This window comes from Streptomyces sp. NPDC001068 (assembly GCF_042897315.1).
Classification (GTDB): Bacteria; Actinomycetota; Actinomycetes; order Streptomycetales; family Streptomycetaceae; genus Streptomyces.
Window position 1 is genome coordinate 214,406 of sequence record NZ_JBIAYD010000003.1, and the last position, 54,275, is coordinate 268,680.

Consider the following 54,275-nt stretch of genomic DNA (forward strand, 5'->3'; position numbering starts at 1 on the left):
TGGACGTGATGCGGGACCTGGCCGAGGACGGCATGACGATGATCGTCGTCACCCACGAGATGGGCTTCGCCCGCGAGGTCGGCGACAGCCTGGTCTTCATGGACGACGGCGTGGTGGTCGAGTCCGGTCACCCGCGCGACGTCCTGACCAACCCGCAGCACGACCGCACCAAGTCGTTCCTGTCGAAGGTGCTGTAGGTCAGGGGCGGCGGTTCCTTCGCGGACCATGCCGAAGGGGCGGTACGAGGAGACTCGTACCGCCCCTTCGCGCTTGCTACCTGACGGCCAGCAGCAGGGTGTCCGAGGGCGAGCACCACACCGCCCGGGCCTCGCCGAAGCCCTTCTCGCGCAGCACGCGCGCGTGCCAGGCCGCCGGGGGCATGTCGCCGTCGGCGTGCTCGCCGTAGATCTCGAACCGGCGGGCGGTCGGCCCGGCCAGTACCGGGTCCTGCGCGGCCAGCTGCCACCACTGGGCCCAGTCGAGCGCACCCGCCGCCTTGGCCTGATCCATGCGCAGATGCCGCTGCGCCCGTTCCGCCGCGTTGATCCGGGGCGTGCTGTCGTCGATCATGTGGTCCGCGTTCATGAAGACACCGCCGTCGCGGACGAGTTCCGCGATCTGACCGTAGAGGGCCGCGAGGGGTTCGCTGTGCAGCCAGTGCAGGGCCGTGGCGGTCAGGACGGCGTCGTACGAGTCGTACGGCAGCTTCGTGCGCCAGTCGGGGTCCTTGAGGTCGGCGGTGACGAACGTGGCCCGCTCGTCGCCCGCGAAGGTGCCCTCGGCGATGGCGAGGAGGGCCGGGTCGAGGTCGACGCCGACGCTCTCCGCGGCCGGGAGGCGGCTCAGCAGCCGGGCGGTGACGGTGCCGGTGCCGCAGGCGAGGTCGAGGACGCGCGGGGCCGTGCCGACGAGCGCCTCGACCATGTCGAGCATGATCCGGAAGCGTTCCTCGCGGTCCGGCATGTACCACTCCTGCTGCCGGTCCCAGCTCTTCTGCCAGGCGGGCCAGTCCGCCCCGTTGGTGGTCGTCTGCGCATCCGTCATGGCAACCCTCCGCCGCACGAGTCCCGTAATACCCTTGGAGCACGACCGGCTGTTACCCGACCGCACCACTGACCGTAGAGCACCCCCGTAAGGACTACAAGTGGAACTGGCCTATTACTCGGACTACGCCGTCCGCCTCGTCAACAGCGAGGAACCGGCCCGGGGCAAGGACTCCCTGACCTCGGTCGAGGCCGTCCGCGACCTCTTCGGGGTCAACGCGTCGGCGGCCCGCCGCACCACCGACGCCGACGTCACCCGCTTCCGCTCGGTACGGGCCCGGCTGCGCGCGGTCTTCGAGGCCGCCGACCAGGGCGACGAGACGCTCGCGGTCGACCTGCTGAACTCACTGCTCCTGGAGTTCCCGGTCTCCCCGCAGATCTCCGGCCACGACCACCGGGACGAGGACGACCGCCCGCTGTGGCACATGCACCTCGCCGATCACCCCTCCAACGCCACCGCGGGCTACGCGGCCATCGCCGCGATGGGCCTGGCCTTCCACCTCACCGAGTACGGCGTCGACCGGCTCGGCCTGTGCGAGGCGGCGCCCTGCCGCAACGCCTACCTCGACACCTCCACCAACCGCTCCCGGCGCTACTGCTCGGACCGCTGCGCGACCCGCGCCAACGTGGCCGCCTACCGGGCCCGCAAACGCCTGGAGGCGGACCGGCCCGAACGCTCGGCCAGCACCGGACGGGCCGCCGAGAGCGCCCAGCGGGCCAGTGCCAGCGGCGAACGCTGACCGGCCCTGAGCGGCCGCCAGCGGAACAGCGCGCGGCCGAGGATCAGCTCCTCCGGCACGGTCCCGTAGTCGGTGCTGTCCCCGCCCGCGTACGCGTTGTCCCCGAGCACCCACCAGCCGCCCTCACGCGGCTCCACGGCCCGCTTCACGACGAGCAGGTCCTGCTGGAAGGGGTGCCGCAGGACGACGACGTCTCCGGCCCGCACCCGGGCCCCGTAGCGCACCAGGAGCTGGTCCCCCTGGTACAGCGTCGGCACCATCGACGGACCGGTCACCTCGGCCAGTCCGAAGGGCGCGGCGCCCCTCCCCCGCTCGGTCTCCTGCGACAGCTCCGGCATCGCCGGCACCTCCCCGGTCCGTTCCTCCACCAGTCCCAGTCTGACCCTGGACTTTTGTCCTAAGCCCATGGGGGCACTCGCGAAATCACGCTTCCCAGGGAGTAATGTCCCACCTGAGAAGACGATCACGAGGAAGGAATGCTCCATGCTTTCCCGCCTGTTTGCCCCCAAGGTCAAGGTCAGCGCGCACTGCGACCTGCCCTGCGGTGTGTACGACCCGGCCCAGGCCCGCATCGAGGCGGAGTCGGTGAAGGCCGTGCAGGAGAAGATGGCCGCCAACGACGACCCGCACTTCCAGGCGCGCGCCACCGTCATCAAGGAGCAGCGTGCCGAGCTCGCCAAGCACCACGTCTCGGTGCTCTGGAGCGACTACTTCAAGCCCCCGCACTTCGAGAAGTACCCCCAGCTGCACGTGCTGGTGAACGACACCCTGAAGGCCCTGTCCGCCGCCAAGGCGTCCACGGACCCGAAGACCGGCGAGAAGGCCCTGGAGCTCATCGCCGAGATCGACAAGATCTTCTGGGAGACCAAGAAGGCCTGACCTTCTCCGTCCCCGCACCGCACCCGGCCCGCAGACCGCCACCACGGCGGCCACGCGGCCGGGTGCGGTCGTCTTTCCCGATCATGCGGAAGGCGTACGCGTGCCACGCGGATCCGCGTTCCACCGGTCCCGCGCGCAAAGGGGCCGACCGGGGATCCGGCCGGCCCCTTGGGTGCCACGGCTAGTGGTGGTCGTCCTCGCCGGCCTCCAGGAGGCCCGCCGCCGCACCCACGATCCGCGGGTCCGGGCTGCCGACGACCTCCTCGTCCTTGTTGGCGTAGTCGAAACGGGCCAGGACGCTGCGCATGGCCTCGACCCGCGCCCGCTTCTTGTCGTTGCTCTTGACCACCGTCCACGGGGCGTACTCGGTGTCCGTCTCCCGGAACATCGCGACCTTCGCGGCCGTGTAGTCGTCCCAGCGGTCCAGCGAGGCCAGGTCCATCGGGCTGAGCTTCCACTGCCGTACCGGGTCGACCTGGCGGATGGTGAAGCGGGTCCGCTGCTCGCTCTGCGAGACCGAGAACCAGAACTTCACCAGGTCCACCCCGTCGTCCACCAGCATCCGCTCGAACAGCGGGGCCTGGCGCATGAAGCGCCGGTATTCGTCGTCGGAGCAGAAGCCCATGACCCGCTCGACGCCGGCCCGGTTGTACCAGGACCGGTCGAAGAGCACGATCTCACCGGCCGTCGGCAGGTGCTGGACGTAGCGCTGGAAGTACCACTGGCCGCTCTCGCGTTCGGTGGGCTTCTCCAGCGCCACCACCCGCGCGCCACGGGGGTTCAGGTGCTCCGTGAAGCGCTTGATGGTGCCGCCCTTGCCGGCCGCGTCCCGCCCCTCGAAGACGATGACGATCCGGCGTCCGGTCTCCTTGATCCAGGTCTGCAGCTTCAGCAGTTCGATCTGCTGCAGCCGCTTGTGCCACTCGTACTCCTTGCGCTCCATGCGCTGCGGGTACGGGTAGTTCTCCCGCCAGGTGTCGATCGGGGATCCGTCCGGGCGGATGAGTACGGGGTCGTCCGGGTCGCTGTAGTCGACCTTCAGGTCGGCCAGGTCGGACAGCAGGTCCGGCGTGGTCATCGGTCCTCCTCAGCGGCTTGGTGGGTCGTGGGTCAGTGGAACTGCGGGACGATCAGGTAGATGCCGTACGCCACCACAGCCGCGCAGGCGAGAAAGCAGAGACCCGCCTGGGCCGCTCCCACTGTGCTGGTGCCGCCCTGCTCCTTGGCCCCCTCGTGGCGGGCGAGCCCGAGGACGCCGAAGGCGAAGACAACCACCACTGCGAATGTAACTCCGATGCTCACCGCGGTGACCTCGCCGAGTGCGGTCCAGTCGATGTTCATGGGGACTCCCTCAGTCAGGCGGCGGTGCCGACGTTGGACGGGGGCGCCGTGCGGACGGCGACCTCGTGGCTGTCGTTGACGTTCTTCGCGTCGATCGGGTTGCGGCGCGACAGCAGGACGATGCCCGCCGCGAGCGCCGCGCCGACCAGCGCGACCACGATCGTGCCGAAGTTGCCGCCGTGCTTGACCGCGGACGCGGAGATGCCGCCGACCAGCGCGGCACACGGCAGGGTGACCAGCCAGGCGGCCACCATGCGGCCGGCGATGCCCCAGCGGACCTCCGCGAGCCGCCGGCCGAGGCCCGCGCCGAGGATGGAGCCGGAGGCGACCTGCGTGGTGGACAGGGCGAAGCCCATGTGGGCCGAGGTGAGGATGACGGCCGTGGAGGCGGTCTCCGCCGCGAAGCCCTGCGGGGACTGGATCTCGGTCAGGCCCTTGCCCATGGTGCGGATGATCCGCCAGCCGCCGATGTACGTGCCGAGGGCGATGGCGAGACCGGCGCAGAAGATCACCCAGACCGGCGGACCGGCGTCGCCGGGGAGCGCGCCGACGGAGATCAGGGTCAGGGTGATGATGCCCATGGTCTTCTGGGCGTCGTTGGTGCCGTGCGCGAGCGAGACCAGCGAGGCCGACCCGATCTGCCCGAGCCGGAAGCCCTTGGTCACCGAGGCCTCGCGGCCGCGGGCGGTGAGCTTGTAGGCGCAGTACGTCGCGATCAGCGCGGCGATGCCCGCGACCACCGGCGAGGCGAACGCCGGGATGATGATCTTCTCGAGAACCTTGTCGAAATGGACGGCACCCGAGCCGGCGCCGACCCACACGGCACCGATCAGGCCGCCGAACAGGGCGTGGGAGGAACTGGACGGCAGTCCGACCAGCCAGGTCAGCAGATTCCACAGAATGGCCCCGACCAACCCCGCGAAGATCATCGCCGGGGTGACCTTGGCGTCGTTGACAATGCCGCCGGAGATCGTCTTGGCGACCTCCGTCGAGAGAAAGGCCCCGACCAGGTTCAGCACACCGCTGATCAGAACGGCCGTCTTCGGTTTGAGCGCACCGGTCGCGATGGACGTGGCCATCGCGTTCGCCGTGTCATGGAACCCGTTGGTGAAGTCGAAAGCCAGCGCAGTGACGATCACGACCGCCACGAGGAACGTGATGTGGTCCATTCCTTAATGCAAACAAGGGCGAGCCAATTGCGCGATAACCGGAGGCAAACGAGGGTTCAAGAACAGGCCCGGTCCGGGTGCGCGATGTGCATGTCATGCTGATTCCGTGACGCTGGAGGATCTGAGACGGCTGCGCCGGGCGCGCGACCGCATGGACCGCGAGTACGCCGAGCCGCTCGACATGACCGAGCTGGCGCGGACCGCCCTCATGTCACCGGGCCACTTCCAGCGCAGCTTCCGCAAGGCGTTCGGGGAGACGCCCTACAGCTACCTGATGACCCGGCGGGTGGAGCGCGCCAAGGCGCTGCTGCGGCGCGGCGACCTCACCGTGACGGAGGTGTGCATGGCCGTCGGCTGTACGTCGCTCGGGTCCTTCAGCTCGCGGTTCACCGAACTGGTCGGCGAGACGCCCAGCGCGTACCGGGCGCGGGACCACGAGGAGGCCACCGTGATCCCGTCGTGCGTCGCCCGGACCTTCACCCGGCCCCGCCGACGCCCGTACTGACCGGACCACCGGCCACCCGCCACCCCCGGCGCGGGCGGCGGATTCCTCCTAGCCTGACCCCATGGACGTAAAACTCGCGCAGTGCTTCATCGCCGTCGACGACCACGACAAAGCCCTGGCCTTCTACCGGGACGTCCTCGGCCTGGAGGTCCACAACGACGTGTCCTTCGAGGGGATGCGCTGGGTCACCGTCGGCTCGCCCCGGCAGCCGGGCGTGGAGATCGTGCTGGAGCCGCCCGGCGCCAACCCGGACGCCTCACCCGCCGACCGGCAGGCCATGGCCGAACTGCTCGCCAAGGGCATGCTGCGCGGGGTCATCTTCTCCACCACCGACTGCGACGCGCTGTACGAGCGGGTACGGGAACACGGCGGTGACGTGATCCAGGAACCGACCGACCAGCACTGGGGCGTACGGGACTGCGCCTTCCGGGATCCGGCGGGCAATCTGCTGCGCTTCACCGAGCGCCGGGACGGGTAGCCGGCTCCGCGGTTCCGCGCACGGCTCCCGCCGGCGGCTCCCTCTACGATCCCGACCATGACCATCCGCTGGACGTACGCCTTCGCCGACCGCCCCACCGCGCACCTCGCCGTCGCGCAGGCCTTCTGGACCGCCGTCACGGGCACCTTCCTCTCGGCGCCCCGCGGGGAGGACGACGAGTTCGTGACGTTGCTGCCCGCCAGCGGCGTCGACGCCTGCGTCAAGGTCCAGGGCGTCGACGCGGGACCCGGCGGAGCCCACCTGGACCTCTGCGCCGAGGACGTGCCGGGCCTGGTGAAGCGGGCCCGTGAGCTCGGCGCCGAACCGGTCGCCGAGCACGACGGCTGGGCCGTGCTGCGGTCGCCCGGCGGGCAGTTGTGGTGTGCGGTGCCCTGGCAGGGCGAGTCGGTGCGGCCGCCGGTCGTCGCGGGCAGCCGGCTCGACCAGGTCAGCCTCGACGTCCCGCCGTCCGTGTACGCGGCGGAGACCGCGTTCTGGGCGGAGCTGACCGGCTGGGAACTGCTGACGGGTTCGCTGCCGGAGTTCCGGGTGCTCAGGCCGCCGGCGGGGCTGCCGCTACGGATCCTGCTCCAGCGCCTGGCCGAGGAGCGTCCCGCCACCGCCCATCTCGACCTGGCCTGCGCGGACATCGCGGCGACCCGGGCCTGGCACGAGGAACTCGGCGCGGTGCGGGTGGCCGACGGCAGGCACTGGACGGTGCTGCGCGACCCCGCGGGCGGCGTCTACTGCCTCACCGGCCGGGACCCGGAGACGGGCGGCCTCCCGAGCCGCGGCTAGGGCCGCGTCGCGAGCCGGTGGATCTTTCCGGTCGCGGCACCAGGTCGGACACGGCCTATCCCCAGGGCTCCACGTCCACCACAGCCTCGACCGGGATCGGGCCGTAGACGTGCGGGAACTCCTCGCCGCCCGGCTTCATCGCCTCCCACTTCACCGGTACACCCACTCGTGCCGGGTCCACGACCAGTACCACCAGCTCGTCCGGGCCGTCGTAGGAGCCGTAGAGGAAGGCGGCCACCCGCGGGAGTTGGTCGCGGGTGGAGCAGTGGATGAACCCCTCCTCCTGAAGGGTGCGGCCGCGGGTGGACAGCTCGTAGGTGCCCCGCGCGCGGGCGTCCTCCCACAGGGTGCGCTCGGTGATGTGCAGGATGTTCGGAAGTCCGGTCATACGACGAGGCTAAGGGCTGTCCCGTAATCCCCGGTGGGTCGGCGCACGGCGTCGGATGCGGTGCATCGCAAGGCGGAGGGTCGTCCTCATACTGGGCGTATTCGGGCGACCCCGACAAGCCGCGAGGTGCCGTAGCCGTCGTCGTGCGCCCGCCGGGGATTACGGGACAGCCCTTAGGGCCTCGGCGCGTCACTCGCCCCGGGTTTCCTCCCCGCCGGGTTCGTGCCGGGACTCCTCCCCGCCGAACCCTCCGAACTCGCGCCGGGTTTCCCGTCCGCCGGGTTCGCCGCGGGTCTCGCGCCCGCCGGCTTCGCGCCGGGATTCCCGCCGGCCGGGTGCGCGTGGCGCCGACCGCTGTCCCGCGCCGCCGGTGGCGCAGTCCGGATTGCGGCAGGGACCGGGGCCCCAGACCGGAACCCAGGCGCCCAGCGTCTTGTGCCGGCGCACCACGCTCTCGACGGCCTGCCCGCACACCGGACACACCCGGTCCCGGCTGTCCATGTCCCAAGCCTAGGCCGAACACGGCGCCCCGGCGTCCGCAGCGGACCGGCGGCGCCCGGCCGACGACGCCTGTCCAGGCCTCGGCCGCACCCGGCCGCGCCCGGCCGCGCCCGGCAGAACGGCGGGCCCCGCACGTCGTGGGGATGTGCGGGACCCGTTGGGCCGGACCCCCCGGAAGCCGTGCGGGGTCAGGAGCCGCACGGTTCCGGAGGCTCCGGGGTCTTCACCTGCTGCGCCGGGTCACGAACTCGGCGAGCGCGAGCAGGCCGCCGGCCGCGTCGGGGTCGGGTACGGCGCGGGCCAGCTCCTGCACCGCCCTGGCCATCCGGTCGGCCGCCTCGGCCTGCGCCCAGTCACGGCCGCCGGCCCGCTCCACGGCGAGCGCCGTGCGCGCGATCTCGTCGGCGTCGGCCCGCGCCCCCGGCTTGGCGTACAGCTCGGCGAGCTCACCCGCGGCAGGGGTGCCGGAGGTGAGGGCCGCGACGACCGGGAGGGACTTCTTGCGGGCCGCCAGGTCCGCGCCCGCCGGCTTGCCGGTACGCCGAGGATCACCCCATATCCCGATGACGTCGTCGATCAGCTGGAAGGCGAGCCCGGCCTGCCGGCCGAAACCGTCGAGCGCCGCCACCTCCTCCGCCGCCGACCCCGCGTACAGGGCTCCCAGCGCGCAGGCAGAACCGAGCAGCGCCCCGGTCTTGGCCTCCGCCATGACGAGCACCTCGTCGAGGGTGACCTCGCCGGGGGCCTGGTCCTCCATGGCCGTGTCGGCGTGCTGCCCGGCGCACAGTTCGAGGACGCACTGCGCGAGCCGGGCGGCGGCCGGGCCGGACGCCGGGTGCGGATCCTCGGCGAGCAACCGTAGGGCCAGCGCCTGGAGGGCGTCCCCGGCGAGGATCGCGTCGGCGTCGCCGAACACGGTCCACGCCGTGGGCCGGTGCCTGCGTGAGGTGTCCCGGTCCATGACGTCGTCGTGCAGCAGCGTGAAGTTGTGCACCAGTTCCACCGCCGCGGCGGCCCGTACGGCCGCCGCGCGTGCCGCCGCTCCGCCGAGCGCTTCGGCGGCGGTGAGGACGAGAGCGGGCCGGATGGCCTTGCCCGCGTCACCGGCCGCCGGAGTGCCGTCCGCGCGCTCCCAGCCGAAGTGGTAGCGCGCGATCCGCCGCATCGCGCCGGGTAACGAGTCGACGGCGGCGCGGAGTTCGGGGTCGACGGACGCCCGGGCACCCTCCAGTATGGCCGCCGCCTCGGCCCCTTCGGGGGGTTCGTCCCCCTCCGGCGGCAACCCCGCCGCACGCTGCCGACGCTCCGTCACGAACTCGGCCATGGCCTCCCCCTCGCGGAGTGCGCGCACGGTGGCGTCCGCGCCCCGGCTCGCACGTACCCCGAGGATGTACCCGCCCCGGAGGGCGGGAACACGGCCGCGAAGTGCGGAAACGTCACCTCCAGCGCCCGATCTCGACGTTCTCCAGCACGCCGAGGGCGTCGGGGACCAGGACGGCCGCCGAATAGTAGGCCGTGACCAGGTAGTTGATGATGGCCTGCTCGTTGATGCCCATGAAGCGCACCGAGAGGCTCGGCTCGATCTCGTCGGGCAGCCCGGACTGGCGCAGCCCGATGACACCCTGGTCCGCCTCGCCCGTACGCATGGCGATGATCGAGGTGGTCCGGGCGTCGGAGACCGGGATCTTGTTGCACGGGTAGATCGGCACCCCGCGCCAGGTCGGGATGCGGTTGCCGCCGACCTCGACGGACTCGGGCACCAGTCCGCGCTTGTTGAGTTCACGGCCGAAGGCGGCGATCGCCCGCGGGTGGGCGAGGAAGAGCTTGGTGCCGCGGCGGCGGCTGAGCAGCTCGTCCATGTCGTCAGGGCTGGGCACGCCGTCGTGCGGCTGCAGTCGCTGGTCGTACTGGCAGTTGCTGAGCAGACCGAACTCCGGGTTGTTGATCAGCTCGTGCTCCTGGCGCTCCTTCAACGCCTCCACGGTCAGCCGGAGCTGGTGCTCGGTCTGGTTCATCGGCTGGTTGTAGAGATCGGCGACCCGGGTGTGGATGCGCAGGACGGTCTGGGCGATGCTCAGTTCGTACTCGCGCGGCCGGGCCTCGTAGTCGACGAAGGTGTGCGGGATCTCGGGCTCGCCGCTGTGGCCTGCCGCGAGGGCGACCTCCTTCTCACCGAACTTGTTGGTGCGCTGCTCGGGGATCGCGCGCAGCTGCTGCAGGTGCTCGCGCAGCGAGTCGGCGCGCTCCGCGACCTGCTCGAAGTCCTGCCGGGACAGGGTCAGCACGGTGCAGGCCGTGTCCGCGCGGGCGGTGTACTCCCAGATGGCGTCCGGGTCGATCAGCCCCTGTTCGCCGAAGTGCGCGCCGTCGGCGAGGACACCGAGCACCGCGTCGTCGCCGTAGGGGCCGGTGCCGATCTTCTCGACACGGCCGTGCGCCAGCAGATAGACCTCCTCCGCCTGGCTGCCGAACGAGGCGATGACCTCGCCCGCGGCGAAGTCGCGCTGCCGGCAGCGCTGGGCCAGCTCTCCCAGCACCTCCTGGTCCTCGAAGGACCGCAGGACGGGCAGTTCGCCCAGCTCCGCGGGGATGACCTCGACCCGGTCTCCCGTCTTCAGGAACGTGATACGGCCGTCGCCGACGGTGTAGGTGAGCCGCCGGTTCACTCGGTACGTGCCGCCCTGGACATCCACCCAGGGCAGCGTCCGCAGCAGCCAGCGGGAGCTGATCTCCTGCATCTGGGGCGCGGACTTGGTGGTGGTGGCCAGGTTCCGCGCGGCCGCGGTGTCCAGGGACTGCTGCGGCTTGCCCTGATCCGTGCGGATCTCTTCGCCTACCGACATAAGGAAATGCCCTCCCATACCCGCGCGGACGCCGATCTGCCCGCGCCTCGGTCTCACCGGCCACCCTGTCATCACGGAGCGTGCCCGGGCCATTACCCGAAAGAGCGGGAATAGATCATCGAACAAGTGGGCATGCCGGGCGAATAGTCGCTCGGCCGACCCCAGTTGTGGCGACTTGTCCGGATCGGCTCGCACGTGATCCGAACACGCCCATGGCGGACTGGCCCGGCGCATCCCGCTTCGGTAGAAGGTTCGTCGGCGGCGGGTTCGACACGGCACCGCAGAAGCCCGTATCGGCACAGACGCCGCTCATACCGGCACAGAAGCCACACAAGTCACAGAAGCTAAGGAGGCGGTCATGGCCCCACCCATGTCCGCGGACGCCTTCCTCGACGCGTTGCGCAGCGAGGGCGTCACGGTCGTCGAGGTCGGCGACTGGCGGGAGCACAACCGTAACCACAAGGGGCCCTGGGGCCCGGTCCACGGCGTGATGATCCACCACACGGCGACCCGGGGCTCCGCGCACACGGTCCGGGTCTGCCACGACGGCCGCTCCGGCCTGCCCGGCCCGCTCTGCCACGGCGTCATCACCAAGGACGGCACGGTCCACCTCGTCGGCCACGGCCGCGCCAACCACGCGGGGTCCGGCGACGACGACGTCCTGCGCGCCGTGATCGCCGAGAAGGCGCTGCCCCACGACAACGAGGCGAACACCGACGGCAACCGGCACTTCTACGGCTTCGAGTGCGAGAACCTCGGCGACGGCGAGGACCCGTGGCCCGAGGTACAGCTGGAGGCGATCGAGAAGGTCGCCGCGGCGGTGTGCCGGCGGCACGGCTGGACCGAGCGGTCGGTGATCGGCCACGCGGAGTGGCAGCCGGGGAAGGTGGACCCCCGCGGTTTCACGATGGCCTGGCTGCGCGGGCGCGTCCGGGACCGCCTGAAGTGACCTCCCCGCCTGAAGTGACCTCCGGTGCGCGCTCCGGGTGACAATGGCCGGGTGACCAGCGCCGACATACTCGCCCCACGGCTCCCTTCCCCGCTGGAGGAGGTGGCCGACGACCGGTTCGGCCGGCACGGCGTCCGGCTCCTCCTCAAGCGGGACGATCTGATCCACCCGGAGCTGATCGGCAACAAGTGGCGCAAACTGGTCCCGAACATCGAGGCGGCGGCCGGCCGGCCGGTACTCACCTTCGGCGGCGCCTACTCCAACCACCTGCGGGCGACGGCCGCGGCGGGACGGCTGCTCGGTTTCCCGACCGTGGGCGTGGTCCGCGGTGAGGAACTGGCCGCCCGGCCGCTGAACCCCTCGCTGGCGCGGTGCGCGGCCGACGGCATGCGCCTGCGTTTCGTCGACAGGTCGACGTACCGACGCAAGGCCGAGCCGTCGGTGCTGGCCGGTCTGGCCCGGGCCGCGGGAGCCGAGGACGCGTACGTCGTCCCGGAGGGCGGCAGCAACACGGCCGCGGTCCGCGGGTGCCGCGCCCTGGGCGCCGAGCTGCGCGGCCTGGCCGACGTGGTGGCGATCGCCTGCGGCACCGGCGGCACGCTGGCCGGGCTCGCGGCCGGCCTGGACGCGGGGCAGCGGGCGCTCGGGGTGCCGGTGCTGCGGGGCGGCTTCCTGGCCCGGGAGACGGAGCGGCTCCAGCGGGCGGCGTTCGGGGGGCGGCGCGGCGACTGGACGCTGGACGAACGGTTCCACTTCGGCGGGTACGCGCGCACGGGGCCCTGCCTCGACGCCTTCGCCAGGGACTTCGAGGACCGGCACGGGCTGCCCGTGGAGCGGCTGTATGTCGCCAAATTGCTGTATGGGCTTGTCGAGCTGGTGGCAGAGGGCGCGTGGCCGCGCGGGACCCGGGTGGCGGCGGTCATCACCGCCTGACCCGGGTCCGCGCGGTCGTCTCAGGCGGCCTCCCGGTAGGCCGCGGCCTCCTCCAGGTCCAGTCGGCGCAGCAGGGTCCGGAGCATCTCGTCGTCGATGTAGCGGTGGTCGCGGAGGCGGACGAACACCTCGCGTTCGGCGCTGATCATGTCGCGGGACAGCCGGCGGTAGGTGTCGTCGACCGACTCGCCGGTGACGGGGTTGGTCTGGCCGAGGCGTTCCCACACGGCGTTGCGGCGGCGCTCCAGGACCAGGCGCAGCCGGTCGGCGAGCGGCGGCGGAAGTTCGTTGCGTTCGTCGGAGAGCAGTTCGTCGAGGCGGCTCTCGGCCGCGCGGGACGCCTGCGCCTGGGCGTTGGCCTCGGCGAGGGTCTCGGCCTGGACGTCCCGGGGCGGGAACTTCATCAGCCGGATCAGCGGGGCCAGGCTGAGGCCCTGCACCACCAGGGTGCCGATGACGGTCGTGAAGGTCAGGAAGAGGATCAGGTTGCGCTGCGGGAAGGCGCTGCCGTCGTGCACGGTGAGCGGGATCGAGAAGGCGATGGCCAGCGAGACGACCCCGCGCATGGCCGCCCAGGACTCGACGATGGGCGATCTCCAGTCCAGGTCCCCCTCGCGCTCGCGGATCCGTGGGAACACCAGGCGCGGCAGGATCGCCGCCGGATACATCCACACGAACCGGGCCGCGACGACGACGAGGAAGAGGGCGGTCGCGTACCAGGCGGCGTCGATGCCCCGGTACGCGCCGAGGCCCTTGAGGACGACCGGCAGCTGCAGTCCGATCAGCGCGAAGACCGCCGACTCCAGCAGGAACGCGACCATCCGCCACACCGCGTCCTCCTGCAGGCGGGTGGCGAAGTCGACCTCCCACGCGCGGTGGCCGAGGTAGAGGGCGACCACCACGACGGCCAGCACACCGGAGGCGTGCAGCTGCTCGGCGACGCCGTAGGCGACGAACGGGATCAGCAGCGACAGCGTGTTCTGCAGCAGGGCCTCCTGGAGGTGGGTGCGCAGCCAGTGGATCGGCACCATCAGCACCAGGCCGACCAGGACGCCGCCGATCGCGGCCACCAGGAACTCACCGACCCCGTGCACCCAGGAGGCGCCCTCGCCGATGGCGGCCGCGACGGCCACCCGGTAGGCGGTGATCGCGGTGGCGTCGTTCAGCAGGGACTCGCCCTGGAGGATCGTGGTGAGGCGGGACGGCAGCCCCACCCGGCGGGCGATCGCGGCGGCGGCCACGGCGTCCGTGGGGGCCAGCACCGCGCCGAGCGCGAGCGCCGCGGGCAGCGGCAGGCCGGGCACGATCACGTAGGCGGCCCAGCCGACCACGAAGGTCGCGAAGAGCACGTACCCGACCGACAGGAGCGCCACGGGCCGCATGTTGGCCCGCAGGTCGAGGTACGAGCTCTCGGTGCCCTCCTTGTAGAGCAGCGGCGGCAGCACCAGCGGCAGCACGATGTCCGGGTCGAGCGTGTAGTCGGGGACGCCCGGAATGTAGGAGACGGCCAGCCCGACGGCGACCAGCAGCAGGGGCGCCGGCACCGGGGTGCGCCGCGCCGCGCCGGCGACCGCCGCGCTTCCCGCCACGAGCAACAGCAGCGGCAACACGTCCATGATCCTCGCCCACCCTCATTTTCCGCGCGGCCACGCGCACACCCGTCGTAATCTGGCAATCATGAAACAGTGCACGCACGCCGGCGCGCTGCCGCACCCGGAACCCCGACCGCTCGACGAGACCTGCCCGGAGTGCCTCTCCCAGGGCTGGCACCCCGTTCAGCTGCGGCTCTGTCTGACCTGTGGTCATGTCGGCTGCTGCGACTCGTCGCCCGGAAGACATGCGACGGGGCACCACGAGACCTCCGGCCATCCCGTGATGCGGACCTTCGAGCCGGGCGAGGACTGGCGCTGGTGCTTCGTCGACCACGTCCTCGTGTGAGACTGCACCAGGGCCGCTGAAGGCGGCCGTGGCGACGGTTCGACGGCTTGACGCCGGGGTACGTCAACCCGGCGCGCGCTCTTCCCAATTGGGCAAGCCGGACCCCTAGACACGGAGCGTATCCACAGGTTTACTGTGAGTGACGTCAGGGGGTTGGGGTCCCGGGACAGAAAAGTTCGGAGCGCGGTAGCGTCACCGCAGAACCACGTAGTGCGTTACCCCGGGGGGCGACCCTCGGCCCCCCGAAATGCTTGTACCACCATGGAGGTGAGGGTGTCCCAGATCGCAGGCGAGCCCGCGACCCAGGACTTCGTGGAAGTCCGGCTGCCGGCTGCGGGTGCCTACCTGTCGGTGCTGCGGACGGCCACGGCCGGTCTCGCCGCCCGCTTGGACTTCACCCTGGACGAGATCGAGGACCTGCGCATCGCGGTCGACGAGGCCTGCGCGATCCTGCTCCAGCAGGCCGTTCCCGGCTCGGTGCTCAGCTGTGTCTTCCGCCTCGTCGACGACTCGCTGGAGGTCACGGTCTCCGCCCCGACCACCGACGGGCACGCCCCGTCGCGCGACACCTTCGCCTGGACCGTGCTGTCGGCCCTGGCGGGCAAGGTCTCGTCGGCCGTCGACGAGGACAAGACCGTGTCGATCAGCCTCTACAAACAGCGCGGCGCGGGACCCGGGCCGGCGTGAGGAACGGGGACGGGCCGGTGCGGGACGAAGAGCGCGGCACACGGGAGTTGTCGGCCGGGGGCGAGGAGCCCGAGGCCGGCTCCCGCCGCATGGCTGACGGCATCGACGGCATCCCGGAACAGGCCAGGCCGCATCCGGAGGACCCCTCCGTGCGCGTCGGGCTGGACGGTGCCGTGCAGAGCGCGCCCCCGGAAGGGCGGAACGGGGTCGCGGCCCCGAGCCGAGCCGGGGCGAAGGCTCGCGGAAGGGCGACGGGCGGGACGATGAGCGAGCACGAGCGATACGCCGAGGACAAGGCGCTGGCCGCCGAGGTGGTGCAGGCGACCCAGCACGGCCCTCAGGACCGCAGCGGGGCGCGCGCCATGTTCATCGAGCTGCGCATGCTCAAGGACGGCAGCCCGGAGTACGCGGAGCTGCGCAACAAGCTGGTCCGGATGCACCTGCCGCTCGTGGAGCACCTCGCGCGCAGGTTCCGCAACCGCGGCGAGCCGCTGGACGACCTGACCCAGGTCGCCACCATCGGCCTGATCAAGTCGGTCGACCGGTTCGATCCGGAGCGGGGGGTGGAGTTCTCCACCTACGCCACTCCCACCGTGGTCGGCGAGATCAAGCGCCACTTCCGCGACAAGGGCTGGGCGGTCCGCGTCCCGCGCCGTCTGCAGGAGCTGCGGCTGGCGCTGACCACCGCGACGGCGGAGCTGTCCCAGCAGCACGGCCGCTCCCCCACGGTCCACGAACTGGCCGAGAAGCTCGCGATCTCCGAGGAGGAGGTCCTGGAGGGCCTGGAGTCGGCCAACGCCTACTCCACCCTGTCCCTGGACGTCCCCGACACCGACGACGAGTCCCCGGCGGTCGCCGACACGCTCGGCGCGGAGGACGAGGCCCTGGAGGGCGTCGAGTACCGCGAGTCCCTCAAGCCGCTGCTGGAGGACCTTCCGCCCCGGGAGAAGCGGATCCTTCTCCTCCGCTTCTTCGGCAACATGACACAGTCCCAGATCGCCCAGGAGGTCGGCATCAGCCAGATGCACGTCTCACGGCTGCTCGCGAGGACCCTGGCCCAGCTTCGCGAGAAGCTGCTGGTCGAGGAGTAGGTCTCCGCGTCGAGGGCCGGAGGTCAGCCGCTGCGCCCCGGCCCCCTGATCCCGAGGGCCCGGGTGGTGGCCGAGTTCACCAGCAGCACCAGCGAGGCGATCGCCACCACGGCCAGCGCGATACCCGCCGGAATGGCCACGCTGTCGGCCTGCAGCAGGTTGTAGGCCACCGGCAGCGCCATGATCTGGGTGATCACCGCGGGTCCCCGGCTCCAGCTCCTGCGCAGCAGCAGCCCCCGGGCCGCGAGCAGCGGCAGCAGCGCCAGCACGAGCACGGTGATGCCCCCGGTGACGGCCTGCCCCCGGTCGTCCGGAGACCCGGTGAACCCGCGGACGAGCATCCACACCCCGCCGACCGCGAGCGCGAGCCCCTCCAGTCCGCTCAGCGCGGCCGCGTACGTCAGCCGCCGCGGACGGGGTCCGTCGGTCACGTCGGCCTTCTCGGCCGTAGGCGCATTGCTCACGGCAGAAGGGTAGCCCTCGCCCCGGACGCCGGGCCCGGGCCACGGTCCCACGTGGCCAGACTCACGCCCCTTTCTCTTACCGGATCCCTAACGCGGCCTGGGCCCGGTACTTCCCAGTAGGTACGCTGCAATCCATGCGTGCACTTCTCGTGGTCAATCCGGCGGCAACCACCACAAGCGCACGTAGGCGCGATGTCCTGATCCACGCGCTCGCGAGCGAGGTCGAACTGGAGGCCGTCACCACCGAGTACCGCGGCCACGCCCGGGACCTGGGACGGCAGGCGGCGGAGAGCGAGGACATCGACCTGGTCGTGGCCCTGGGCGGCGACGGCACGGTCAACGAGGTGGTCAACGGCCTCCTGCACGCCGGACCCGATCCGGACCGGCTGCCCGGGCTCGCGGTGGTCCCCGGCGGTTCCACCAATGTCTTCGCACGCGCGCTCGGCCTGCCCAACGACCCGGTGGAGGCCACCGGCGCCCTGCTCGGCGCGCTGCGCGAGAAGCAGGAGCGGATCGTGGGCCTCGGGCTGACGGCCGGTACCCCCGGCACCGCGGACGAGGAGGTCCCGGCCCGCTGGTTCACCTTCAACGCGGGGCTCGGCTTCGACGCCGGCGTGGTCGGCCGGGTCGAGCAGCAGCGCGAACTCGGCAGGAAGTCGACGCACGCGCTGTATGTGAGGCAGGTCGTACGGCAGTTCTTCGGCGAACAGCACCGCCGGCACGGCGCGATCACCCTCGAGCGGCCCGGCGCCGACCCGGTCAGCGATCTCGTGGTGGCGATAGTCTCGAACACCTCGCCCTGGACGTATCTCGGCAATCGCCCTATGTACACGTCACCTAAGGCCTCGTTCGATAAAGGCATCGACGTACTCGGTCTCAGCCGTCTGTCGACGGCCGCGGTTGCCCGGTATGGCACGCAGTTGCTCACTTCGTCCCCCGAGCGCGGACCGCATGGAAAGCACGCCCTCTCCCTGCACGACCTGGACCAGTTCACCTTGCATTCGAAGGTCCCACTCCCCCTTCAGATGGACGGCGACCACCTGGGACTGCGTACGAGCGTGACGTTCACAGGCGTACGCCGCGCACTGCGTGTGATTGTGTGAGCGGAAGGGGCCAAAGTCCTTTCACTCGAACGTTTAGGCCAGGATCCACCCCATGGAAGTACGGCTGTGACCCAGTCGACACCGAGGAATCAAAAAAAACTTTCCGGAAGGGGTTGTATCCGTCGCTGAGGTTTGCGAGGCTCTACGTGGCGGTCGGGACAGCCCGCAACACCGGCGTCCGCTGATCACCGGAATCCCCTTCAACTCACAGGACCCCTGCCAGGGAACCTGGCGGTCGGCCCTTCACTTGTTGAGGGATTCGTGAAAGCGTTCACATTCACAAGCACCGTGCATGTAATACCAAGGAGAGGTAGCAGCCATGGACTGGCGTCACAACGCCGTTTGCCGCGAGGAAGACCCCGAGCTCTTCTTCCCCATCGGCAACACCGGTCCTGCGCTGCTGCAGATCGAGGAAGCCAAGGCCGTCTGCCGTCGCTGTCCCGTCATGGACCAGTGTCTGCAGTGGGCGCTCGAGTCCGGCCAGGACTCCGGCGTCTGGGGTGGTCTCAGCGAGGACGAGCGTCGCGCGATGAAGCGCCGTGCCGCCCGCAACCGGGCCCGTCAGGCCACCGCCTGACAGTCCCACCCCTGGTGACAGCCTGAGCTTGGCGGCGCGTACAGCGAGTACGCATCTCCCGCCCCCGAGCCGCAGCGCGCAGTACCCCCGATGCGCTTAGAAACAAGCAGCAGCGAGCGAGCAGCCCCGGACCCACCAGGTCCGGGGCTCTTTGCTGCGCCCGGACACCGGCCGCCGCCCGGGGGCCGACGGCCGCCGGGCTACTTCTGCGGCTGCACCGGCACGTCGAGGATCACGCGGGTCCCCCGTCCGGGCGCCGGCACCATGTCGAACGTGCCGCCCAACTCACCCTCCACCAGCGTCCGTACGATCTGCAGGCCGAGGTTCCCCGAGCGGTGCGGGTCGAAGTCCTCGGGCAGACCGACGCCGTCGTCCTGGACGGTCACCAGGAGTCGCGCCTCCTTGGTGGTCCCGCCGCGGACCGCGGTCACCTCGACGGTCCCGGTCTCCCCCTCACGGAAGCCGTGTTCGAGGGCGTTCTGCAGGATCTCGGTGAGGACCATCGACAGCGGGGTCGCCACCTCGGCGTCGAGTATGCCGAAGCGTCCGGTGCGCCGGCCGGCGACCTTGCCCGGCGAGATCTCCGCGACCATGGCCAGCACCCGGTCGGCGATCTCGTCGAACTCCACGCGCTCGTCCAGGTTCTGGGACAGCGTCTCATGCACGATGGCGATCGAGCCGACCCGCCGGACCGCCTCCTCCAGGGCCTCCCGGCCGCGCTCGGACTCGATCCGGCGGGCCTGCAGGCGCAACAGCGCGGCAACCGTCTGGAGGTTGTTCTTCACCCGGTGGTGGATCTCCCGGATGGTCGCGTCCTTGGTGATCAACTCACGTTCACGCCGCCGGAGTTCGGTGACGTCCCGGAGCAGCACCAGGGAACCGATGCGGGTGCCCTTGGGCTTCAGCGGGATCGCCCGGAACTGGATCGCGCCGTCGCTGGACTCGATCTCGAACTCGCGCGGCGCCCAGCCGCTGGCGACCTTGGCGAGCGCCTCGTCCACCGGTCCCCGGGTCGGGGCGAGTTCGGCGGTGGTCCGGCCAAGGTGGTGGCCGAGCAGGTCGGAGGCGAGGCCGAGACGGTGGTAGGCGGAGAGGGCGTTCGGGGAGGCGTACTGGACGATGCCGTCCGCGTCCAGCCGGATCAGACCGTCGCCGACCCGCGGCGAGGCATCCATGTCGACCTGCTGGTTCGGGAAGGGAAACGATCCGGCAGCGATCATCTGCGCGAGGTCGGAGGCGCTCTGGAGGTAGGTCAGCTCCAGCCGGCTCGGAGTACGCACCGTGAGCAGATTGGTGTTGCGGGCGATGACCCCGAGGACCCGGCCCTCACGCCGTACCGGGATGGACTCGACCCGTACGGGGACCTCTTCGCGCCACTCCGGGTCGCCCTCCCGGACGATCCGGCCCTCGTCCAGGGCGATGTCCAGCATGGGGCGGCGGCCCCGCGGGACCAGATGGCCGACCATGTCGTCCTGGTAGGAGGTGGGGCCGGTGTTGGGGCGCATCTGCGCCACCGAGACGTAGCGGGTGCCGTCCTCGGTGGGTACCCACAGGACCAGGTCGGCGAAGGAGAGGTCGGAGAGCAGCTGCCACTCCGAGACCAGCAGATGGAGCCACTCGAGGTCGGAGTCGTCGAGGGCGGTGTGCTGGCGGACCAGTTCGTTCATGGAGGGCACTCTGCGAGCGTACCCGCGGGTCTGTTGCCGGTCTAAAAGGGCCGGATACACCCGCGGGCCGCGGCGCCTGGGAGGGACCCTCAACCCTCCCGGCACCGCAGCCCGGAGCAGCATCGGCCACGGGGTGTGCGGTCCCGACCGGCCGAAGGTGAGGACCCGGGGCAGTCAGGGCAGAGAGCTCCGGTTCCTCGGTCCGACCTCCTGTGCGGGGAGGACGGAAGAATGCGACTGCGATGTACGGACCCGCCGTACTCCTTCAGTGCTCGTACGCAATTGTGGACTAGACCACGGTGTGTGTCCATGCGTTGGAGGCTGTTCACAGTCGACGCGATCGCAGCGTAGCCCGCCGGAGGGGGTCGTGGGGCCCGATGCGGCCGGGCATTTCCCGACACCCCGGCCCACAGGCGGGATTTTTCCTTGATTCACCCGTTCTGGCGTATTCACGTAACCTCACACCTGTCCTCTTTTCACCGCGCCCGCTTCCCGGGTGACAGGGGCCGGTTCTGTTAGATTGGTCCCATCGGATTGGTCTAAACCACATAGACAGAACGGCAGGCCCAGCGTGGAAGTTGTCATCGTTCCGGACGCCGCCGCGGGTGGCGAACTGATCGCCGAGGCCATGGCCCAGCTGCTCCGCCGCAAGCCGGACGCGCTGCTCGGGGTGGCCACGGGCTCGACCCCGCTCCCCATCTACCAGGCGCTCACCGCCAAGGTGCGGTCCGGTGCCGTGGACGCCTCGCGGGCGCGGATAGCCCAGCTCGACGAGTACGTGGGGCTGCCGGCCGAGCATCCGGAGTCGTACCGGTCGGTGCTGCGGCGCGAGGTGCTGGAGCCGCTCGGGATCGGCATGGAGGCGTTCCTCGGACCCGACGGCGCCGCCGAGGACGTGCAGGCCGCCTGCGAGGCGTACGACAGGGAGCTGGCGCGGGTGGGCGGCGTGGACCTGCAGCTGCTCGGGATCGGGACGGACGGGCACATCGGGTTCAACGAGCCGTGTTCGTCGCTCGCCTCGCGGACCCGGATCAAGACGCTCACCGAGCAGACCCGGGTCGACAACGCGCGGTTCTTCGACGGGGACATCGAGCAGGTGCCGCACCACGTGATCACTCAGGGTATCGGGACGATCCTGGAGGCACGGCATCTGGTGCTGCTGGCGACGGGCGAGGGCAAGGCCGACGCGGTCGCGGCGACCGTGGAAGGACCGGTCGCCGCGGTGTGTCCCGCGTCGGCGCTGCAGTTGCATCCGCACGCCACGGTGGTGGTGGACGAGGCCGCCGCGTCCAAGCTGAAGCTCGCGGAGTACTTCCGGCACACGTTCGCGAACAAGCCGGCTTGGCAGGGGATCTGAGGACGCACGCGTCCGCCGGGTGCGGTGCGGTGCGCTGCGGACCAGCCGTCGTGGGCGGCTGGTCGCGCGGTTCCTTCCCCGGCCTCCGGCCGGGGGTACCCCCAGCGCCCCCGAGGGGGCGCTCCGGTCACCGGGGTGCGATGACCTCGGCCGCCGCCGTGCCGCACACCCGCGCCGCGCCGTGGGTCGCGATGTGCAGGGCGCCTCGGGCGGGGGCCTGCGGGACGCCCATCTCCACCACGATCGTGTCGGGGCGGGCGGCGAGGAGCGCGTCCAGCGCACCGGTCATCCAGGCGTGGCGGTGTTCGTCCCGGAGCACCGCCACGATCCTGCGGTCGCCGGCCGCCGCCAGGGCGTCCCGGCCCGCTTGGGCGCCCGTGAAGTCCGCCGTCCCGGTGCCGGGCAGCCTGCGGGAGAGCTCCGCCGCCACCCCCCAGGGGGTCTCCGTGCCGACCGCGATGTTGGACACCGGGCTGAACACGGCCACGAAGGGCGCGGCGGTCAGCGGCGGACAGGGATCGACGCGCGTCACATCGAGCGCGCGGCGGGCCGCGACGAGACCGATGTCCGCGGCCGCGGAATCCGGCCGCGCCCGCTCCGTCGTCGCCGTCCAGCGGGCCAGCGACCGTACCCGGTCCGCGGCCTGGGCCAGGCGTTCCTCGGGGAGTTCACCGGAGCGGACCGCCGCGACCAGCGCGTCGCGCAGCCGTCGTACCGTCTCCTCGTCGGCGAGCCCGCCGCCCACGCAGATCGCGTCGGCGCCGGCGGCGATCGCCAGGACGCTGCCGTGTTCGATGCCGTACGTCGCGGCGATGGCCTGCATCTCCATGCCGTCGGTGACGATCAGCCCCTCGTAGCCGAGTTCGCCGCGCAGCAGATCGGTGAGGATCGTGCGGGACAGCGTGGCCGGCCGGGCCGGGTCCAGGGCCGGGACCAGGATGTGCGCGCTCATCACGGCACGGGTGCCCGCGGCGATGGCGGCCCGGAAGGGGGCCAGTTCCCGGGCGTGCAGGACGTCCGCCGACGCGTCGATGCGGGGCAGCGCGAGGTGCGAGTCGACGGCGGTGTCGCCGTGGCCGGGGAAGTGCTTGGTGCACGCCGCCACCCCGGCCGACTGGAGGCCGGTGACGTAGGCCGCCGTGTGCCGGGCGACCAGGTCCGGGTCGGCGCCGAAGGAGCGGACGCCGATGACCGGGTTGGCCGGGTCGGAGTTGACGTCGCCGGACGGGGCCCAGTTGAAGTTCACCCCGCAGGCCGCGAGGCGGCGGCCCAGTTCGAGGGCGACCTCGCGGGTCAGCTCCGTGTCGTCGACGGCGCCGAGCGCGTGGTTGCCGGGGAAGGAGGAGCCGGTGTGCACCTCCAGGCGGGTGACGTCGCCGCCCTCCTCGTCGATGGCCACCAGGACGTCGTCCCGTTCGGCGCGCAACTGTGCGGTGAGGGCGGCCAGTTGTTCGGGCGAGGCGATGTTGCGGCCGAACAGGCCGACGGCGGCGAGACCTTCGCCGAGCCGGCGCAGCAGCCAGTCGGGGGCGGTGGTCCCGGTGAAGCCGGGCTGCAGGACGGTCAGCGCGTCGCGCGTGAGTGTGTCCGTACCGCTGGCGAGTGTCGTCATCGGGTGGCGTTATCCCTTCACGGCGCCCGCGGTCAGGCCCGCGGCCATCTTGCGCTGGACGAGGAGGAAGAGGACGACGATCGGCACGGCCATCATCGTGGCGCCGGCCATCATCGGGGCGTATTCGGTGCCGTGCTTGGTGGTGAAGTTGGCGAGCCAGACGGTCGCGGTCTGGTTCTCCTGGCTGAGCAGCATCAGGGCGTAGATGTACTCGTTCCAGGCCTGGATGAAGGCGTAGACCGAGGTGGCGACCAGGCCGGGGGCCAGCAGCGGGAAGACCACGCGGACGAAGGCGCCGGTGCGCGAGCAGCCGTCGACCATCGCGGCCTCCTCCAGCTCCTTCGGGATGTTGACGATGAAGCCGCGCATGGTCCACACCGTGAACGGCAGGATGAAGGTCAGATAGGTGATGATCAGCCCGGTGAGCTTGTCGTACTGCCCCAGGTCGTTGAGGAGCAGGAAGACCGGGATGATCATGGCGACCAGCGGGACCATCTGCACCGCGAGGATCCCGACGATCACGACCTTGCGGCCGCGGAAGGCGAACCGGGAGATGGCCAGGGCGGCCAGCAGGCCGACGACCATGCCGATCAACACGACGGACAGCGAGACGATCAGGCTGCGGCCCACCGGGCCCCAGAAGTCGGCGATGTCCAGGGCGCGGCGGAAGTTGTCCAGGGTCAGGCCCGTGGGCAGCAGGCTCGGGTCCGGGTCGATGGCGTCCTTGGCCGGCTTGAAGGCCGTGTTCAGCATCCAGTACACGGGGAAGCCGACGACGACGAAGACCAGGAGACCGAGGATGTTCCAGCCGAGACGGGGTCCCCTGCGGGCGGTTGCGGTGCTCATTCGACCTCTCCGATCTTCAGCATCTGGCGCATGTACACGGCGACGACACCGAGCAGGAGGAGCACGGTGAGCAGGGCGATCGCGGACCCCTGTCCGTAGTCGTTGACCACGAAGGCGCGGTCGTAGGAGTAGGTGGTCAGCAGCTGGAACTCGGGCTCGGGGTGGCCGCCGCGCATCACGAAGACCTGCGGGAAGACACCCATGTCCCAGATCACCGAGAGGGTCGTGAGCATCACGATGATCGGCTTGAGGATGGGGAGCGTGACATAGCGGAAGACGCCCCAGGCGCCCGCACCGTCGAGCCGGGCGGCCTCCTCCAGCTCCGCCGGGACCTGGGTGAGACCGGCACTGAGCGTGATGACCACGAACGGCACCGCGCCCCAGACCACCAGGAGCATGATCACCGCGAGTCCCTGGGGGCCGCTGGCGAACCAGTTGTGGCCGATCAGCTCGACCCCCGGGATCTTGCTGAGCAGGGCGTTGAGGATGCCGTAGTCGGAGTCGAAGAGCCACTTGAAGAGCGTGGTGGCGACGATGACCGGCATGCCCCAGCTGGCCACCAGCACGATGTTGACCAGGGTCTTCACCCAGCCGGAGACCCGCTGCAGCAGCAGGGCGACGAGCATGCCGACGACCATGGTGAAGACCACGCTGCCGACCGCGAAGACGATCGTGCGCAGCACGACCTGCCAGAACTCGGTGTCGCCGAGCACGTCGGAGAAGTTCCCGAACCCGACCCACTCGGCGGGCTTGAACCCCCACAGCTGGGACTGCCCGAACTCCTGGAAGGAGAGGGTGACCAGCCGGTAGAAGGGGTAGCCGAGTACCAGCCCGAGGATCGCGAGGCAGGGCGCGAGCAGCAGCCAGGGAACGGCGGGACCGCCGGAGCGCCGGTTCGCCCGTGGTCGGTGCGGGGAGTCCGGTGGAGGTGCCGGCACCTTGGCGGGTGTGGTCGTGTCTACGGCACTCATCGCACTCCTAAGCAGTTCAAGAAACGTCAGGTGACGCGCCCTGAAGGGGCGCGGGGAACTGCGCGAACAGCCCCCACGCACCCGCAGAAGCCCTGCGACCCCGACGCGGCACTCTCTTGTGGAACTCACCCGCCGGGCCTGACCCCCCGTCGACCAGGCCCGGCCGGATGGCGACTACTTGGTGTTGATGACCTTGTCGATCGCGGCGTCCGCGGTCTTGGCGGCGGCCTCCACCGACTGCTTGCCGGTGCCGATGTTCTGCAGCATGGTCTGCAGGACCTGCGCCTTCTCGACCTGGCCCCAGCCCGGCGCCATCGGGACGAACCAGTTGGACTCGGCCGCGGTGGCGGGCACCTCGGTCGCCGGGTCGCTCTTGAGCGTCGCGAGGTCGGTCTTGTTGTTCGGCAGGTTGCCCTTGGCCATCAGGCCCTTCTGGCCGGACGGACCGGTGAACGCGTTGATCCACTCGGCGGCGACGCCCTGCGCCTTGGACTTCACCGGGATGGCGAGGTCGGAACCGCCCAGGAAGACCGGCATGTTCTTGCCGGACGGGCCGGGCATCACGAAGTTGACCAGGTTGTCCTTCAGCTTGCCGCCGGTCTTGTCGTTCTTCGGGTCGGCCGCGGTGGCGCCCTCCCACGCGGCGCCGAAGATCATGGACGACTTGCCCTGGCCGTAGACGATGTAGCGGTCGGACTCGTCCTTGGTCTTGTCACCGTGCATGTACTTGTCGATGACGCTCTTGAACTCGTTGAGGCCCTTGATGGACTCGGGCGAGGAGAGGTTGCCCTTCCACTGGCCGCCGGACTCCGCGGCGATCGAGCCGCCGGCGTCGTAGACGAAGGACATGGCCGCGTACCAGTCGCGGGTGGGCTGGTACCAGGCGCTGAACTTGCCGCCTTCCTTCTTCTGGATCTTGTCCAGGTCGGCGGTCAGCTCGGTGTAGGTCTTCGGCGTGGTCTTGATGCCGGCCGAGGCGGCGACGTCCTTGCGCCAGTTGGCCACGCGGCCACCGGCGTAGTACGGCACGCCGTAGGTCTTGCCGTCGTAGGTCACCGAGGCCTTGAGGCCGTCGAGCCACTGGTCGGAGTTGGTGAACTGGGAGGCCTCGACGGGAGCGAAGGCGCCCTTGACCATGTAGCCGAGCATCTCGGTGTTGCCCATCTCGACCACGTCGGGGGCCTTGTCCGTGGCGAGGACGGCGTCCAGCTTGGTGTTCTTGTCCGGCCAGCCGTAGTACTCGTGCTTGATCTTGATGCCGGGGTGCTTCTTCTGCACGGCCGCGTCGGCCGCCTTCACCAGGTCGGGCCAGTTGTTCTGGGCGTCCACGGTGAGCCAGACGGTCAGCGCCTTGGCGTCCGCCCCCTGCGCCTTGTTGTCGTCCTTGTTGTCACTGCCACACGCCGCGATGGAGACGACCATGCCCGCGATACCAATCGCGGCTATCAGCTTGCGCTTCACGCCACCCTCCTCAGGGATGCCACAAACCCCCCCGCCTCCCCGCGCGAGCGTTGGGCCGGGACCTGGACCAATGGTGTAGACCAGTGCGCAGAGCTTGGCCCAGACCAGCAGGCCTGTCAAGGGTGGTCGAACGGGCTCCGACCAGCCGTTATGCGACCTACATATGCAGGAACCTTTAAGTAAGAAGCCCTCGAAAACCCGGGGCGCGGACGAGACAATTCCGGTAGACCACTCAGGTGGTGGACTAGACCAAAAGAGCCCACGGCGGTATACAGAGGGGATCACGCAGCGTGCAGGGGATATCCCGGTACGCTGCCGTGCCACGAAGCGGCCGGATCAGAGCCGGGAAGGCGGAGCATGAGCACCGACGTCAGCAGTGCGGAGAACGAGAGCGGGACAGCCGTCCGTACCGCGCGCGTGCCCAAGTACTACCGCCTGAAGAAGCACCTCCTCGAAATGACGGAGACACAGGCACCCGGCACCCCGGTCCCGCCCGAGCGCACGCTGGCCGCCGAGTTCGACACCTCCCGCACCACCGTCCGCCAGGCCCTCCAGGAGCTGGTCGTCGAGGGCCGCCTGGAACGGATCCAGGGCAAGGGCACCTTCGTGGCCAAGCCGAAGGTCTCCCAGGCGCTCCAGCTCACCTCCTACACCGAGGACATGCGCGCCCAGGGCCTGGAGCCGACCTCGCAGCTGCTGGACATCGGCTACATCACCGCCGACGACCGGCTCGCCGGCCTGCTCGACATAACGGCGGGCGGACGCGTGCTGCGCATCGAGCGGCTGCGCATGGCCAACGGCGAGCCCATGGCCATAGAGACCACCCACCTGAGCGCCAAGCGCTTCCCGGCGCTGCGCCGCTCCCTCGTCAAGTACACGTCCCTCTACACCGCCCTCGCCGAGGTGTACGACGTCCATCTCGCCGAGGCCGAGGAGACCATCGAGACCTCGCTGGCCACCCCGCGCGAGGCCGGCCTGCTCGGCACCGACGTCGGCCTGCCGATGCTGATGCTGTCCCGGCACTCCCTGGACCGCGAGGGCCAGCCGGTGGAGTGGGTGCGCTCGGTGTACCGCGGCGACCGCTACAAGTTCGTGGCCCGCCTCAAGCGTCCGCAGGACTGACACCCCCGCACGCGCGAGAGCCCTTCACAGGATCGACATACCGATAGCCGAACAGCTACTTCCGCTGCGGCGACGCCGTGACCTAGATTGCCTGCGCGTTACACAGGCGAACGGTGAGGGGACGGAGCCGCGGTATGTCGGATGTACCTGAAGTGAGGCAGCCGGTGGTGACACCGATACGCGTGGTCATCACCGTCTGCCTCGTCGCGCCCTTCGTGGCGCTGCTGTGGGTGGGTTCCTACTCGAAGACGGACCCGACGTTCATCGGGATCCCGTTCTTCTACTGGTACCAGATGCTGTGGGTGCTGCTGTCGACCGCGCTCACCGTGACCGCGTACCAGTTGTGGGAGCGCGACCAGCGCGCCCGCAAGGCCGGCCACACGAGCGGGGGTGCGCAGCGGTGAAGGACGGGGTCAACGGCGTCGCGCTCGGCGTCTTCATCTTCTTCTTCCTGGCCGTCACGGTCATGGGCTTCCTCGCCGCCCGCTGGCGCAAGGCGGAGAACGAGCACTCCCTGGACGAATGGGGCCTGGGCGGCCGGTCGTTCGGCACCTGGGTCACCTGGTTCCTGCTCGGCGGCGACCTCTACACGGCGTACACCTTCGTCGCCGTACCGGCGGCGATCTACGCGGCGGGCGCGGCCGGCTTCTTCGCGGTGCCCTACACGATCCTCGTCTACCCGCTGATCTTCACGTTCCTGCCCCGCCTGTGGTCGGTCTCCCACAAGCACGGGTACGTGACGACCTCGGACTTCGTGCGCGGGCGCTTCGGCTCCAAGGGCCTCTCGCTCGCCGTGGCCCTGACCGGCATCCTGGCGACGATGCCCTACATCGCGCTCCAGCTCGTCGGCATCCAGGCGGTGCTCGACGTGATGGGCGTCGGCGGGAGCGACGGCACCAACTGGTTCGTGAAGGACCTGCCGCTGCTCATCGCCTTCGGCGTGCTGGCGGCGTACACCTACTCATCGGGCCTGCGGGCGCCCGCGCTGATCGCGTTCGTGAAGGACGGGCTGATCTATCTCGTCATCGCGGTGGCGATCATCTACATCCCGATCAAGCTGGGCGGCTTCGACGACATCTTCGCCAAGGCGGGACACGCCTTCGCGCAGGTCAATCCGGCCACCGGCAAGCCACGCGGCGCGCTCGCGCCACCCGAGGCCGGTCAGTGGACCTACGCCACCCTGGCCCTGGGCTCCGCGCTCGCGCTGTTCATGTACCCGCACTCGATCACCGCGACGCTCTCCTCCCGGAGCCGGGACGTGATCCGCCGCAACACCACGATCCTGCCGCTGTACTCCCTGATGCTGGGCCTGCTCGCGCTGCTCGGCTTCATGGCCGTCGCGGCCGGCGTCAAGGTCACCAACGGCCAGCTGGCCATCCCCCAGCTGTTCGAGAACATGTTCCCGGACTGGTTCGCGGGCGTGGCCTTCGCGGCGATCGGCATCGGTGCCCTGGTCCCGGCGGCCATCATGTCCATCGCGGCCGCGAACCTCTTCACCCGCAACATCTACCGGGACTTCATCAAGCCGGACGCCACCCCGAAGCAGGAGGCCCAGGTCTCCAAGCTCGTGTCGCTGCTGGTGAAGGTCGGCGCGCTGGTCTTCGTCCTCACCATGGACAAGACGGTCGCCATCAACTTCCAGCTCCTCGGCGGCATCTGGATCCTGCAGACCTTCCCGGCCCTGGTCGGCGGCCTGTTCACCCGCTGGTTCCACCGCTGGGCCCTGCTGGCGGGCTGGGCGGTCGGCATGGTCTACGGCACGGCCGCGGCCTACGGCGTGGCCTCCCCGACCCAGGCGCACTTCGGCGGCTCGGCCAAGGAGATCCCCGGCATCGGGGAGATCGGCTACATCGGCCTGACGGCGTTCGTGATGAACGCGGTGGTGACGGTGGTCCTGACGTTCGTCCTGAAGGCCCTGAAGGCCCCCGAGGGCATCGACGAGACGAGGACGGAGGACTACACGGCCGACGCCGGCGACCCGGGCGTGGAAACCGAACTCCCCCCGGCCGTCGCGGAGGGCGCCCACTGAAACGCCCCTCCGGGGGCGCGAGGAACTGCGCGAGCAACCCCTGACGACCCGCAGCGGGCCACCGAGAAATCCCACCCTCGGCGGCCCGCTGTCGTACACACTCCTGCGCATGACGATCCAGATCCGCGAAGCGCGCCCCACCGAATACGACACCCTCGGCGAGATCACCGCCCGGGCCTATCTCCAGGACGGCCTCCTCGACTTCGGCGAGAGCGACTCCTACCTCGCCGAACTCAGGGACGTGGCGAAACGGGCGGCCGCGGCCACCGTTCTCGTCGCCGAGGCCGACGGCGTCCTCCTCGGCGGCGTGACCTTCGTCCCCGGCCCCGGCCCGATGTCCGACATCGCCGCCGAGGACGAGGCCGAGATCCGCATGCTCGCCGTCGACGGCGCCGCCCGCGGCCGGGGTGCCGGCGCGGCGCTCGTCCGCGCGTGCGTCGACCGCGCCCGCGCCCTCGACGGCTGCGCGGGGGTCGTCCTGTCGACGCAGCGCGCCATGGAATCCGCCCACCGGATCTACGAACGCCTCGGCTTCGTCCGCACGCCCGAGCGGGACTGGAATCCCCTGCCGGAGCTGTACGACATCACTCTTCTCACCTACGAGCTGACACTCCGACACCGCCACGACACAACATGTGGGGGTGACGCGACAGCACGGCACTAGATGTATGCTCATGCTCGCTGTCGCCGCAGGGGAATCCGGTGCGAATCCGGAACTGTCCCGCAACGGTGTACTTGTGCACATCCGTGCCCAAGCGTCAGTCCGAGGACCTGCCGACAGCACGCCCCGGCCGTCCGGCCCGGGTGATCTGACGTCCGGGTCTCGTGGAGTGGACCGGGGACGCGACACGCGTGCGTGCGCCCGTGTGCTGCCCCCTGCCCTCCGCCAGGCCCCGTGCCGAGCGAGGGAGAGCCCCACCGTGACCATCGCGCCAGCCGAACCGGCTTCAGCGACCAGCTCTGTGGACGAGGACGGTCCCGGCACCGCGTTGCTGCGGACCCTGACCGGACTGACCGCCGACCTCCCCGACGCCGACCCCGGCCGGGTCGCCGCGGCCGCGCTGCGCGGCCGGTCCGCGCGGGCCGACGAGTCGGAGTTGCGCGAGCTGGCCACCGAGGCGGCCGCCGGTCTCATCTCCGAGGACCCCGCCTACTCCCGGCTCGCCGCCCGGCTGCTGACGATCTCCATCCGCGCCGAGGCCGCCTCGCAGGGCGTGACGTCCTTCACCGAGTCCGTCGCCGTCGGCCACCGCGAGGGCCTCATCGCGGACCGCACCGCCGAGTTCGCGCGCCTGCACGCGGCCCGCCTGGACGCCCTGGTCGACCCGGCGGCCGACGACCGCTTCGGCTACTTCGGCCTGCGCACCCTGCACAGCCGCTACCTGCTCCGGCACCCGATCACCCGCAAGGTCGTCGAGACCCCCCAGCACTTCATGCTCCGGGTGGCCGCCGGTCTCGCCGAAGACGACACCGCCCGCGCCCTGGACGAAGTCGCCGCGCTCTACGGGCTCATGAGCCGCCTCGACTACCTGCCGTCCTCCCCCACCCTCTTCAACTCCGGCACCCGGCACCCCCAGATGTCGTCCTGCTACCTCCTCGACTCCCCGAAGGACGAGCTGGACTCCATCTACGACCGCTACCACCAGGTCGCCCGGCTCTCCAAGCACGCCGGCGGCATCGGTCTGTCGTACTCCCGCATCCGCAGCCGCGGTTCGCTGATCCGGGGCACCAACGGGCACTCCAACGGCATCGTGCCGTTCCTGAAGACGCTCGACGCCTCGGTCGCCGCGGTGAACCAGGGCGGCCGGCGCAAGGGCGCGGCCGCGGTCTACCTGGAGACCTGGCACTCCGACATCGAGGAGTTCCTGGAGCTGCGCGACAACACCGGTGAGGACGCCCGGCGTACGCACAACCTGAACCTCGCGCACTGGATCCCGGACGAGTTCATGCGCCGGGTCAACGCCGACGGGCAGTGGTCCCTGTTCTCCCCCGCCGACGTGCCGGAGCTGGTGGACCTGTGGGGCGACGAGTTCGACGCGGCCTACCGCGGGGCCGAAGCCGCGGGGCTCGCGCGCAAGACCATCCCGGCCCGCGACCTGTACGGCCGGATGATGCGCACCCTCGCGCAGACCGGCAACGGGTGGATGACCTTCAAGGACGCGGCCAACCGGACCGCGAACCAGACGGCCGTCCCCGGCCATGTCGTGCACTCCTCGAACCTCTGCACGGAGATCCTGGAGGTCACGGACGACGGCGAGACGGCGGTCTGCAACCTGGGTTCGGTGAACCTCGGCGCGTTCGTCGACACCGCGAGCGGTGACATCGACTGGGAGCGGCTGGACGAGACCGTGCGCACCGCGGTCACCTTCCTCGACCGGGTCGTGGACATCAACTTCTACCCGACCGAGCAGGCCGGCCGGTCCAACGCCAAGTGGCGTCCCGTGGGCCTGGGCGCCATGGGTCTGCAGGACGTCTTCTTCAAGCTGCGGCTGCCGTTCGACTCCGCCGAGGCCAAGGCGCTCTCCACCCGGATCGCCGAGCGGATCATGCTCGCCGCGTACGAGGCCTCCGCCGACCTCGCCGAGCGCGGCGGCCCGCTGCCGGCCTGGGAGAAGACCCGTACCGCCCAGGGCGTGCTGCACCCCGACCACTACGGCGTCGAGTTCACCTGGCCCGAGCGCTGGGCGGCGCTGCGCGCGCGGATCGCGACCACCGGCCTGCGCAACAGCCTGCTGCTCGCGATCGCGCCGACCGCCACCATCGCCTCGATCGCCGGTGTCTACGAGTGCATCGAGCCGCAGGTCTCCAACCTCTTCAAGCGCGAGACGCTGTCCGGTGAGTTCCTCCAGGTCAACTCCTACCTGGTGCGCGAGCTCAAGGACCTCGGCGTGTGGGACGCCCGTACCCGTGAGGCGCTGCGCGAGGCCAACGGCTCGGTGCAGGACTTCGCGTGGATCCCGGCGGACGTCCGGGCGCTGTACCGCACGGCCTGGGAGATCCCGCAGCGCGGGCTGATCGACATGGCCGCGGCCCGGACCCCGTACCTGGACCAGGCCCAGTCCCTGAACCTGTTCCTGGAGACGCCGACCATCGGCAAGCTCTCCTCGATGTACGCGTACGCCTGGAAGTCGGGCCTGAAGACGACGTACTACCTGCGTTCGCGCCCGGCGACCCGGATCGCCCGCGCCGCGCAGGCCCAGCCCACCGTTCCCGCCCAGCAGACGGCCGTCGAAGACGCGGTCGCCTGCTCCCTGGAAAACCCCGAGTCCTGCGAGGCCTGCCAGTAATGACCACCCAGACGAAGAACCTGCTCGACCCGGGCTTCGAACTGACCCTCCGCCCGATGCGCTACCCCGACTTCTACGAGCGCTACCGGGACGCCATCAAGAACACCTGGACCGTCGAGGAGGTCGACCTCCACTCGGACGTCGCCGACCTCGCCAGGCTCAGCCCCTCCGAGCAGCACCTGATCGGCCGGCTGGTCGCCTTCTTCGCGACCGGTGACTCGATCGTGGCGAACAACCTGGTGCTGACGCTGTACAAGCACATCAACTCCCCCGAGGCCCGGCTCTACCTGAGCCGCCAGCTGTTCGAGGAGGCCGTGCACGTCCAGTTCTACCTGACGCTCCTGGACACCTACCTCCCCGACCCGGAGGACCGCAACGCCGCGTTCGCCGCGGTGGAGAACATCCCCTCCATCCGCGAGAAGGCCGAGTTCTGCTTCAAGTGGATGGACTCGGTGGAGAACCTGGACCGCCTGGAGTCCAAGGCCGACCGCCGCCGCTTCCTGCTCAACCTGATCTGCTTCGCCGCGTGCATCGAGGGCCTGTTCTTCTACGGCGCCTTCGCGTACGTCTACTGGTTCCGCAGCCGGGGTCTGCTGCACGGTCTCGCCACGGGCACCAACTGGGTGTTCCGTGACGAGACGATGCACATGAGCTTCGCGTTCGACGTGGTCGACACGGTCCGCAAGGAGGAGCCGGAGCTCTTCGACGACGCGCTTCAGCAGCAGGTCACCGACATGCTGCGGGAGGCCGTCGAGGCGGAGCTGCAGTTCGCCCGTGACCTGTGCGGCGACGGCCTGCCCGGCATGAACACCGACTCGATGCGCCAGTACCTGGAGTGCGTCGCCGACCAGCGGCTCGGCCGCCTCGGCTTCGCCCCGGTGTACGGCTCGGAGAACCCGTTCTCCTTCATGGAGCTGCAGGGCGTTCAGGAGCTGACGAACTTCTTCGAGCGGCGTCCGTCCGCGTACCAGGTCGCGGTGGAGGGCACCGTCGACCTCGACGAGGACTTCTGAGCCTTCTGAGCCATCGGGGTCTCCCGCTCTCCGCGGTCCTCGTGGGCCTCCCTGATCTGCCGGTCGATGCGCCTGTCGCGCAGGACGCCGAGCACGGAGGGGAGGGCCATGAGGACCAGGATCCCGAGGACCAGGGCCATTCCGACGAGACCTTCGATCTGGTTTCCGTTCATGGACACCACTGTCCCGCCGGATGGTCCTTACCGTCAGTGGCAGCACTGCCATGCACCCTCGAATTGCTGCCACCGACGAGGCACACTGGCGGCATGCTGACGAACGTGGCCACGGTGCTCCTGGACGGTGTGCACCCCTTCGAGCTCGGGGTGGTCTGCGAGGTCTTCGGCCTCGACCGCTCCGACGAGGGGCTGCCGGTGTACGACTTCGCGGTGGTCTCGGCGGAGGGCCCGTCACTGGGCACCCACGTGCCGGGCCTGACCGTGTCCACGCCGTACGGCCTGGACCGGCTGGACGAGGCCGACCTGATCGCGGTGCCGGCCTCCGACTCCAACGTGGAACGGGACTACCCGCCCGAACTGCTCGACGCCCTGCGCCGGGCGGTGGACCGGGGCGCCCGGGTGCTCAGCGTCTGCTCCGGCGTCTTCGTGCTCGGCGCCGCCGGGCTGCTGGACGGGCGCCGGTGCGCAGTGCACTGGCGGCACGCCCGGCTGCTGGCCCGCCGCTTCCCGCGCACCCGGGTGGAACCGGACGTGCTGTACGTCGACGAGGACCCGGTGATCACCTCGGCGGGCACCGCGGCCGGCATCGACGCCTGTCTGCACATCGTCCGCAAGGAACAGGGCCCCGAGGTCGCCAAGAAGATCGCCCGGCGGATGGTGGTGCCCCCGCACCGGGACGGCGGCCAGGCGCAGTACATCGAGCGGCCGCTGCCCGAGGGACCCTGCGACACGGTCGGCGAGGTGCTGGCCTGGATGGCGGAGCACCTCGACGAGGAGGTCACCGTCGAGCAGCTGGCCGCCCGGGCCCTGATGGCGCCGCGCACCTTCGCCCGCCGCTTCCAGCAGGAGACCGGCACCACGCCGTACCGCTGGATCCTGCGGCAACGGGTGCTGCTGGCGCAGGAGTTGCTGGAGGGGACCGACGAGACGATGGACGCCGTCGCGGATCGCACCGGCTTCGCCACGGCGGCCGCGCTGCGGCACCAGTTCGTGAAGGAGCTGGGCACCACGCCGAACGCCTACCGGCGCGCGTTCCGGGGGCCGAAGGCCGCCTGAGCGCGCGCCGGTATCAGGAGCCGGCCGGGAGCCGGCGGGTCACCAGGGCACCGGCGTGAGCAGCAGGCGCTGCGGGCGCAGGGTGATGCCCACCCTGGTGGCGTCGTCCGACCCGGGGACCTGCTCGAAGCGGTACGCGGCGCACAGCGCCGCGGTGATCAGGCTGAGCTGGGTCATGGAGAAGTGGTCGCTGGGGCACTTGCGGTTGCCGACGCTGAAGGGGCTCATGGCGTACTTCGGCACCTCCTGGGCCCGCTCCGGAAGCCAGCGGTCCGGGTCGAAGTCGAGGTGCGCGTCGTAGGAGCGGGCGTCGCGCTGGATGGCGTAGGGGCTGTAGACGATGTCGGCCCCCGCCGGAATGCGATAGCCGCCGAGCTCGGTGTCGGCCTTGGCGCGCCGCGTCAATATCCATACGGCGGGCCGCAAACGCATCGCCTCGACGACGACATTGTTGGTGTGGGTGAGCCGGCGAACGTGCTCGAATCCAACCGGTCGACCGCCTGTCACGGATTCGACCTCGGTCCGTACCTTCTCGGCGTGTTCCGGGTGTTCGGCGAGGACCTGGAGCAGCCACATGATCGTGGAAGCGACAGTTTCACTGCCGGGTGTGAGTATCGCGACGACCTGGTCGTGGATCTCCTGTTCCCCGATGGGCTCGCCATTCTCGTCCTTCGCCGCCAGCAATGCTGTCAGCAAATCGTCCGGCTTTTGACCAGATGCCCGGCGCTCGGCGACGATCTCGTCGACGAGGAGATGCAAATCGGCCAGCGCCCTGTTGAATTCGCGGTTGGCGGGCAACGGCAGCCGGTACAGCGGGCCGAGTGGTACGACCATCCGCCGGTACATACCGCGGAAGACGCTCGCCAGGTCGACGCTCAGCCGCTCCGCCCGCTCGTCCATGTACTGCCCGCGCAGCAGGCAGCGGGCGGCTATGCGGACCGCGACCCGGAAGGACTCCGAGGTGCAGTCGACGGTGGAGCCGGGCCGCCAGCGCTCGGTGAGCGCGTGCGCCTCCTCCTCCATGACCGGCCCGTAGTCGGGGATGGAGGACAGGTTGAACGCGGGCTGGATGGTGCGGCGCTGGCGGCGGTGGCGGGGGCCGTTGGCGGTGGCCACGCCCTCCTTGCCGAGCAGTCCCTCCAGGGACTCCCAGAGCGGGCCGGCGATGATGAAGTCGGGGTTGAGGGCGAGGGCCCCGGTGAGCGCCGGGGTGGTCACGGCGTACACCTCCTTGGGGCCGAGGCGCAGCCGCACCATGTCGCCGTCGGCGCGCAGCCGGGACATGAAGGCCAGCGGGTCGCGCGCGAGTTGCCAGCCGTGGCCGAGCAGCGGCACACCGCCGCGGGCGAGGGGCGGTTCGCGCAGTTCACGGTGTTCGGAAGCCTCCGCGGCCGCGGGCTTCACGGACTCGACGGTCATTTCTCACCTGCCGCTTCGTTGTTGACGTACGGGGGCGTGGACCGGTCGTCCCAGCTGTCGACCATGTACCGGCCGGATTCGTGGTGGAACCAGTACACGGAACTGAACCAGTTCCGCATGTTGGCGACACACGCCAGGACCGCGGCACCGAGTTCCTTTCCGCGCACGGTGCCGTCGTCGAGCTGTTCGGCGAATCGATGAGCGGCCCGCTCGGCGTCGAGGAATTCGCTGATGCATTCCTCGACGCGTCGCCTGACTTCTTCGACAGCCTTTTCCAGGCTCATCCCCTCGTGGGTGACGAGACTGATTCCGAGATTGTGCACCTCGTCGCCCGCTATTTCCTTGGGCAGGGAGCAGAGGTCGTTGTACCAGGCGGCGAATTCCTGGCTGAGCAACGCCGGCCGACGGTATGCCGGATTCTTGCGCACGGCGTCCGGGAGTTCGGCCCCCGCGCTCGGCTCGAGGAGGTCCGTCCATATCCAGTGGGCGAAGGTCAGGCGCCGCAGTGCGAGGTATTCCTCGACCCCGGGGACGTATCCCGTGGTGCGGTTGCGGTACTCGCGGTCGTAGGCCTCGATCACCTCGTGGAAGTGCCGGGCGAACCGCTGGTTCCAGCTCCCCGGCAGAAACGAGCACAGCCGCGCCACACTGTCGGCGAACCCCGCGACCAGGGTGTCCGGGTGGTGCAGATGGTGCAGCGGGGCATCGAGAGCCCCGTGCAGACGGGACCTCAGCCGCCGCCAGTCGGAGGCCCGGCCGTGCACGACGTCGCGGTCGTGCCGGTCGTCCCAGACGAAGAACCAGGCGCTGTAGTCGCATATCGCCTGGATCACCTCGTCGGAGGCGCCCAGGTAGTAGCCGGCCATGAGGTCGGTGTAGCAAAGACCGTCGGCATATTCCCGCACCTTGTCGGCGGGCATCAGCCGTTTTTCCAGCAGCCAGAGGCGGGTCTTCTCCTGGAGCTGTGGCCAATACGGGTGCAGTCGCCGAGGAAACTCTGCCTCGATCACGGGCAGGGCGAGTTGTGGTGGAACCGCGATCGCCGTCGGCGTCGATGTGGTGCTGTGTGAGAAAGCGTGCACGAACATACCCCTCTCAGCCGCCAGGTGCGCACACCCCTCCCGCTGTGCCGGGCGTGCGCCGTTGCGTATCCCCGCACTTCCCATTCAGCACCACAACTGACCGATCTGGGAACGGATTTGCTTCATTCACTACCCCCCAGTGCCGAGAATCTCCCCTTGTGTGACTGATTAGGGTTCGCTAGGGGCGCACAAAGGATCGAATGTACGACGGACAGGCGATCGGGTATGACCGGACATGACGAACGCCTGGTCGAGACAGAATCGACCAGGCGTCACAACGGACCTTGTCCGTCTCAGTCGTTGGCGACCACCGGGTAACGCGGCTCGTTCTCGGCCATCTGCCGCAGCGCGTCCTTGCGCTCCCGCTTGGAGAGCCGGTCGATGTACAGGTACCCGTACAGGTGATCGGTCTCGTGCTGCAAACACCGAGCGAAGTAGCCGGTCCCCCGCACCTTGATCGGGTTGCCCCGCTCGTCCTGACCGGTGACCTCGGCGTAGTCGGGACGGGCGAGGGGAGCATAGGCGGTGGGCACCGACAGGCAGCCCTCGTTGCTGTCGTCGAGCCGCCGCTTGTCCGCGGGCAGGTCGACCAGCTTCGGGTTGCACACCACACCCACGTGCCGGGCACCCTCGTCGTCCTGGCAGTCGTAGACGAAGACCTTCAGGTCGACGCCGATCTGGTTGGCGGCGAGGCCGACGCCCTCGGCGGTCCGCTGGCTCGCGAACATGTCGGCGACCAGCTGCGCCAGCTCGTCGCCGAACTCGGTTACGTCCTTGCACTCCTTGTGCAGCACCGGGTTCCCGACGACGGTGATGGGCCGCGAGGTCCCCCGCGCACGCCAGGCGTTCTCGCGCTCGTCGGTCTCCTCGGTGTCGACGACGAACCCGTCGTCATCCACGGGGAGCACGCCCGCGTGCTGCTGATCGGTGTCCTGCTGCGCCATGACCGACGTGAACCTTCCTGGGTTGAACGGAGGGATGTAGCTGATACAGGGTACGTGGGCGCGCCCCTTCAGGGGCGCGGGACCGTATCCGATGTGCGGCTACCGCCGTGTGCGCGCGACGAGCCCCCACCGGCGCGCACCCGACGAAACGATGTTCAGCAGACCTCTTCCAGATCCCGCCAGTCCCTGGAATCCGGGCTGTCGGCGACCCATCCGTCGAGCAGCCCCCTGACCAGCGTGGCCGGCGCGGCCACCCCGCACTCCCGCTCCGGCACCCACAGCTGCCCGTCCGTCCGGTGCCCGAGCGGCCCCGGATGCCCCGGCTCACTGTGATCGTGCGGATCGAGATGCACCCCGTCGCCCTCGTCCGACGGCATCCGCGACTCGGAGCACATCCGGCACAGCAGCCGCACCGAGGAGGACCAGTCCTCCGCGGCGAACCCGGCGTCCCCGGCCAGCTGCTCCAGCGCGTCCCGGTCCGCCTCCGTCGCCGCCTCCAGCAGCACCACCCAGGTCGGCACCGGGGACGGCGCCCACAGCTCGATCTCGTCGAAGACCGGGTACGCGTGCCCGGTCACCGTGGTCCGCTCGCCGTGCGGTACCCCGTCGTGCAGTACGACCTCGCCCCAGCGCCGTCCGGACGACGGCAGCGGAATGGACTGCACCTCGATGCGGGCGGGATCCAGCCGCCGCCCCCACACCACCTCCGCCTCCCCCTCGGGGGACAGCCGTACGGCGGCGCTGCCCAGGTCCATCCCGTCCGGCTCGCCGGAGACGGCGGCACCGCCGGGAACGCGCAGTCCGTACGCCTGCCAGGCCCGGCGGGCCAGCGGCCAGTCCTGCAGCGCGGTCGCGGCGATCCCGACGTTCCACCAGTCGGGCGCCCCGGCCTCACGGTCGAGAAGGGCCACCGCCCGGAGCCCGGCGGCACGCGCCTGCTCCCAGTCGTGCCGGAACTTGTGCAGCAGCGCGAGGTTGAACCAGGACTCGGACAGCCAGGGTTCCAGGTCGGCGGCACGTGTCAGCAGTTCGCCCGCGTCCTCGTACCGGCCGTCGCCGATCAGCGTGAACGCGCGGTCGGTGGCCTGCCGCCAGGAGGCGGAGGGCCGGTGCCGTCCCTTGCCGAAGATCCTCACGATTCCCGCCTGCCAGTTCCATTTCCGCACAGTGGGCTGGCTTGTGCCCCCGGACATCACCCTCTCCCTCGCATCCAACCACGTACGACGGGAGCGCCGCTCATTACCCATGGGTTACCCAGCCGCGCGCAAGGTCAGACAGTCTCTGGAGAGCACGCGCGCCAGGGACTCCACGACCTCCGGAGCGTAGTCCCCGGCGGTGGCGAGCCGTAACTCCTCCAGAGCGGTCAGCGCCCCGCCGGGACCGGAGTCCCGGGTCTTCTCCTCGTACGCGTTGACGACCCGCACGATCCTCGCGGCCGCCGGCTGCTGCCGGTACGGGTCGGCCTGCCGTTCCACGACCACGGCCACCGCCGGGTCCACGCCGGTCTGCCGTACGACCGCTCCGCCGAGCAGGGCGATCCGGCGCTGTTCGGCCGGCGGCAGGGCGGCGGTGGCCCCGGCCGGCACCGGGTCGACCAGGCTCAGCTGGCCGATGTCGTGCATCAGCGCCGCGTACTCCAGCACGGTGAGCTCCGCTCCGGACAGCCCCAGGTCGCGCCCGACGGCCTGGCTCAGGGTGGCGACCCGGCGGGCGTGCCCGGCCGGGGTGTAGCCCGCGATCTCGGTGGCGCGGGCCAGGGAGGCGATGGTCTGCCGGTAGGTGGCCCGGACGGCCGCGTACCGGCGCAGGGAGAGCTGGGTGAGCAGGAGCGGCAGGCAGAAGACGGGCAGCGCCCACAGGCCGACGACGGCGACGGCCAGGGCCATCACCGCGCCGGTGGCGCAGACGGCGGACCCGATGCCGAGCAGTCCGCGCAGCTCGTCGCGGAGCAGCGGCCCGAACGGCCACCCGGTGCGGGCGTGCGCCTGGGCTGCGGCGAGCACCGCGTCGCAGAGCGTGGTGAGCACCAGCAGCGCGATCAGCAGCAGCGCGTAGGCCGGTCCGCTCAACTGATCCAACACACCTCTGCTGTAGAGCGGTTGGAAGCAGACCGCGGCGAAGCCGACGGTGAGCACGCGGCGGGCGAGACGGTCGAGCGTGGGCCGGCGCCCCTCGGCTATGTGCGGCACGCTGCCGAGCAGCGAGGCCGCGCAGACGACGGCCACGACCTGGAAGGCCCCGTCATGGGTGGCGGCCCCGCCGTCGGCCCCGAGCAGGGCGTAGGCGAGCCCCCCGGCAGCCGCGAGCGGTGCCGCCTCCCGGACCTCGACGCCGGTCCGCCGGCTGAGCTCCCCGACGGCCACGAGCCCTCCGAAGGCGAGCGCGATCCCCCGGTCGGCGAGCCCTTCCCAGAGGGTGCCGCCGAAGCAGCCGACGGCGAGCAGCAGCGCGGCGCCCCTGATGTCCCGCAGGACGGCGGGCGGACGGGACCGGAACCCCGCGGACCCGCGGCCGCCGCCCCGGGCGCCGGTCGCGCCCGGCAGGCCGCGCACCGCGCCGCCGGCCGGCGAGCCCGGACCGGGAGCCGGCCGCCCGGGGCCGAGCACCGGGTCGCCGGACGTCACGGGGCACCTCGGCCCACGCTCTGGGCCGCGCTTCTCGGGCGGTCCGGGGCAGGCGGGCCGGACGTGGTGTCGTCGGCGGTCACCGCGGGGTGCCAGCCCTGTTTGGCCAGTGCCCGGACCAGCGCGTCGACGGCCTCCCGGTCGAACTGCCGCCCGGCGCAACGGCGTAGCTCCTGCACCGCCGCGCCGACCGGCCGGGCCCGGCTGTAGGAGCGCGTCGAGGTCATCGCGTCGAAGGCGTCGGCGACGGCCACCACGCGCGCGGACTCGGGGATCTGACCGCCGGCCAGACCGTACGGGTAGCCGCTGCCGTCGACGCGCTCGTGGTGGTGGAGGATCGCCGCGCGGGCCTCGCCGAGGAAGGAGATCCCGCGCACCATCTCGTGGCCGTACTCGGGGTGGAGTTCGATGATCCGCCGCTCCTCGGGGGTGAGCGGCCCGTCCTTGCGCAGCAGCCGGGTCGGGACGCCCAGCTTTCCCACGTCGTGCAGGATCCCGGCGAAGCGGAGCACCTCCACCCGCTCGTCGTCCATGCCCATTTCGCGCGCGATCATCACGGAGGCCTGTCCGACCCGCTCGCTGTGCCCACGGGTGTAGCCGTCCTTGATGTCGACGGCCTGCACGAGCGCGCGGATGGTGGCCTGGTGGGCGGCCCGTTCCCGGTGGTACTGGGCGAACGCCCACCAGGAGACGCACATCGGGAGCAGGACGAGCAGGGCGGCCACCGGGCCGAAGGGGCTGCGCCACAGCACGGCCATCATCAGCCCGACGAGCCCGTGCACCCCGATCGGCGCCAGCGAACGGGACAGCAGCCCCCGCCAGGCCCGCCGTACCGGGACGCGCTCGGCCAGCGCGAGGATCCCGCCGTCCAGGAGCGCCAGCACCCCGCAGAACGCCAGCACCGCCGCCGCGCACGGCAGCAGCGCGTAGGGGAAGTCGCAGCCCAGCACGGAGTCCCGGCCGCCCAGGGCGCCGTGCACACGGCCCGCGCACCACACGGCGACGGCCAGTTCGGCGGCCCGCCAGACGCGGCGCAGGGTCCGGGGCCGCTGCTCGACCCTCGAGAGCAGCGCACCCGGCAGCGGCACCAGAGCCGCGGCCGGTGGCGGCAGCAGGAAGGCGGCGGCGAGCAGCACCGGATGGAACGTGCCGCCGAACCGCCGTCGCAGGCCGTACTCGCAGACCGCGTACAGGGCGGCCGGCAGGGCCACCGCCCACCAGGGCGTACGCGCGGCCGGCAGGGGGAGCAGACACCACAGGGCGCAGAGGGCGACGCAGGCCACGTAGGCGCGTGCCCGTGCCGGAACCGCCTCCATCTCGCCCCTCCCCCGACCATGCCTGTCCAGGCTCCGGAGCCTAGGCGGATGCCGGAGGGTCCGGGGGGTATGACCGGAGGATTAGCACATTCGGGTGACGGACCACCCCGGGCGCGGTGGCGTCCGGGGGACTCGGCCGTGGTGTCCGCGGGCCCCGGACGCGTCCGGGGAGGAGGGGCGGAAGCCCGGGCTCAGCTCTCCTGCGGAGCGGGCGTGGTCTCGGGGGTGGCCGTCACGTCGTGCTCCGGGACGGTCTGCCCGGACCGGATCAGGTCCAGCCGCCCGAGCACCTTCGCCCGCAGGTCGCTGGGCACGTCGTCATGACCGCAGCACCGCTTGACCAGCTTCTTGACGGCCTGCTCCAGCCCGTACTTCTCCAGGCACGGCGAGCACTCGTCGAAGTGCTGCCTGAACTTGACGCGATCGACGTCCGGCATCTCACTGTCGAGGAACTCGTACAGGTGACCGAGTACCTCACTGCAGTCCGTCTCGTGCGGCTCTCCGCAGCTCATGAGCCCGAGCCTTTCGCTTCGTTCGACTCCCCGGCGCCGGCCGGTACGAGCCCGCGCTCACGCGCGTAGTCCTCCAGCATGCCGCGCAGCTGACGGCGGCCCCGGTGCAGCCGGGACATCACCGTACCGATGGGTGTCCCCATGATGTCCGCGATCTCCTTGTACGCAAAGCCCTCTACGTCGGCAAGGTAGACGGCGATGCGGAATTCCTCGGGGATCGCCTGCAGCGCTTCCTTCACGTCCGAGTCGGGCAGGTGGTCCAGCGCCTGCGACTCCGCCGAGCGCAGACCGGTCGACATGTGCGACTCGGCGCGCGCGAGCTGCCAGTCCTCGATCTCCTCGGCCGCGGAGCGCTGGGGTTCGCGCTGCTTCTTGCGGTACGAGTTGATGAAGGTGTTGGTCAGAATGCGGTACAGCCAGGCCTTGAGGTTGGTGCCCTCGCGGAACTGGTGGAAGGACGCGTACGCCTTGGCGTACGTCTCCTGCACCAGGTCCTCGGCGTCGGCCGGGTTGCGGGTCATGCGCAGCGCGGCCGAGTACATCTGGTCGAGGTATTCCAGCGCGTCCCGCTCGAAGCGCGCGGTGCGCTCCGAGGTCGACTCCGCGCCCTTGCCCCGGCCCTCGGGCAGCTCCGCCTGGCCGTTGTCGGTCCCTGCGTCGGTCCCAGTGACCGGACCCACCTCCTCAAGATCCAGGGCGGGACCGAAACCGATCCCACTCGACTCGGAGGATAGAACACGACCCGTGCCTGCCGCCGCTCGAATAGGAGCGGTCTTGGCCGCGTGCAGCACTGTCCAGTCCAGCTCAGCGCTGCTGCGGCTCGAATCGGACCCTGCCGGGCGAAGCCCGTCCACCGGGTGGTGGTGGGCGACGGGAGGGCAGATGGTCGAACCCATGCGGCGGACTTCCTCTCCTTCGGCGACGGCGCTGGTGCCCCAGCACTTCTGTCCGCCTCAACAGTGGTCCACCGCGCAACATTCCCGGGCGTCACCCCAGCGTCGTGATCCATGCGGCGACCGCGTCCGTGACGATGGTCACCGCCCGTTCCGGTGTGATGTCGGCCTTTTTGGCCACCGCGAACCCGTGATCGGCGGCCGGCACCTCGACGAGCGTGTAGTCGCCCTCCGGGAACTCGGCGGGCTTCCCGAACGGGTCGTTGCCGCCCTGCACGACGAGCGTGGGCACCCCGGTCCCCAGCAGCTCCGCGGCCCGCGACTTCTCGGGCCTGCCCGGTGGATGCAACGGGAAGCCGAGGGCGAGGACACCGGCGGCCGCCAGGTCACCGGCGGTACGGCAGGCCACCCGGGCGCCGGCGCTGCGCCCGCCCGACACCACCGGCAGCCCCGGTGCGGCGAGCGCCGGCCACACGCCCCGCCAGCCCGTGTCGAGCGTCCGGGGCGCGGGGGCGATCTTCTTGCCGTCGACCCGCCAGGGCTGCTCGACGAGCGCGACGGTCACGCCGTGCCGGGGCAGCTCGGCGGCGAGGGCCTGGAGGTCACGGGCCTCGATGCCGCCGCCCGCCCCATGGCCCACCGCGAGCACCAGCCGTGCCCCGGACGCCTCGTGCCAGGTGATGCGGGCGTCTCCCGCCCCGGTACCGACGATCTTCGAAGTGGTCACGCCAGGAGGCTAAGGGCTGTCCCGTCCTAGAACAGGGTGGACTCCTCCGGTGCCTCCAGCTCCGTCAGCAGTTCCGGGCTGTTGTTGCGGACGTTGCTGACCGCCGTGGAGACCGGGTAGGCCCGCATCAGGCCCTCCGGCGGCGGGGCGAGCAGCGAGCGCAGCTCCCCGGGGTCCGTGCGGGCCGGATCCAGCCAGGCGTCCCAGCGGTCCGGGGTGAGCATCAGCGGCATCCGGGGGTGGATGTCGAAGAGCGACCGCGGGCCCTCGGCGGGCGCCACCGCGAGCGGCGAGGTCTCCGCCTCCGTGGTGATCACCGAGCAGGTCGCCCACCAGGCCAGCGGATGCTCGTCGGGCAGCGTGCGGTCCCGCCAGAACTCGTACAGCCCGGCCATGGCGAACACCGAGCCGTCGGCGGGGAGCACGAAGTACGGCTGCTTGCGCGGCCGCTTCCGGCGCCCCTCGACCTCGAGCTCCCGCTCGTCCTCGGCGGTGACCCACTCGTAGTAGCCGTCGGCGGGCAGGATGCAGCGCCGGGTGGCGAAGGCACGGCGGTACGACGGCTTCTCGTGCACGGTCTCGGCGCGCGCGTTGATCATCCTGGCGCCGCCCTCGGGCGACTTGGCCCAGGACGGTACGAGTCCCCACTTCAGCCTGCGCAGCTGCCGAACCGGACGCCGGTCGTCGGCGTCTTTCAACGGACGGTCCAGGACGGCGTACACCTCCTTGGTGGGCGCCACGTTGTAGTCGGGCTCCAGGGTCTCCTCGGGCTCCCACTTCTCCACTTCGAAGGTTCCTGCGAGATCCTCTGGTCCACGACTGGATGCATACCGTCCGCACATACGTGCAACACTGCCAGACTCCACACCACCAGAGGGAGCAACCGCCAGACCATGGACAGCTCAGCCGCCCTCGCGCTGCCCGACCTGTGGGACCGTCTGACGGGGACGCAGTCCGACCCCGACCTGTGGGTGGTGCTGGCCACGCTGGCCGCCGCCCTCGCGGTCGTCGTCCCGCACACCCTGTGGCGGATATCCCGCAACGCCATCACCATCGCCCACGAGGGCGGCCACGGCCTGGTCGCGCTGCTCACCGGCCGTCAGCTCACCGGCATCCGGCTGCACTCCGACACCAGCGGCCTCACCGTCAGCCGGGGCAAGCCGCACGGTCTGGGCATGATCCTGACGGCGACGGCCGGCTACACGGCGCCCCCGCTGCTCGGCCTCGGCGGCGCGGCCCTGCTCGGCGCCGGCCGCATCACCCTCCTGCTGTGGGTCGCGACGGCCCTGCTCGTCGCCATGCTGGTGATGATCCGCAACGCGTACGGCGTGCTGACGGTGTTCGTGACGGGCGGCGCGTTCGTGCTGGTGTCCTGGCTGGCGGGGCCGCAGGTGCAGGCGGCGTTCGCGTACGCGGTGGTCTGGTTCCTGCTGCTGGGCGGGGTGCGCCCGGCGTTCGAACTCCAGGCGAAGCGTTCACGGGGCGGCGCCGGCGACTCGGACGCGGACCAGCTGTCCCGCCTGACCCATGTACCGGCGGGCATGTGGCTGTTCCTGTTCCACGCGGTGTCGCTGTGCTCGCTGATCGGCGGGGGCCGCTGGCTGCTCGGGATGTGATCCCGGCGGGCGCCGCGGAACCGCACCTGAAAACGGGCTCACCCGCGGAGCGACCCGCACCCGGACTCCGGTCACCGCACTAAAGTGACCCCATGGCCGCAAACCCCACCGCACCAACCGCCCTCTGGCCCGCCCCGCACGCGAGCGGAGCCGTCGACGCGACGGTTCACGTGCCGGGGTCCAAGTCGGTCACCAACCGCGCCCTCGTCCTCGCCGCCCTCGCCTCCGAACCCGGTTGGGTGCGCCGCCCGCTCCGGTCCCGCGACACCCTGCTGATGGCCGGTGCCCTGCGGGCGATGGGCGTCGGCATCGACGAGACCGTGTCCTCCAGCTCCTCCGTCGCGGGCGGCCCCGACGGATCCGGCGAGGCGTGGCGGGTGCTCCCGGCCGGCCTCCGCGGCCCCGCCACCGTGGACGTCGGCAACGCCGGCACGGTGATGCGCTTCCTCCCGCCCGTGGCCACCCTCGCGGCCGGTGACATCCGCTTCGACGGCGACCCCCGCTCCTACGAGCGCCCGCTGCACGGCGTGATCGACGCGCTGCGCGTCCTCGGCGCCCGCATCGACGACGACGGCCGGGGCTCCCTTCCGCTGACCGTGCACGGCAGCGGCGCCCTCGAGGGCGGCCCGGTCTCGGTCGACGCCTCGTCCTCCTCGCAGTTCGTGTCGGCCCTGCTGCTCTCCGGCCCGCGGTTCAACCAGGGCGTGGAGGTCCGCCACGTCGGCGCGACGCTGCCCTCCCTGCCGCACATCCGGATGACCGTCGACATGCTGCGCGCGGTCGGCGCCCAGGTGGACACCCCCGAGTCGGGGGGCGAGCCGAACGTCTGGCGGGTCACCCCGGGCGCCCTGCTCGGCCGGGACCTGACCGTCGAGCCGGACCTCTCCAACGCCCAGCCGTTCCTGGCCGCCGCGCTGGTGACGGGCGGCAGGGTGGTGATCCCGGACTGGCCCGCGCGCACCACCCAGCCGGGCGACCGGCTGCGCGAGGTCTTCACCGAGATGGGCGGCTCCTGCGAACTGACCGACCACGGCCTGGAGTTCAGCGGCTCCGGCCGGATCCACGGCATCGATGTCGACCTGGGTGACGTGGGTGAACTGACTCCCGGCATCGCGGCGGTCGCCGCGCTCGCCGACTCCCCCTCCACCCTGCGGGGCGTGTCCCACCTCCGGCTCCACGAGACGGACCGGCTGGCCGCGCTCACCAAGGAGATCAACGAGCTGGGCGGTGACGTCACCGAGACCGCCGACGGTCTGCACATCCGTCCGCGCGGCCTGCACGGCGGGGTCTTCCACACCTACGAGGACCACCGCATGGCCACCGCCGGTGCGATCATCGGCCTGGCGGTGGACGGTGTCCGGATCGAGAACGTGGCGACCACGGCCAAGACCCTGCCGGACTTCCCCGACCTGTGGACCGGGATGCTCGGGAGCGACGGGGCCTAGGGGCGGACGACCATGCGCCGCTACGGCAAGCACACCGACGAGGACGACATCCGCCAGCGCCCCAACCGCAAGGGCACCCGGCCCCGTACCCACATCCGCCCGGCGCACGAGGACGCGGCCGAGGGCATGGTCCTGACCGTCGACCGGGGACGGCTGACCTGCCTGGTCGAGGACCGTACGGTGCTGGCGATGAAGGCGCGCGAGCTGGGCCGCAAGGCGGCGGTCGTGGGTGACCGGGTGGCCCTGGTGGGCGACCTGTCCGGCAAGAAGGACACCCTGGCCCGGATCGTCCGCATCGAGAGCCGCAATTCGGTGCTGCGCCGCACCGCCGACGACGACGACCCGTTCGAGCGGGTGGTCGTCGCCAACGCCGACCAGCTGGCGATCGTCACGGCCCTGGCCGACCCCGAGCCCCGCCCGCGGCTCATCGACCGCTGCCTGGTCGCGGCCTACGACGGCGGGCTCACCCCCCTCCTCGTCATGACCAAGTCGGACCTGGCCCCGCCGGACAAGCTCCTGGAGCTCTACGGCGACCTGCAGATCCCGTACGTGGTCACCAGCCGCGAGGAGCTGGAGTCGGGGGACGCGGCCCGCGTGGTCCAGGAGCATCTGGACGGCAGGATCACGGCGTTCGTCGGCCACTCCGGAGTCGGCAAGACGACACTGGTGAACGCCCTGGTCCCGGAGGACCTCCGTCGTACGACGGGCCACGTGAACGCGGTGACCGGCCGCGGCCGCCACACCACCACCTCGGCCCTGGCCCTGCCCCTCACCGGGGACGACGGCTGGGTCATCGACACTCCGGGCGTCCGCTCCTTCGGACTGGCGCACATCGAACCGTCCCGCGTGATCCACGCCTTCCCCGACCTGGAGCCCGGCACCGCGAACTGTCCGCGCGCGTGCAGCCACGACGAGCCGGACTGCGCCCTGGACGAGTGGGTCGCCGAGGGCCACGCGGACCCGGCTCGCCTGTACTCGCTGCGCCGTCTCCTCGCGACACGCGAGCGCACGGAAGGTGACTGACCACCGCGTTGTTTGTCCTGACCCGAGTTCGGTAAGTGCATAATCGCACCGAGCTGGACTTACGGGAGGACGGCACATGGCGTGGCTGCTGGTGATCGTGGCCGGAATTCTGGAGACCGGCTTCGCCGTGTGCCTCAAACTCTCCCACGGCTTCACCCGTCTCTGGCCGACGATCGCGTTCGCGTCCTTCGCGCTCGGCAGCTTCGGTCTGCTGACCCTGTCCCTGAAGAAGCTGGACGTGGGCCCGGCGTACGCGGTCTGGACCGGCATCGGGGCGGCGGGCACGGCGATCTACGGCATGATCTTCCTCGGCGACCTGGTCTCCACCCTGAAGATCATCTCCATCAGCCTGGTGATCGCCGGCGTGATCGGCCTCCAGCTGTCGGGCTCCGCCCACTGACATCCACGCCGCACCGGCAGGAACGCGGTGCCACGCCGGCTCGCGACCGCCGCGTTCGGCCGAGGGCCGCGGGAACCGCACGACGGGCCCCCGCTCATCCGTGGCCGGAACACAACCGTCCCGCCCTCTCTCGCACCGGCTGCCGCCGGCTCACACCGGCTGCCGCGAGAGTGCCCCCCGCACCAGTTCCGCCAGCCCGCCCTCGCCGGGCGGCGCGGCCACGCAGGACAACGCGAGCCGCACCACCAGCTCGCACGACCGGGCCAGTTCGCCGTTCCCCCGCGCCGTCCCGCCACCCGCCAGTACCGCCACCGCCCGGTCCCGCACGATCTGCACGAAATCCCCGGGCGACGGCAGCGGCCCGTCGGCCCGGCGCTGCGCCGGCACCGCCGACGAGGACGGCACGGCGGTCAGCGTCGGCGACGGCAGCCGCTCGCTCCAGCACCCCGTGAGCATCGCTCGTACCAGCGCGTTGTCCCGGGCCGCCAGGGCCATCCACTCGGCCGTCGCCGTCAGACGTTCACGGACCTCGGTATGGCTGCCCAGGGCCCGCTCCACGCCCGCGAGGTATCCGTCGGCCTCCCGGCGCACCAGCGCCCTCGCCAGGCCTTCCTTGCTGCCGAACTCGTTGTACAGCGTCTGCCGGGACACTCCGGCCGCCACGGCCACGTCGACCATGCGCACGGCGGCCCACGGGCGGCGGGCGAGCGCCGCGTACGCGGCGTCCAGCAGGGAATCCCGGGCTGCAGGCATCGTCGCCTCCTGGAGAGAGCGGCTCTGCGCCCAGATTTGACGCGCACGATCCCACTGTCAAGGGTTCGCGAAGGCACCGGGGGGCGCCCTTCGGCCATCGCACGCGGGAGCCCCGAGTCCGGGCCCCCGCTTCTCGCGGCGCCCTCCCGGCACCGCCGCACCGCCGCACCGCCGCGCCGCCGCGCCGCCGGAAGGTGCCGTGACCCTCCGGGCCCCGAGACGCTTCGGCTCCCCGGGACGCTTCGGCTCCCGGACCTCGCCGGACTCGGCCCGGCACCCCGCTCTCCCCCGTCTCCCCCGCCACCTCCCCGACATCCCCCGTCTCCCCCCGACATCCCCCGTTTCCGCGCCGTCCCGTGTAGCCCGGCGCCCGCCCCGGCAGATAGCGTTCGGCACATGCCGGACTACCACGATGACCTGCGGCTCGCCCACGTACTCGCGGACGCTGCCGACGCCGCCACCATGGGCCGCTTCAAGGCCCTCGATCTCAAGGTCGAGACCAAGCCGGACATGACCCCGGTGAGCGAGGCGGACAAGGCGGCCGAGGAGCTGATCCGCGGCCAGTTGCAGCGCGCCCGCCCCCGGGACGCGGTCCTCGGCGAGGAATACGGCGTCGAGGGCACCGGCCCCCGCCGCTGGGTGATCGACCCGATCGACGGCACCAAGAACTACGTACGCGGTGTCCCCGTCTGGGCGACCCTGATCTCCCTGATGGAGGCCGCCGAGGGCGGCTACCGGCCGGTCGTCGGCGTGGTCTCCGCGCCCGCGCTGGGCCGTCGCTGGTGGGCGGCGCTGGGACACGGCGCCTACACCGGCCGCAGCCTCACCTCCGCCACCCGCCTGCGGGTCTCCAAGGTCTCGAAGCTGTCCGACGCCTCGTTCGCGTACTCCTCGCTGGGCGGCTGGGAGGAGCGAGGGCAGCTGAACGGCTTCCTGGATCTGACCCGGGACGTGTGGCGCACGCGCGCCTACGGCGACTTCTGGCCGTACATGATGGTCGCCGAGGGGTCGGTGGACATCTGCGCCGAGCCGGAGCTGTCGCTGTGGGACATGGCGGCCACCGCGATCGTCGTGACGGAGGCCGGCGGCTCCTTCACCGGCCTTGACGGCCGCCCCGGCCCGCACAGCGGCAACGCGGCCGCGTCCAACGGTCTGCTCCACGACGAGCTGCTGTCGTACCTCTCCCAGCGTTACTGAAACAGCCTTCTGGGGCGGAACGGGGCAACCCGCCCTGGCACATATGAGCGCGTGCGCCCTCAATTGGCTACCCACACCCCCTTGTTGACCCGGGCTTTACCTGCCACCCTGAGAGCACCCCCACTTTGTGAACTTGTGAATCGCTGAACTATCTCCGCGGTTCCCTAGGAGGTGGCACCTTCCATGCTCGTCCGTGACGCCATGAGTACGGTGGTCCTCACCGTCGGCCCGGCCCACACGCTCCGCCAGGCGGCCGCCCTGATGTCCGCGCGCCGCGTGGGCGCGGCGATCGTCCACGACCCGGACGCCGGCGGGATCGGCATCCTCACCGAACGCGACATCCTGAACTCGGTCGGCCTGGGCCAGAACCCGGACACCGAGCCCATCCACGCGCACACCACCAACGACGTCGTGTTCGCCACCCCGGCCTGGACCCTGGAGGAGGCGGCGCGGGCGATGGCCGACGGCGGCTTCCGCCACCTGATCGTCCTCGAAGGGGGCGAACCGGCCGGCATCGTCTCGGTCCGCGACATCATCCGCTGCTGGGCCGGGACCCGCGCACCGCAACCCGCCTGACCGCCTGCCATCCGGCCCCGGAACGGGTCCACCAAGCTGGACTTGGTCCAAGTCAAGTCCAGCTCCAAATTCACACCCGTTCGGGAAATGGTCGGCCTGCTGTTAGGCTTGATGCCATGAGTGACCTTCTGGAGCGGCTGCGTGGACGCGGATGGCGGATGACCGCGCAGCGACGTGTCGTGGCAGAGGTCCTCGACGGTGAACACGTCCACCTGACGGCCGACGAGGTCCACGCGAGGGCCGTCGCCAAGCTGCCGGAGATCTCACGGGCGACCGTCTACAACACGCTGGGCGAGCTGGTCACCCTGGGCGAGGTCCTCGAGGTCTCGACGGACAAGCGCGCCAAGCGGTACGACCCGAACGCGCACCAGCCGCACCACCACCTGGTCTGCGCCCGTTGCGGCTCGATCCGTGACGTCCACCCCACCGGCAACCCGCTGGGCGACCTCCCCGCCTCGGAGCGCTTCGGTTTCACGGTCTCCGACGTCGAGGTGACCTACCGCGGCCTGTGCCCGGACTGCGCGGCGAGCGCCTGACGAAAGCCCTCGAAGGCCCCGGCACCCTGATGGTGCCGGGGCCTTCGTGTCGCTGTGGCCGGCCGGCGCCCGGGCCGGGAGACGGCTTCGGAGCGGAAGTCATGGAACGACCGAGGGCCGGAGTCCGTTTCCGGATTCCGGCCCTCGGCCTTCAGTAGCGGGGACAGGATTTGAACCTGCGACCTCTGGGTTATGAGCCCAGCGAGCTACCGAGCTGCTCCACCCCGCGTCGATGAACAGAACATTACGTGAGAGACGCGAGCAGAAGCAAATCCATTACGGTCAGCCCGTCTGACCTGCGGAAAGACCCAGGTCAGGCGGACAGCTCCTCGCGCAGCGCGTCCCGCAGCCGCCCCGCCCGCTCGACGACCTCGGCCGGTCCCAGGGCCACCGCCCGGTCGGCCCACCGCTGCCCCTCGGCCAGCTCGCCACGACGCGCGTAGACCAGGGCCAGCCGGAGCGCCGCCCGTCCGTGCCCCGCGTCGGCGGCCCGCTGCCACCACACGGCGGCCTCGGGCTCGCTTCCCTCCCGGGCCAGCAGCAGCCCGAGGTTGAACGCGCCGTTGCGCGAGCCTGCCTCGGCGGCGACCCGGTACCAGCGCGCCGCCTCCACCACGTCCCCGCGCGCGGCGGCGAGCATCCCGACCCGCACCTGGGCCCGCCTGTGCCCCTGCGACGCGGCCCGCTCGTACCACTCCTCGCACTCGGTCTTGGCGTGCGCCGAGGGTTCGCCGAGCTCGTGCTCGGAGATCTTCGGCCGGCGCGCGTCGAGCACGGCGGCCAGCCGGTACGCGGCCTCGGCGCTCCCGCCGCCCGCGGCGCACCGCAAGTGCCGTTCCGCGGCCGCCTCGTCGCCCTCGCGCAGCCGGGCGATGCCGACCTGGAGCGCCGCCTCCGTGTGCCCGGCGGCGGCCGCACGCTCGTAGCAGCGCAGCGCGACGCGCTCCTCGCCCCGGCCCGCGTACAGGATCCCGAGGTTGAAGGCGGCGTCCACGCTGCCGGCCTCGGCGGCCTTGGAGAACCACGGTTCGGCCCCCGCCGTGTCGCCGACCTGGAGCAGCAGGACGGCGAGCGCGTTCGCCGCCTCCCGGTGCCCCGCGTAGGCCGCCCGCCGGTACCACTGCTCGGCCTGCGCGGTCCGCCCCTGCTCGACGCAGAGCAGGGCGAGGTTGTACGCCCCGTTGTCGTCGCCCGCGTCCATGGCCGCCCGGTACCAGCGCTCGGCGGTCTGCGTCTCGCCGCGCTCCGCGTGCAGCGCGCCGAGCGCGTTGGCCGCGTTGCCGTCACCGTCCTGCGCCGCCCGCAGCCACCACACGGCGGCACTCTCGGTGTCCCCCGCGTCGCGCAGCAGGAAGCCGAGCGCGCAGGCGGCCCGGGGTTCGCCGTCCTTGGCGGAGGTCAGGTACCAGCGCCCGGCCTCCTTGAGCTCGCCGCGCCGCTCCAGGATCGCCCCCAGGTGCAGCGCCGCCCGCCGGTGGCCGCGGGCGGCGGCCTGCCGGTACCACTGCTCGGCCTCCGCGGCCTCCGGGGTCCCGGCCGCGGCCTCCGCGGCGACGGCGTCGTCGAGCGCGGTCTCGCCCTCGCCCACGCCCGCCCTGCGGTCCAGCGCGCGCGCCAGCCGGTACGCCGCCTCCCGGTGCCCGCGTTCGGCGGCGGCCCGCATCCAGTGGCCGGCGTGCGCGTCGCCGCGGTGCTCCAGCAGGTCGGCGAGCGCGTAGGCGCCGAGCGGGTGGCCCTGCTCGGCGGACTGGCGCAGCCAGTACTCGGCGGCCGGCTCGTCGCCGCGTTCGCGGTGGTACCGGCCGAGGGCGTGCGCGGCCGCCGCGGAACCGGCCACGGCGGCGATCCGCCACCAGCCCGCGGCCTCGTCGGGGTAGCCGCGCTGGTGGAGCAGGACGCCGAGGTTGTTGGCGGCGGCACGGTCACCGGCGGCGGTGGCGGCACGCAACTGGGGTTCGGCCCCGTCGAGGTCGCCGCGGCGCAGCAGCATGGCGCCGAGGACACTCATCGACTCGACGTCACCGGCTTCGGCGTGCAGCCGGTGACGTGCTTCCTCAGCGGCCTCCACGGCCTCGTCGCGGGTCGGCTCCTCGCCCGAAGGCAGCACAAACCGCCCTGTCTCGAACAGAGTTGCCTTGTCCCCCATAACGTCCATCGTCGCACCACCTGCAACCTGGGTACATCCGGT

General features: G+C 71.1%; 57 protein-coding genes, 1 tRNA gene and 1 riboswitch (1 of these 59 cut by a window edge). Of the genes, 28 read left to right on the forward strand and 30 right to left on the reverse strand.

Translation table 11 applies throughout. The features are described from left to right. A protein-coding gene (locus ACFY3I_RS10365; protein ID WP_390860241.1) for an amino acid ABC transporter ATP-binding protein crosses the window boundary here: on the forward strand, positions 1-197 show its 3' portion. Its footprint begins 604 nt before the window's first position; only the last 197 of its 801 coding nucleotides appear in the window; its start codon lies off the left edge, out of view; its stop codon occupies positions 195-197. A gap of 76 nt (positions 198-273) precedes the next feature. Here the strand turns inward: ACFY3I_RS10365 and ACFY3I_RS10370 are convergent, their stop codons facing one another. Beyond that, positions 274-1,044 (reverse strand): class I SAM-dependent methyltransferase, encoded by a 771-nt coding sequence (locus tag ACFY3I_RS10370; RefSeq protein ID WP_390860242.1) that lies wholly within the window; start codon positions 1,042-1,044, stop codon positions 274-276. A 100-nt stretch (positions 1,045-1,144) separates the two neighbouring features. On the opposite strand from ACFY3I_RS10370, the gene ACFY3I_RS10375 reads away from it, so the two are divergent. After that, positions 1,145-1,783, forward strand: a complete 639-nt coding sequence (locus ACFY3I_RS10375; protein WP_365290658.1) for a CGNR zinc finger domain-containing protein — start codon at positions 1,145-1,147, stop codon at positions 1,781-1,783. Here the strand turns inward: ACFY3I_RS10375 and sodX are convergent. Further along, positions 1,678-2,121, reverse strand: a complete 444-nt coding sequence (gene sodX, locus ACFY3I_RS10380; protein ID WP_390860503.1) for a nickel-type superoxide dismutase maturation protease — start codon at positions 2,119-2,121, stop codon at positions 1,678-1,680. The genes ACFY3I_RS10375 and sodX overlap by 106 nt on opposite strands. A 145-nt stretch (positions 2,122-2,266) precedes the next feature. On the opposite strand from sodX, the gene sodN reads away from it, so the two are divergent. After that, positions 2,267-2,662: a superoxide dismutase, Ni gene (gene sodN / locus ACFY3I_RS10385; protein ID WP_055634112.1), complete on the forward strand. Its 396-nt coding sequence runs from the start codon at positions 2,267-2,269 to the stop codon at positions 2,660-2,662. Positions 2,663-2,843: 181 nt separating this feature from the next. Here the strand turns inward: sodN and ppk2 are convergent, their stop codons facing one another. Genes ppk2 through ACFY3I_RS10400 form a run of 3 tightly spaced genes read right to left on the reverse strand, consistent with a single transcriptional unit; the run spans position 2,844 to position 5,172 of the window. Next, on the reverse strand, positions 2,844-3,740 hold the full coding sequence (gene ppk2, locus ACFY3I_RS10390) for a polyphosphate kinase 2 (protein WP_390860243.1): 897 nt from the start codon (positions 3,738-3,740) through the stop codon (positions 2,844-2,846). Between the two features lie 32 nt (positions 3,741-3,772). Beyond that, entirely contained in the window at positions 3,773-4,003 is a 231-nt protein-coding gene (locus ACFY3I_RS10395) for a hypothetical protein (RefSeq protein WP_365290654.1), read from the reverse strand. 14 nt (positions 4,004-4,017) lie between these two features. Continuing rightward, a complete protein-coding gene (locus tag ACFY3I_RS10400; RefSeq protein WP_390860244.1) occupies positions 4,018-5,172 on the reverse strand; it encodes an anion permease in 1,155 nt (384 codons plus the stop codon). 151 nt (positions 5,173-5,323) lie between these two features. On the opposite strand from ACFY3I_RS10400, the gene ACFY3I_RS10405 reads away from it, so the two are divergent. The 3 genes from ACFY3I_RS10405 to ACFY3I_RS10415 all read left to right on the forward strand — a co-directional run bounded on the left by ACFY3I_RS10405 (position 5,324) and on the right by ACFY3I_RS10415 (position 6,953). Continuing rightward, positions 5,324-5,677 (forward strand): helix-turn-helix transcriptional regulator, encoded by a 354-nt coding sequence (locus ACFY3I_RS10405; RefSeq protein ID WP_390860504.1) that lies wholly within the window; start codon positions 5,324-5,326, stop codon positions 5,675-5,677. Positions 5,678-5,738: 61 nt separating this feature from the next. Then, on the forward strand, positions 5,739-6,155 hold the full coding sequence (locus ACFY3I_RS10410) for a VOC family protein (protein ID WP_365290649.1): 417 nt from the start codon (positions 5,739-5,741) through the stop codon (positions 6,153-6,155). A 57-nt stretch (positions 6,156-6,212) separates the two neighbouring features. Next, positions 6,213-6,953: a VOC family protein gene (locus ACFY3I_RS10415; RefSeq protein WP_390860245.1), complete on the forward strand. Its 741-nt coding sequence runs from the start codon at positions 6,213-6,215 to the stop codon at positions 6,951-6,953. Between the two features lie 55 nt (positions 6,954-7,008). Here ACFY3I_RS10415 and ACFY3I_RS10420 read toward each other — a convergent pair whose 3' ends face one another. The 4 genes from ACFY3I_RS10420 to ACFY3I_RS10435 all read right to left on the reverse strand — a co-directional run bounded on the left by ACFY3I_RS10420 (position 7,009) and on the right by ACFY3I_RS10435 (position 10,685). After that, complete coding sequence (locus ACFY3I_RS10420; protein WP_390860246.1) at positions 7,009-7,341, reverse strand: DUF952 domain-containing protein; 333 nt, start codon at positions 7,339-7,341, stop codon at positions 7,009-7,011. Between the two features lie 189 nt (positions 7,342-7,530). Continuing rightward, complete coding sequence (locus ACFY3I_RS10425; RefSeq protein ID WP_390860247.1) at positions 7,531-7,842, reverse strand: hypothetical protein; 312 nt, start codon at positions 7,840-7,842, stop codon at positions 7,531-7,533. 223 nt (positions 7,843-8,065) lie between these two features. Next, positions 8,066-9,166: a family 2 encapsulin nanocompartment cargo protein polyprenyl transferase gene (locus ACFY3I_RS10430; protein WP_390860248.1), complete on the reverse strand. Its 1,101-nt coding sequence runs from the start codon at positions 9,164-9,166 to the stop codon at positions 8,066-8,068. 112 nt (positions 9,167-9,278) lie between these two features. After that, the gene (locus ACFY3I_RS10435; RefSeq protein ID WP_365290642.1) at positions 9,279-10,685 is read right to left on the reverse strand and encodes a family 2B encapsulin nanocompartment shell protein; all 1,407 of its coding nucleotides are present in this window, start codon (positions 10,683-10,685) and stop codon (positions 9,279-9,281) included. A gap of 358 nt (positions 10,686-11,043) precedes the next feature. Between ACFY3I_RS10435 and ACFY3I_RS10440 the strand changes: the two genes are divergently transcribed. Together ACFY3I_RS10440 and ACFY3I_RS10445 are read left to right on the forward strand one after the other, a co-directional pair. Further along, the gene (locus ACFY3I_RS10440; RefSeq protein ID WP_390860249.1) at positions 11,044-11,634 is read left to right on the forward strand and encodes an N-acetylmuramoyl-L-alanine amidase; all 591 of its coding nucleotides are present in this window, start codon (positions 11,044-11,046) and stop codon (positions 11,632-11,634) included. A gap of 51 nt (positions 11,635-11,685) precedes the next feature. Further along, positions 11,686-12,567 carry a 1-aminocyclopropane-1-carboxylate deaminase/D-cysteine desulfhydrase gene (locus tag ACFY3I_RS10445; RefSeq protein WP_390860250.1) on the forward strand — a complete coding sequence of 294 codons (882 nt, stop codon included), beginning with the start codon at positions 11,686-11,688 and terminating at the stop codon, positions 12,565-12,567. 20 nt (positions 12,568-12,587) lie between these two features. On the opposite strand, the gene ACFY3I_RS10450 is transcribed toward ACFY3I_RS10445, so the two are convergent. Beyond that, positions 12,588-14,183, reverse strand: coding sequence for a Na+/H+ antiporter (locus ACFY3I_RS10450; protein ID WP_365290636.1), 1,596 nt, complete (start codon positions 14,181-14,183; stop codon positions 12,588-12,590). Positions 14,184-14,244: 61 nt separating this feature from the next. Between ACFY3I_RS10450 and ACFY3I_RS10455 the strand changes: the two genes are divergently transcribed. From ACFY3I_RS10455 to ACFY3I_RS10465, 3 genes are all read left to right on the forward strand, one after another. Further along, positions 14,245-14,505, forward strand: coding sequence for a UBP-type zinc finger domain-containing protein (locus ACFY3I_RS10455; protein WP_365290634.1), 261 nt, complete (start codon positions 14,245-14,247; stop codon positions 14,503-14,505). 273 nt (positions 14,506-14,778) lie between these two features. Further along, complete coding sequence (locus ACFY3I_RS10460) at positions 14,779-15,192, forward strand: anti-sigma regulatory factor (protein ID WP_004925829.1); 414 nt, start codon at positions 14,779-14,781, stop codon at positions 15,190-15,192. A gap of 17 nt (positions 15,193-15,209) precedes the next feature. Beyond that, on the forward strand, positions 15,210-16,283 hold the full coding sequence (locus tag ACFY3I_RS10465) for an RNA polymerase sigma factor SigF (protein ID WP_365290632.1): 1,074 nt from the start codon (positions 15,210-15,212) through the stop codon (positions 16,281-16,283). A 23-nt stretch (positions 16,284-16,306) separates the two neighbouring features. Here ACFY3I_RS10465 and ACFY3I_RS10470 read toward each other — a convergent pair whose 3' ends face one another. After that, the gene (locus ACFY3I_RS10470) at positions 16,307-16,747 is read right to left on the reverse strand and encodes a hypothetical protein (RefSeq protein WP_390860251.1); all 441 of its coding nucleotides are present in this window, start codon (positions 16,745-16,747) and stop codon (positions 16,307-16,309) included. Between the two features lie 134 nt (positions 16,748-16,881). Between ACFY3I_RS10470 and ACFY3I_RS10475 the strand changes: the two genes are divergently transcribed. Both ACFY3I_RS10475 and ACFY3I_RS10480 read left to right on the forward strand, forming a co-directional pair. Continuing rightward, on the forward strand, positions 16,882-17,850 hold the full coding sequence (locus ACFY3I_RS10475; protein ID WP_390860252.1) for a diacylglycerol/lipid kinase family protein: 969 nt from the start codon (positions 16,882-16,884) through the stop codon (positions 17,848-17,850). Positions 17,851-18,169: 319 nt separating this feature from the next. Further along, positions 18,170-18,427, forward strand: coding sequence for a WhiB family transcriptional regulator (locus tag ACFY3I_RS10480; RefSeq protein ID WP_010353616.1), 258 nt, complete (start codon positions 18,170-18,172; stop codon positions 18,425-18,427). Positions 18,428-18,627: 200 nt separating this feature from the next. On the opposite strand, the gene ACFY3I_RS10485 is transcribed toward ACFY3I_RS10480, so the two are convergent. Beyond that, on the reverse strand, positions 18,628-20,094 hold the full coding sequence (locus ACFY3I_RS10485) for a PAS domain-containing sensor histidine kinase (RefSeq protein WP_365290740.1): 1,467 nt from the start codon (positions 20,092-20,094) through the stop codon (positions 18,628-18,630). A 571-nt stretch (positions 20,095-20,665) separates the two neighbouring features. On the opposite strand from ACFY3I_RS10485, the gene nagB reads away from it, so the two are divergent. After that, complete coding sequence (nagB, locus tag ACFY3I_RS10490) at positions 20,666-21,451, forward strand: glucosamine-6-phosphate deaminase (RefSeq protein WP_390860253.1); 786 nt, start codon at positions 20,666-20,668, stop codon at positions 21,449-21,451. 127 nt (positions 21,452-21,578) lie between these two features. Here nagB and ACFY3I_RS10495 read toward each other — a convergent pair whose 3' ends face one another. The 4 genes from ACFY3I_RS10495 to ACFY3I_RS10510 form a co-directional block, all read right to left on the reverse strand. After that, complete coding sequence (locus tag ACFY3I_RS10495) at positions 21,579-23,063, reverse strand: glycoside hydrolase family 3 protein (protein ID WP_390860254.1); 1,485 nt, start codon at positions 23,061-23,063, stop codon at positions 21,579-21,581. A 9-nt stretch (positions 23,064-23,072) separates the two neighbouring features. Beyond that, positions 23,073-23,909 (reverse strand): carbohydrate ABC transporter permease, encoded by an 837-nt coding sequence (locus tag ACFY3I_RS10500; RefSeq protein WP_390860255.1) that lies wholly within the window; start codon positions 23,907-23,909, stop codon positions 23,073-23,075. Further along, positions 23,906-24,880: a carbohydrate ABC transporter permease gene (locus tag ACFY3I_RS10505; RefSeq protein ID WP_390860256.1), complete on the reverse strand. Its 975-nt coding sequence runs from the start codon at positions 24,878-24,880 to the stop codon at positions 23,906-23,908. The genes ACFY3I_RS10500 and ACFY3I_RS10505 overlap by 4 nt, the downstream gene beginning before the upstream one ends. 174 nt (positions 24,881-25,054) lie before the next feature. Next, positions 25,055-26,341 carry an extracellular solute-binding protein gene (locus tag ACFY3I_RS10510; RefSeq protein ID WP_390860257.1) on the reverse strand — a complete coding sequence of 429 codons (1,287 nt, stop codon included), beginning with the start codon at positions 26,339-26,341 and terminating at the stop codon, positions 25,055-25,057. A gap of 357 nt (positions 26,342-26,698) precedes the next feature. Here ACFY3I_RS10510 and ACFY3I_RS10515 point away from each other — a divergent pair, with 357 nt between their 5' ends. From ACFY3I_RS10515 to ACFY3I_RS10540, 6 genes are all read left to right on the forward strand, one after another. Beyond that, positions 26,699-27,463 carry a GntR family transcriptional regulator gene (locus ACFY3I_RS10515; RefSeq protein WP_089098851.1) on the forward strand — a complete coding sequence of 255 codons (765 nt, stop codon included), beginning with the start codon at positions 26,699-26,701 and terminating at the stop codon, positions 27,461-27,463. A 134-nt stretch (positions 27,464-27,597) separates the two neighbouring features. Then, on the forward strand, positions 27,598-27,867 hold the full coding sequence (locus tag ACFY3I_RS10520) for a DUF3311 domain-containing protein (RefSeq protein WP_390860258.1): 270 nt from the start codon (positions 27,598-27,600) through the stop codon (positions 27,865-27,867). Continuing rightward, a complete protein-coding gene (gene mctP, locus ACFY3I_RS10525) occupies positions 27,864-29,492 on the forward strand; it encodes a monocarboxylate uptake permease MctP (RefSeq protein WP_390860259.1) in 1,629 nt (542 codons plus the stop codon). Before ACFY3I_RS10520 ends, mctP begins: the two co-directional genes overlap by 4 nt. A gap of 109 nt (positions 29,493-29,601) precedes the next feature. Beyond that, entirely contained in the window at positions 29,602-30,156 is a 555-nt protein-coding gene (locus ACFY3I_RS10530) for a GNAT family N-acetyltransferase (protein ID WP_365290613.1), read from the forward strand. Positions 30,157-30,185: 29 nt separating this feature from the next. Further along, a riboswitch (cobalamin riboswitch) is annotated at positions 30,186-30,264 on the forward strand. 148 nt (positions 30,265-30,412) lie between these two features. Further along, the gene (locus ACFY3I_RS10535; RefSeq protein ID WP_390860260.1) at positions 30,413-32,779 is read left to right on the forward strand and encodes a ribonucleoside-diphosphate reductase subunit alpha; all 2,367 of its coding nucleotides are present in this window, start codon (positions 30,413-30,415) and stop codon (positions 32,777-32,779) included. Further along, positions 32,779-33,792 (forward strand): ribonucleotide-diphosphate reductase subunit beta, encoded by a 1,014-nt coding sequence (locus ACFY3I_RS10540; RefSeq protein ID WP_390860261.1) that lies wholly within the window; start codon positions 32,779-32,781, stop codon positions 33,790-33,792. The genes ACFY3I_RS10535 and ACFY3I_RS10540 overlap by 1 nt, the downstream gene beginning before the upstream one ends. On the opposite strand, the gene ACFY3I_RS10545 is transcribed toward ACFY3I_RS10540, so the two are convergent. Continuing rightward, positions 33,705-33,965: a hypothetical protein gene (locus ACFY3I_RS10545; protein WP_365290608.1), complete on the reverse strand. Its 261-nt coding sequence runs from the start codon at positions 33,963-33,965 to the stop codon at positions 33,705-33,707. The genes ACFY3I_RS10540 and ACFY3I_RS10545 overlap by 88 nt on opposite strands. A gap of 93 nt (positions 33,966-34,058) precedes the next feature. On the opposite strand from ACFY3I_RS10545, the gene ACFY3I_RS10550 reads away from it, so the two are divergent. Then, the gene (locus ACFY3I_RS10550) at positions 34,059-35,024 is read left to right on the forward strand and encodes a helix-turn-helix domain-containing protein (protein WP_390860262.1); all 966 of its coding nucleotides are present in this window, start codon (positions 34,059-34,061) and stop codon (positions 35,022-35,024) included. Positions 35,025-35,063: 39 nt separating this feature from the next. Here ACFY3I_RS10550 and ACFY3I_RS10555 read toward each other — a convergent pair whose 3' ends face one another. The 10 genes from ACFY3I_RS10555 to ACFY3I_RS10600 all read right to left on the reverse strand — a co-directional run bounded on the left by ACFY3I_RS10555 (position 35,064) and on the right by ACFY3I_RS10600 (position 45,383). Continuing rightward, positions 35,064-36,443 (reverse strand): cytochrome P450, encoded by a 1,380-nt coding sequence (locus ACFY3I_RS10555; protein ID WP_390860263.1) that lies wholly within the window; start codon positions 36,441-36,443, stop codon positions 35,064-35,066. Then, positions 36,440-37,525: an epi-isozizaene synthase gene (gene cyc1, locus ACFY3I_RS10560; RefSeq protein ID WP_390860264.1), complete on the reverse strand. Its 1,086-nt coding sequence runs from the start codon at positions 37,523-37,525 to the stop codon at positions 36,440-36,442. Before cyc1 ends, ACFY3I_RS10555 begins: the two co-directional genes overlap by 4 nt. A 293-nt stretch (positions 37,526-37,818) precedes the next feature. After that, entirely contained in the window at positions 37,819-38,469 is a 651-nt protein-coding gene (gene def / locus ACFY3I_RS10565; protein WP_390860265.1) for a peptide deformylase, read from the reverse strand. Positions 38,470-38,624: 155 nt separating this feature from the next. Continuing rightward, positions 38,625-39,605 carry a hypothetical protein gene (locus ACFY3I_RS10570; protein WP_365290738.1) on the reverse strand — a complete coding sequence of 327 codons (981 nt, stop codon included), beginning with the start codon at positions 39,603-39,605 and terminating at the stop codon, positions 38,625-38,627. Positions 39,606-39,719: 114 nt separating this feature from the next. Next, on the reverse strand, positions 39,720-40,940 hold the full coding sequence (locus tag ACFY3I_RS10575) for an HD-GYP domain-containing protein (protein WP_390860505.1): 1,221 nt from the start codon (positions 40,938-40,940) through the stop codon (positions 39,720-39,722). A 149-nt stretch (positions 40,941-41,089) separates the two neighbouring features. Next, positions 41,090-42,409: an HD-GYP domain-containing protein gene (locus ACFY3I_RS10580; RefSeq protein WP_390860266.1), complete on the reverse strand. Its 1,320-nt coding sequence runs from the start codon at positions 42,407-42,409 to the stop codon at positions 41,090-41,092. 191 nt (positions 42,410-42,600) lie between these two features. After that, positions 42,601-42,921, reverse strand: coding sequence for a mycothiol system anti-sigma-R factor (rsrA, locus tag ACFY3I_RS10585; protein ID WP_365290596.1), 321 nt, complete (start codon positions 42,919-42,921; stop codon positions 42,601-42,603). Beyond that, positions 42,918-43,601, reverse strand: coding sequence for an RNA polymerase sigma factor SigR (gene sigR / locus ACFY3I_RS10590; RefSeq protein WP_365290594.1), 684 nt, complete (start codon positions 43,599-43,601; stop codon positions 42,918-42,920). The genes rsrA and sigR overlap by 4 nt, the downstream gene beginning before the upstream one ends. A 307-nt stretch (positions 43,602-43,908) precedes the next feature. Continuing rightward, complete coding sequence (locus ACFY3I_RS10595; protein WP_390860267.1) at positions 43,909-44,541, reverse strand: alpha/beta family hydrolase; 633 nt, start codon at positions 44,539-44,541, stop codon at positions 43,909-43,911. A 26-nt stretch (positions 44,542-44,567) separates the two neighbouring features. After that, the gene (locus ACFY3I_RS10600; RefSeq protein WP_390860268.1) at positions 44,568-45,383 is read right to left on the reverse strand and encodes an SOS response-associated peptidase; all 816 of its coding nucleotides are present in this window, start codon (positions 45,381-45,383) and stop codon (positions 44,568-44,570) included. A gap of 51 nt (positions 45,384-45,434) precedes the next feature. On the opposite strand from ACFY3I_RS10600, the gene ACFY3I_RS10605 reads away from it, so the two are divergent. The 4 genes from ACFY3I_RS10605 (at position 45,435) to ACFY3I_RS10620 (ending at position 49,025) form a co-directional block, all read left to right on the forward strand. After that, on the forward strand, positions 45,435-46,157 hold the full coding sequence (locus ACFY3I_RS10605; protein ID WP_390860269.1) for a M50 family metallopeptidase: 723 nt from the start codon (positions 45,435-45,437) through the stop codon (positions 46,155-46,157). 92 nt (positions 46,158-46,249) lie between these two features. Beyond that, positions 46,250-47,602 (forward strand): 3-phosphoshikimate 1-carboxyvinyltransferase, encoded by a 1,353-nt coding sequence (gene aroA, locus ACFY3I_RS10610; RefSeq protein ID WP_390860270.1) that lies wholly within the window; start codon positions 46,250-46,252, stop codon positions 47,600-47,602. A 12-nt stretch (positions 47,603-47,614) separates the two neighbouring features. Next, entirely contained in the window at positions 47,615-48,625 is a 1,011-nt protein-coding gene (gene rsgA / locus ACFY3I_RS10615; protein WP_390860271.1) for a ribosome small subunit-dependent GTPase A, read from the forward strand. Positions 48,626-48,701: 76 nt separating this feature from the next. After that, the gene (locus ACFY3I_RS10620) at positions 48,702-49,025 is read left to right on the forward strand and encodes a multidrug efflux SMR transporter (protein ID WP_351321695.1); all 324 of its coding nucleotides are present in this window, start codon (positions 48,702-48,704) and stop codon (positions 49,023-49,025) included. A gap of 150 nt (positions 49,026-49,175) precedes the next feature. Here ACFY3I_RS10620 and ACFY3I_RS10625 read toward each other — a convergent pair whose 3' ends face one another. Continuing rightward, complete coding sequence (locus ACFY3I_RS10625; protein ID WP_365290582.1) at positions 49,176-49,778, reverse strand: TetR/AcrR family transcriptional regulator; 603 nt, start codon at positions 49,776-49,778, stop codon at positions 49,176-49,178. 396 nt (positions 49,779-50,174) lie between these two features. Between ACFY3I_RS10625 and hisN the strand changes: the two genes are divergently transcribed. The 3 genes from hisN to ACFY3I_RS10640 all read left to right on the forward strand — a co-directional run bounded on the left by hisN (position 50,175) and on the right by ACFY3I_RS10640 (position 52,087). Next, positions 50,175-50,975: a histidinol-phosphatase gene (gene hisN, locus ACFY3I_RS10630; protein ID WP_365290580.1), complete on the forward strand. Its 801-nt coding sequence runs from the start codon at positions 50,175-50,177 to the stop codon at positions 50,973-50,975. A 183-nt stretch (positions 50,976-51,158) separates the two neighbouring features. Next, positions 51,159-51,551 carry a CBS domain-containing protein gene (locus tag ACFY3I_RS10635; protein WP_365290578.1) on the forward strand — a complete coding sequence of 131 codons (393 nt, stop codon included), beginning with the start codon at positions 51,159-51,161 and terminating at the stop codon, positions 51,549-51,551. Between the two features lie 116 nt (positions 51,552-51,667). Further along, on the forward strand, positions 51,668-52,087 hold the full coding sequence (locus ACFY3I_RS10640) for a Fur family transcriptional regulator (protein ID WP_365290576.1): 420 nt from the start codon (positions 51,668-51,670) through the stop codon (positions 52,085-52,087). A 155-nt stretch (positions 52,088-52,242) separates the two neighbouring features. Here ACFY3I_RS10640 and ACFY3I_RS10645 read toward each other — a convergent pair. Further along, positions 52,243-52,316, reverse strand: a tRNA-Met gene (locus ACFY3I_RS10645). Positions 52,317-52,400: 84 nt separating this feature from the next. Beyond that, positions 52,401-54,242, reverse strand: coding sequence for a sel1 repeat family protein (locus tag ACFY3I_RS10650; RefSeq protein ID WP_390860272.1), 1,842 nt, complete (start codon positions 54,240-54,242; stop codon positions 52,401-52,403). Between the last annotated feature and the right edge of the window lie 33 nt (positions 54,243-54,275).

What these genes read in the sequence shown, in the direction of transcription:
- ACFY3I_RS10370 (WP_390860242.1), bottom strand. Translation starts at nt 1,044, where the DNA reads ATGACGGATGCGCAGACGACCACCAACGGGGCGGACTGGCCCGCCTGG.
- sodX (WP_390860503.1), bottom strand. Translation starts at nt 2,121, where the DNA reads ATGCCGGAGCTGTCGCAGGAGACCGAGCGGGGGAGGGGCGCCGCGCCC.
- sodN (WP_055634112.1), top strand. Translation starts at nt 2,267, where the DNA reads ATGCTTTCCCGCCTGTTTGCCCCCAAGGTCAAGGTCAGCGCGCACTGC.
- ppk2 (WP_390860243.1), bottom strand. Translation starts at nt 3,740, where the DNA reads ATGACCACGCCGGACCTGCTGTCCGACCTGGCCGACCTGAAGGTCGAC.
- ACFY3I_RS10395 (WP_365290654.1), bottom strand. Translation starts at nt 4,003, where the DNA reads ATGAACATCGACTGGACCGCACTCGGCGAGGTCACCGCGGTGAGCATC.
- ACFY3I_RS10400 (WP_390860244.1), bottom strand. Translation starts at nt 5,172, where the DNA reads ATGGACCACATCACGTTCCTCGTGGCGGTCGTGATCGTCACTGCGCTG.
- ACFY3I_RS10405 (WP_390860504.1), top strand. Translation starts at nt 5,324, where the DNA reads ATGGACCGCGAGTACGCCGAGCCGCTCGACATGACCGAGCTGGCGCGG.
- ACFY3I_RS10410 (WP_365290649.1), top strand. Translation starts at nt 5,739, where the DNA reads ATGGACGTAAAACTCGCGCAGTGCTTCATCGCCGTCGACGACCACGAC.
- ACFY3I_RS10415 (WP_390860245.1), top strand. Translation starts at nt 6,213, where the DNA reads ATGACCATCCGCTGGACGTACGCCTTCGCCGACCGCCCCACCGCGCAC.
- ACFY3I_RS10420 (WP_390860246.1), bottom strand. Translation starts at nt 7,341, where the DNA reads ATGACCGGACTTCCGAACATCCTGCACATCACCGAGCGCACCCTGTGG.
- ACFY3I_RS10425 (WP_390860247.1), bottom strand. Translation starts at nt 7,842, where the DNA reads ATGGACAGCCGGGACCGGGTGTGTCCGGTGTGCGGGCAGGCCGTCGAG.
- ACFY3I_RS10430 (WP_390860248.1), bottom strand. Translation starts at nt 9,166, where the DNA reads ATGGCCGAGTTCGTGACGGAGCGTCGGCAGCGTGCGGCGGGGTTGCCG.
- ACFY3I_RS10435 (WP_365290642.1), bottom strand. Translation starts at nt 10,685, where the DNA reads ATGTCGGTAGGCGAAGAGATCCGCACGGATCAGGGCAAGCCGCAGCAG.
- ACFY3I_RS10440 (WP_390860249.1), top strand. Translation starts at nt 11,044, where the DNA reads ATGGCCCCACCCATGTCCGCGGACGCCTTCCTCGACGCGTTGCGCAGC.
- ACFY3I_RS10450 (WP_365290636.1), bottom strand. Translation starts at nt 14,183, where the DNA reads ATGGACGTGTTGCCGCTGCTGTTGCTCGTGGCGGGAAGCGCGGCGGTC.
- ACFY3I_RS10455 (WP_365290634.1), top strand. Translation starts at nt 14,245, where the DNA reads ATGAAACAGTGCACGCACGCCGGCGCGCTGCCGCACCCGGAACCCCGA.
- ACFY3I_RS10475 (WP_390860252.1), top strand. Translation starts at nt 16,882, where the DNA reads ATGCGTGCACTTCTCGTGGTCAATCCGGCGGCAACCACCACAAGCGCA.
- ACFY3I_RS10480 (WP_010353616.1), top strand. Translation starts at nt 18,170, where the DNA reads ATGGACTGGCGTCACAACGCCGTTTGCCGCGAGGAAGACCCCGAGCTC.
- ACFY3I_RS10485 (WP_365290740.1), bottom strand. Translation starts at nt 20,094, where the DNA reads ATGAACGAACTGGTCCGCCAGCACACCGCCCTCGACGACTCCGACCTC.
- ACFY3I_RS10495 (WP_390860254.1), bottom strand. Translation starts at nt 23,063, where the DNA reads ATGACGACACTCGCCAGCGGTACGGACACACTCACGCGCGACGCGCTG.
- ACFY3I_RS10500 (WP_390860255.1), bottom strand. Translation starts at nt 23,909, where the DNA reads ATGAGCACCGCAACCGCCCGCAGGGGACCCCGTCTCGGCTGGAACATC.
- ACFY3I_RS10505 (WP_390860256.1), bottom strand. Translation starts at nt 24,880, where the DNA reads ATGAGTGCCGTAGACACGACCACACCCGCCAAGGTGCCGGCACCTCCA.
- ACFY3I_RS10515 (WP_089098851.1), top strand. Translation starts at nt 26,699, where the DNA reads ATGAGCACCGACGTCAGCAGTGCGGAGAACGAGAGCGGGACAGCCGTC.
- ACFY3I_RS10520 (WP_390860258.1), top strand. Translation starts at nt 27,598, where the DNA reads ATGTCGGATGTACCTGAAGTGAGGCAGCCGGTGGTGACACCGATACGC.
- ACFY3I_RS10530 (WP_365290613.1), top strand. Translation starts at nt 29,602, where the DNA reads ATGACGATCCAGATCCGCGAAGCGCGCCCCACCGAATACGACACCCTC.
- ACFY3I_RS10540 (WP_390860261.1), top strand. Translation starts at nt 32,779, where the DNA reads ATGACCACCCAGACGAAGAACCTGCTCGACCCGGGCTTCGAACTGACC.
- ACFY3I_RS10545 (WP_365290608.1), bottom strand. Translation starts at nt 33,965, where the DNA reads ATGAACGGAAACCAGATCGAAGGTCTCGTCGGAATGGCCCTGGTCCTC.
- ACFY3I_RS10550 (WP_390860262.1), top strand. Translation starts at nt 34,059, where the DNA reads ATGCTGACGAACGTGGCCACGGTGCTCCTGGACGGTGTGCACCCCTTC.
- ACFY3I_RS10555 (WP_390860263.1), bottom strand. Translation starts at nt 36,443, where the DNA reads ATGACCGTCGAGTCCGTGAAGCCCGCGGCCGCGGAGGCTTCCGAACAC.
- def (WP_390860265.1), bottom strand. Translation starts at nt 38,469, where the DNA reads ATGGCGCAGCAGGACACCGATCAGCAGCACGCGGGCGTGCTCCCCGTG.
- ACFY3I_RS10580 (WP_390860266.1), bottom strand. Translation starts at nt 42,409, where the DNA reads ATGGAGGCGGTTCCGGCACGGGCACGCGCCTACGTGGCCTGCGTCGCC.
- rsrA (WP_365290596.1), bottom strand. Translation starts at nt 42,921, where the DNA reads ATGAGCTGCGGAGAGCCGCACGAGACGGACTGCAGTGAGGTACTCGGT.
- ACFY3I_RS10600 (WP_390860268.1), bottom strand. Translation starts at nt 45,383, where the DNA reads ATGTGCGGACGGTATGCATCCAGTCGTGGACCAGAGGATCTCGCAGGA.
- ACFY3I_RS10605 (WP_390860269.1), top strand. Translation starts at nt 45,435, where the DNA reads ATGGACAGCTCAGCCGCCCTCGCGCTGCCCGACCTGTGGGACCGTCTG.
- aroA (WP_390860270.1), top strand. Translation starts at nt 46,250, where the DNA reads ATGGCCGCAAACCCCACCGCACCAACCGCCCTCTGGCCCGCCCCGCAC.
- rsgA (WP_390860271.1), top strand. Translation starts at nt 47,615, where the DNA reads ATGCGCCGCTACGGCAAGCACACCGACGAGGACGACATCCGCCAGCGC.
- ACFY3I_RS10620 (WP_351321695.1), top strand. Translation starts at nt 48,702, where the DNA reads ATGGCGTGGCTGCTGGTGATCGTGGCCGGAATTCTGGAGACCGGCTTC.
- ACFY3I_RS10625 (WP_365290582.1), bottom strand. Translation starts at nt 49,778, where the DNA reads ATGCCTGCAGCCCGGGATTCCCTGCTGGACGCCGCGTACGCGGCGCTC.
- hisN (WP_365290580.1), top strand. Translation starts at nt 50,175, where the DNA reads ATGCCGGACTACCACGATGACCTGCGGCTCGCCCACGTACTCGCGGAC.
- ACFY3I_RS10635 (WP_365290578.1), top strand. Translation starts at nt 51,159, where the DNA reads ATGCTCGTCCGTGACGCCATGAGTACGGTGGTCCTCACCGTCGGCCCG.
- ACFY3I_RS10640 (WP_365290576.1), top strand. Translation starts at nt 51,668, where the DNA reads ATGAGTGACCTTCTGGAGCGGCTGCGTGGACGCGGATGGCGGATGACC.
- ACFY3I_RS10650 (WP_390860272.1), bottom strand. Translation starts at nt 54,242, where the DNA reads ATGGACGTTATGGGGGACAAGGCAACTCTGTTCGAGACAGGGCGGTTT.